We start from the raw sequence: 55,233 nt of genomic DNA, 5'->3' as shown, positions 1-55,233 counted from the left end.
CTACCAGCTGATCCGCGCCCGCGTGGCCCTTACCTATGAAGAGACCCCGGGCCTGGCGGCAAAGCGTTTCCGCTCCCAGCTCGATGAAAACCCGAAGCTCGACGCTGCACGTTATGGCCTGGCGCTGGCCCAGATCAAAGGCGGCCAGCTCAACGAAGCGCGGGAAAACCTCAAGCCGTTGCTGGCCAAGGCGCCCAACGACATCACCTACAACCTCGCGCAGATCGACCTGGACATCACCAACAATCGCCTGGCCGATGCGCAGCAGCGCGCCGAGCGCATGCAGGGGCTATACCCGGGCAACTATCCGCTGAAACAGGTGCGTGCCGACCTGCTGGTGAAGCAGAACAAGCCGGCCGCGGCCGAGAAGGTGCTGGACGATCTGCTCAAGAGCCGGCCGGACGACCCGGACGTGTGGTACGACATGGCTGAAGTGCGCGGGTTGTCGGGCAACACCATCGGCCTGCACCGGGCGCGCGCGGAATACTTCACGCTAGTGGGGGATTTCGACCAGGCGATCCAGCAGCTCGATTACGCCAAACGTCGGGCGGGCAGCAACTTCCCGCTGGCTTCGCAGATCGACCAGCGCCAGCGCGAGATCATGGAGCAGCGGCGCATGGTTCAGGAAATGATGGGACGCTGATGCCCTCTTCGCGGGTAAACCCGCTCCCATAGGGATCGCATTCCCCTGTAGGAGCGGGTTTACCCGCGAAGAAGACCACTCGGTCTAGCGTCAGGCGTTACCGGAGAGTTTCAGGCGAGCGGCCTGGGTAAAGTCCAGCATACGGTTCAGCGGCTTGATCGCCTTGGGCACCAGCGCCGGGTCGACGAAGATTTCATTGCTGCCGTTACGCAGGCAGTCGAGCACCCGCTCCAGGGTATTCATCGCCATCCACGGGCAGTGCGCGCAGCTGCGGCACGCCGCGCCATTGCCGGCGGTGGGCGCTTCGACGAATTCCTTGTCCGGGCACAGCTGCTGCATCTTGTAGAAGATGCCGCGGTCGGTGGCGACGATGAAGGTCTTGTTCGGCAGGGTCTGCGCCGCCTTGATCAGCTGGCTGGTGGAGCCCACTGCGTCGGCCAGCTCGATCACTGCTTCCGGTGACTCCGGGTGCACCAGGATCGCAGCATCCGGATACAGCGCCTTCATGTCGGCCAGCTGGCGCGACTTGAACTCTTCGTGAACGATGCAGGCACCGTCCCATAGCAGCATGTCGGCACCGGTCTGCTTCTGAATATAGCGACCCAGGTGCTGGTCTGGCCCCCAGATGATGGTCTCACCGTTATCCATCAGGCTTTCGACGATTTCCAGCGCGCAGCTCGACGTCACGACCCAGTCGGCCCGCGCCTTCACGGCGGCGGAGGTGTTGGCATAGACCACCACGGTGCGCTCCGGGTGCTGGTCGCAGAAGGCCGAGAACTCTTCGACCGGGCAGCCCAGGTCGAGCGAGCAGGTAGCCTCCAGGGTCGGCATCAGCACGCGCTTTTCAGGGGTGAGGATCTTGGCGGTTTCGCCCATGAAACGCACGCCGGCGACGATCACCGTCTGGGCCGGGTGATTCTTGCCGAAACGGGCCATTTCCAGCGAGTCGGACACGCAACCGCCGGTCTCTTCGGCCAGCGCCTGGATGACCGGGTCGCAGTAGTAGTGAGCCACCAGCACGGCGTTCTGCGCTTTCAGCTCGGCAGCGATGGCCGCACGGTATTCGGCCTCCTGCTCGGCGGTCAGCGGGTTGGGCTGCTTGGCGTCAAGGTGGGCCTGAACCAAAAGGCGTTCGGAAATCTGGGTCATGATCGCTGGACCTGCAGGCGCGCGTGCGCGTCAAATCGAGTGTATCACCCGGCCCTGGCAGATCGGCTAAGGATGCCGGACGGCAGGCAAGCCGCCACGGCCCTCTGCGGGCGCGGATTATTATCGGACGCCGAAGGCTACAGACAATCAAGGGAATTCTAAAGTGGTTTTTGTAGAGCCGGCGCCGGCCTTTTCGCGGACAACCTCGCGAACAGGCCGGTGCCCTTCGCAAGGTCAGCCTTCCTGTGGCTGCATCGCGGCAAAATGCGCCGCCAGCAGCATGGCGAACTCTTCGACCGTCATCTTCTTGCCATTGAAGTCAACCATGCCATCGGCATAGTGCAGGCTCGACACCACATCGTTGCCCTGCACGGTGGCCATGCCGCTCTGCAGCGCCATCATGCCGACCATCTCCCCGGCCTGGCTCGATTGCGCGGCAATCGCCTGGGCATCGGTCTGCCCATCGAGCAGCGCCTGCAACGTCGCCAGGTCACCGATCATCGGCTTGGACAACGACAGTTTGCTTTTCACCTCGGTGATCAGCTGCCTGCTCAGCTGGTCAGGCGGCAAGTCGAACGAGGACGGACTGGCAAAATCCATCGACAGGTCGAAACGGCTCTCGCCATTGGCGGTGCGTAACGCCAGGTTCTCGATCGCCAGCTTGGGCTTGGAAGCCAGCAACTGTTGCAGGTCGCCATGGAACCTGGCTTTTTCCGCCTCATCCATCTGGATTTCCGGCACCGGCTGGCCGGCAGCCTGGGCAGCCTCGAATTCCGGCAAGTGGGCCTGGTACCACTTCGACAGCGACTGCAAGGCCGGGGCATTGAGCGACTTGATGCTCACCCCCATCTGCGCGTTACCGACTGCGCGACCGTCCCAGGTGATGTCCGCCACCCGGTAATCCACGCGGCCACCCACGGTGTCCGGGCCATCCAGGGTCTGCAGCACGTTCTGCTCAAGGCCCTTGAGCACCAGCACCTGCTGCTTGTCACCCAAGGTCGCCTTGGCCTCGGCCAGCAGCAGGTCGACATTGCCGACGTACACGGCGTCATGCTTGCTGGCCGCCAGGTTGCCGCCGACCTTCAGGCCCGAGAGTTCGAGGGTGGCCGGCGGGTGCTCCTCGCCGACCAGCTTGATCACGAAGCGATCGGCGCTGCCATGGAACTTCGACGCCTTGCCTTCCTGATCGCCACTGACTTCCAACGACATTCCCGAGAAGTCCAGGCTGCTGCCATCGGCCTCTGTACGCTTGAGCGGCGCCACGGTGATGGTGCTGTCGACGTTGCCCGAGAAGCCCAGGCTGGTATGTGCGCTGATCGGTGACTGCTCGCCTGCCGCAGCGAACCACGGCGCAGTGAGGTCATCCTTCTGCAGGCTGCTGCTGCTCGTGGCCAACACCGGCACCAGTTTCAACGCCTTGACCCGCGACCAGGGGAATGGACCGTGCTCGATCTGGTCGGTCATGCCGAGGTCGAAACTGACCACTTCGCCATGGCCGAGATTGATGTCCTTGGCCTTGAGCCGGTACTGCGCAGTGCTGCTGAAGAAATGCTGATCGAGCGAGACCAGCTCGACGGTCATGCTGCCGCCATAGTTGGTCAGCGCTTTCTTCAGCTGTTGGTTGCTGCGGCTGACGGCGTTGTCCAGCTCCCCAGGCAGTTGCTTGCCGGTGTACCAGGCGCCAGCGGTGGTCACGACGGCGATGGCGATGGCCAGGCCGGAAAGGATGCCTACTGATTTCTTCATGAATAGAACCGATCGATGTCCATATGGGCAGTTTCGCAGCCAATCGGCTGCAAGGGGTGCCAAAGAATATCATCGCCATGGAAACCTGGTGACCACGTCAAGGCAGAAAGGTTGGATTTGGGAATTGTCCGACAATCAGGGCCATCGTTAATTTTTACGAACATTTAAGTCGATCGAAACCGCAAAAAAACGCGCAAAAACCGAACATTCAGGCCGTTTAACCGATAAATATTTCAATTTCGCAACATCTTGTCATGTTTAACTTGACGCCTCCCTACCAATCGTTTTTTATTTTCACCACCTCGCCCAGCGCCCGATCCACGAAGAAGAAAAAGTCGCGCCGTCATGATGCTCGGATGCCCCTGCCCGCACGCTTCAACCTCCTCGCCACGGCACTGCCGGCCTGACGTCGGCGCCTAGCCCGCGCCTATCTCTGCTCCAAACAAAAAAGGTGAACAACATGGAGCCACACCAGCATGCAGCCTGACCACAACGCCACCGGCAACGGCCAATTCCGTAAATCCCTGCGCCTCTGGCACGTGGTCATCATCGGTCTGGCGTACCTCACGCCAATGACCGTGTTCGACACTTTCGGCATCGTGTCCGGCGTTACCTCCGGCCACGTTCCCAGCGCCTACCTGCTGGCCCTGGCCGGCGTTCTGTTCACCGCTGTGAGCTACGGCACGCTGGTACGCCGCTTCCCACAGTCCGGCTCTGCGTACACCTACACCCAACGCGCCATCAACCCGCATGTGGGCTTCCTGGTCGGCTGGTCTTCGCTGCTTGATTACCTCTTGCTGCCCATGGTCAACGCTTTGCTCGCCAAGCTCTACCTCTCGGCCATGTTCCCCGAGGTGCCGGCGTGGATGTGGGTGGCTGGCTTCGTTACCCTGATCAGCCTGATCAACATGCGCAGCATCAACCTGGTGGCGCATTTCAACCTGCTGTTCGTGGTTGTGCAGCTGATGATCATGTCGGTGTTCATCTACCTGTGCATCCGCGGTCTGGACCAGGGCGAGGGACTGGGTACCTCCTGGAGCCTGACCCCGTTCGCCGACTCGCAGACCCAGCTCAGCGCCCTGGCTGCCGGCGCAACCATCCTGTGCTTCTCGTTCCTGGGCTTCGACGCCGTCACCTGCCTGTCCGAAGAAACCAAGGATCCGGGCAAGATCATTCCGCGGGCGATCTTCCTCACCGCCCTGATTGGCGGCGTGGTGTTCATCGGCGTGTCGTACTTCATGCAGGCCTACTTCCCGACCAACGCACGCTTCCATGACCCAGAAGCCGCGCTGCCGGAAATCGCCCTGTATGTCGGCGGCAAGCTGTTCCAGTCGATCTTCATCGCCTGCACGGTGATCAACACCATCGCCTCGGGCCTGGCCTCGCAGACCAGCGTGTCGCGCCTGCTGTACGTCATGGGCCGCGACAATGTGATCCCGAGCGGCGTGTTCGCCCGCCTGCATCCGCGCTACAAGACCCCGATCGTGAACATTGCCGTGGTCGGCGTGATCGCCCTCTCGGCCATCTTCTTCGACCTGGTCACCGCCACCTCGATCATCAACTTCGGCGCGCTGGTAGCCTTCAGCTTCGTCAACCTGTCGGTGATCAGTCACTGCTACCTGCGTGAGGGCAATCGCCAGGGGCTGGCCAACAAAGTGAAGTACCTGGCCCTGCCGACCATTGGTTTCTGCATCATCGCCAAGCTCTGGCTTGACCTTAACGAACATTCGTTGATCTTCGGCGGCCTCTGGGCACTGGCGGGGCTGCTGCACCTGGCCTGGCTGACCAAGGCCTTCCGGGTCTCGCCACCGAACTACGTCGCTGATTGACTCCAGCCACCGACAACGCCCGCGCCTGAACGCGGGCGTTGTTGTTGAACGATAAGGAAAGCCCTCATGTCGCTGCGCCGCCTCTCCATCCAGTGGAAGATCACCCTGCTTACCGGCCTGTGCCTGCTGGCCATCGTCGCCCTGCTGGTCGCCAGCTCACTGACCCAGTCGCGGCGTAGCGCGGCGCTGGTCAACCAGGCCAGCTCCGAAATGCTCGAACACAGTGCTCGCCTGCGCCTGCAGGCCCACGCCGAAACCCAGGCACTGCGCATCCAGCGCTACTTCATGGACGCCTACCAGTACGGCAACGGCTTCGCCCGCCTGGTGCAGGCGCTCAAGGCCAAGGGCGTCAGCGACCTGCGTGGCGAACTGACTCGCCAGGCCCACGCCAGCCTCGCCGGCAACCCGGACGTGATCGGCCTGTACCTGGTGTTCCAGCCCAATGCACTCGACCATCAGGACAATCAGTTCATTGGCCAGGAGACCAGCGGCAGCAACGAAAGCGGACGTTTCTCGCTGTACTGGTCGCAACCCCGCCCAGGCACCCTGGAGCTGGAAGCGATGCCCGAGTCGATGCTGGGCGACAACAGCCCCGGCACCAATGGCCAGGCCAAGAATCGCTGGCTGACCTGCCCTCAGGAAACCGCCAGGGCCTGCATGCTCGAGCCCTACCTCGACGAGGTCAATGGTCACCAGGTGCTGATGACCAGCATCGCCCTGCCGCTGCTGGAAAACGGCAAGGTCGTCGGCGTGGTCGGCCTGGACATTGGCCTGGACAACCTCCAGCAACTGAGCCTGGACAGCCGCCAGGAACTGTTCGACGGTCAAGGCCAGGTCAGCATAGTCAGTGCAGCCGGCCTGCTCGCCGGGCACAGTCGTGACGCCAGCAAGCTCGGCCAGCCGCTGGACAAGGCGGTAGACCAGGGCATGCTGCGCGTAACACGCCCGTTCGCGCCCATTCCTGGCGCCACCGCCTGGCAGGTGCAACTGGAACTGCCGGAGGCAGTGCTGCAAGCGCCAGCCCTGGCCCTCAATCAGCGCCTGGATACCCATAACCAGAGCGCCAACCTGACCAGCCTGCTGATCGGCCTGGGCGCCGCGATCATCGGCCTGCTGCTGGTCTGGCTGACCGCCCGTGGCGTCACCCGGCCAATCCTCGCCGTGGCCGCCCGCCTGGAAGACATCGCCAGCGGCGAAGGCGACCTGACCCGTCGCCTGGACTACGCCCGCCAGGACGAACTGGGCCAGCTGACAGGCTGGTTCAACCGCTTCCTCGACAAGCTGCAGCCGGTGATCGCCCAGGTCAAAGGCTCACTGCTCGAGGCCCGCGGCACTGCCGACCAGTCCGCCGCCATCGCCAGCCAGACCAGCAATGGCATGCAACAGCAGCAGCGGGAAATCGAACAGGTCGCCACCGCCGCCAACGAAATGAGCGCCACCGCCCAGGACGTTGCCCACAACGCTGCACAGGCGGCCCAGGCCGCACGCGGCGCCGACCAGGCCAGCCGTGAGGGCCTGCAGCTGATCGCCAGTACCCGCCAGACCATCGACCAGCTGGCAACCGGCATGGACGTCGCCATGGACGAGGCCCGCGCGCTGGAGCAGCGCAGCGAGCAGATCGGCTCGGTGCTGGACGTGATCCGCGCGATTGCCGAGCAGACCAACCTGCTGGCACTCAACGCCGCCATCGAAGCCGCCCGCGCAGGCGAGGCCGGGCGTGGCTTTGCCGTGGTCGCCGACGAAGTGCGCAGCCTGGCCCAGCGCACGCAAGTGTCGGTGGAAGAGATTCGCCAGGTGATCGAAGGGCTGCAGCAAGGCACCCAGGACGTGGTCGGCGCCATGCATGAAGGCCAGCGCCAGGCCCAGGCCAGCGCCACCCGCATGGAGCAGGCGCTGCCGGCGCTGGAGCGCATTGGCGAGGCCGTGGCGGTGATCAGCGACATGAACCTGCAGATCGCCTCGGCAGCTGAGGAGCAGAGTGCGGTGGCCGAGGAAGTGAACCGCAACGTGGCCGGGATTCGCGACGTGACCGAGTCGCTATCGGGCCAGGCCGATGAGTCAGCACGGATCAGCCAGGCCCTCAATCGGTTGGCCAACCAGCAACAGGCATTGATGGAACAGTTTCGCGTCTAGCCTGTAAGGGCCTCTTCGCGGGCAAGCCCGCTCCCACAGGTACCGTGCAGCACTTGAGGCTTGTGATATCTCTGTGGGAGCGGGCTTGCCCGCGAAGAGGCCGGCACAGGCCCCAAAAAGCAAAATCGTCACACTGAGTTCAAGTTATGCAAACCACACCCCGATCTTCTTTCTTCGATATCACGAGCGAACAGGGCCTGTTACGCACCTCGATCGCCGTCACCCTGTTCATCGCCACCATCGGCATCGGCTTCGGCCTGGCCTCCGGCTCCTTCTCGATCGTCTTCGACGGTGTCTATTCGCTGGTCGACGCCAGCATGAGCGGCCTGTCGCTGGTGGTGGTCAAACTGATCACTTCGCACGCCACCAGCCTGCAGCTCTCGCGCAAGCTGCGTGAGCGCTTCACCATGGGCTTCTGGCACCTGGAACCGATGGTCCTGGCACTCAATGGCATCCTGCTCAGCGGCGTCGCCATCTACGCGTTGATCAACGCCGTCAGCAGCCTGCTGCAAGGCGGCCGGCACCTGGAGTTCGGCATCGCCATGGTCTACGCGCTGCTGACCGTGATCGCCTGCGCCACCATCGCCGTGGTCGAGAACCGCGCCAACCGCAAACTGAAGTCGGACTTCGTGCGCATGGACGTGAAAGGCTGGGTGATGTCGGCCAGCATCACCGCCGCCCTGTTGATCGCCTTCTGCTTCGGCTACGCAGTGCAGGGCACGCAATGGGAGTGGGTATCGCCGTACATCGACCCGGCAGTACTGGCATTGGTGTGCCTGGTGATCATTCCGCTGCCACTGTCGGTCGTGCGCCAGGCGCTATCGGAAATCTTCCTGGTGACACCGGGCGACCTGAAGCTGCACGTGGACGAGGTGGCGCGCGCATTCGTGGCGCGCCACGGCCTGCAATCGTACAGGGCCTATGTGGCCAAGGTCGGGCGCTCGCGGGAGATCGAGCTGTATTTCATCGTGCCGAAGACCATGGCTGCGAAGACCATCGATGAATGGGATGCGTGGCGCAATGAGATCGGCGATGCGGTAGGTGGCGAAGGGCCGGATCGCTGGATTACCGTGGTGTTTACCGGGGATCCTGAGTGGGCTGAATAATCAGCAGGGGCGCCCTGCGCGCCCTTACCAGCCAGCCATGAACGACAAAGCCCGCGACCATTTCTGGTAGCGGGCTTTGCCTTGCTGCATATGGTGGGTCGTGTAGGATTCGAACCTACGACCAATTGGTTAAAAGCCAACTGCTCTACCAACTGAGCTAACGACCCGTTGGATGGCGCGTATAATACTGATTTCTAACGGGAAATCAATACCTGAGGCAACCTTTCATCAAAAGTACCGGGTCGGATCTTGCACACCTGCCGCCTTGAAACCATCAGCACGCAAGCGGCAACTGTCGCATTTGCCGCACGCCTGGCCTTCATCGTTGGCCTGATAGCAGGAAACCGTCAGGCTGTAGTCCACGCCGCGGGCGATACCCGCCTGCACGATCTGCGCCTTGCTCATGTTCTGCAGCGGCGCCTGGATGCGGAAGCCCTGCCCTTCGACGCCAGCCTTGGTGGCCAGGTTGGCCATGCGCTCGAACGCCTCGACGAACTCCGGGCGGCAATCCGGGTAGCCGGAATAGTCCACGGCGTTGACGCCGATGAAGATGTCACGGGCGTCCAGCACTTCCGCCCAACCCAGCGCCAGCGAGAGAAACACGGTGTTGCGGGCCGGCACGTAGGTCACCGGAATACCCTCGCCCGGAGTCTCCGGCACATCGATGCTGCTGTCGGTCAGGGCCGAGCCGCCAATGCCATCGAGGTTGAGGCCAATGACCTTGTGCTCGACCACGCCCAGGTCGCGGGCGACGCGGGCAGCGGCATTCAGCTCGGCGCGATGGCGCTGGCCGTAGTCGAAGCTCATGGTGTAGCAGCTGTAGCCTTCTGCCTTGGCCATGGCAACGACCGTGGCCGAATCGAGGCCGCCAGACAGCAGGATTACCGCGCGTTTCTCAGTCATCTCTTTCACTCCTCAATCAACGTCCGGGTTCGTCGTTCCACAGCAGCTTGTGCAGCTGCAGCTGGAAACGCACGGGCAGGTTGTCGGCGACGATCCAGTCGGCCAGGTCGGTGGCGCTCACCTGATGATGGCTGGGCGAGAACAGCACCTCGCCAGCGCGTTCGGCCAGGTTGTACTGGATCAGCTTGGACACCGCCCAGTCGTAGTCCTCGCGGGAACAGATGACGAACTTGACCTGGTCGTTGCGGGTCAGCTGCTCGATGTTCTCGTAGCGGTTGCGGTGCGACTCTTCCGACCCTGGGGTCTTGAGGTCGACCACACGGCTGACGCGCACATCGGTGCCTGAGATATCGAGAGCGCCGCTGGTTTCCAGCGAGACCTCGTAGCCGGCATCGCACAGGCGCTGCAGCAGCGGCAAGGCGTTCGGCTGGGCCAAGGGCTCGCCGCCGGTGACGCAGACGTAACGCGGCTTGAAGCCGGCCACCTGCTCAAGGATCGAATCGAGGGTGCGCAGGGTGCCGCCGGTGAAGGCGTAGGCACTGTCGCAATACTGGCAGCGCAGGGGGCAACCGGTCAGGCGCACGAAAACCGTGGGCAGCCCAGCCGTTCGTGTTTCACCCTGCAAAGAGTAAAAGACTTCGGTGATGCGTAATGTGTCTTGCATGCTCGCCACGGGCGTGACAGCTAAACAGGCTGTCCGCCTCCGTCAGGCACTGTCGCGGACTCGACATGGCGTTATCCGCTACAGCGTGTTTATAAAAAAAGGGCAGTGATTCTAACGAAAAAACCCGCGACAGGCGCGGGTTTCTTGCAAAGGTACAACTTAGAGCTTCTGCAGGTCGCGTTGCGCCAGTTGCGCGGCGGAGGTGCCGGGGTACTGGGTGATGACCTGTTGCAGGATGCCCTTGACCTTGTCGGTGTGGCCCATGCGGCGCTCGACGTCAGCCAGTTTGTACAGCGAATCTGGCACCTTGCTGTGCTTGGGGTACTTCTGGCTGACCTGGGCGAACGCCTGGCTGGCGGCTGGCAGGTCGCCCTTGGCCAGGTTCACCTCACCCAACCAGTACTGGGCGTTGCCGGCGTACTGGCTGTTCGGGTACTTGCGCAGGAAGGCGTTGAACGCCTGGCTGGCCTTGTCGAAGTCCTTCTGCTTGATCTGGTCGAAAGCGGCGTCGTAATAGAGCTTTTCTTTCGCCGGATCACCAGGCTCGCTGCTGGCGGCCGGTTGTTGTGCAGCAGCGCCAGCGGCGCCTGCTGCTGCACCGGCGGCGGCATTGGCTGCACCACCGGTGGAGGAATTGTCGGGGGTCGCGGCAGGCGCGCCACCACTGTTGATGCGACGATCAAGATCCTGGTAACGCTCCAGGTTTTCCTGCTTCATGCGCGACACATCGTTTTGCAGCTCTTCGATGATGCCTTGCTGACGGGAAAGTTGATCCTGCATCTGTTGCAGCTGCATGAACAGCTGGCCCTGTGCCGAGGCAGGGGTCGAAGCCCCTGCGCCGGCATAGGCGCCGCTCGTGCCATAACCGGAAGGTGGGTAAGCACCCCCGTTGTCATCAACTACAGGAACCGCAGCCCACGCCGAAAGCGGAAGGCTGAGTGCGAGGACGGTTACAGCACGACGGCACATACGCATAAGAACTTACTTACGCAGTTCTACGCGACGGTTCTGAGCCCAGGACTGCTCGTCGTTGCCGGTGGCAACTGGACGCTCTTCGCCGTAGGAGACCAGTTCCAGCTGAGCAGGGGAAACGCCCTGCAGAACCAGGTAGCGCTGAACGGCTTTCGCACGACGCTCACCCAGAGCCATGTTGTACTCGCGGGTGCCGCGCTCGTCGGTGTTGCCTTCCAGAACAACGCGGTTGCCGTTGGCTTTCAGGTCCTTGGCGTGAACGTCCAGAGCGCGCATGGCTTCTGGCTTCAGGTCCGAGCTGTCGTATTCGAAGTAGAAGGTGGTGATTGCGCGCAGGGCAGCTTCTTCGCTCAGGGAGCCGTCAACAGCGCCAGTGTTGGCACCGTAGCCAGCGTTCGGGTCAACAGCGCCTTCACCAGCGTTGTCACCGCCTTTCGAGGAGCAACCTACAGCTACGGCCATGGCCAGAGCCAGCGCAGCAAATTTACCAAACTTCAGCATTTCCATCGTGAAACTCCTAATGAAACCCCAGTGTGTTAAGCAAAAACGTATTACGCCGCAATCAGTTCAGGTAAGGGGACCAGGACGGTTCTCTGACTTCGCCTTGAGCGGTAGGAAGTGGGAGCCTCACACGGCCGTTAAGCGACACGAGCATCAAGACTCCCCGGCCCTGCTGGCGGGTGGCGTAGATTAGCATGGTGCCGTTAGGCGCGACAGTGGGCGACTCATCAAGACTCGTTTCCGAGAGAATCTTTACACTTCCGCGCTGCAAGTCCTGTGCCGCCACTTTGAAGTTGGTGAAACCTTGCTGGCGATGGATCATCACCAGGGTCTTTTCGTCCGCCGACAGTTTCGGGTTGGCATTGTAGTTACCCACGAACGTCACACGCTCGGCACCACCACCGCTGACCGACTGCTTGTAGATCTGTGGCTTGCCGCCACGGTCGGAGGTGAAGTACAGGGTGTTGCCATCCTTGCCCCAGAACGGTTCGGTGTTGATGCCCGGGCCAGCGGTAACGCGGCTGATCTGGCGCGAGGCCACGTTCATCACGTAGATGTCCGGGTTGCCATCCTTGGACAGCACGAACGCCAGGCGCGAACCATCAGGCGACCAGGCAGGTGCGCCGTTCAGGCCTTCGAAGTTGGTCACCTGCTCGCGGCGGCCGGTATCGATGTTCTGCACGAAGATGCGCGGGCGCTTCTGCTCGAACGAAACGTAGGCGATACGCTTGCCATCTGGCGCGAAGCGTGGCGACAGGATCGGCTCACGCGACTGCAGCAGGGTCACCGCACGGGCACCGTCGTAGTCCGAACGCTGCAGGGTGTAGCGGGTGTTGTTGGTGGAGAAGCGCTCGGCCGTCACGTACAGCATGCGGGTCGAGAACGCACCCTTGATGCCAGTGAGCTTTTCGAACGACTGGTCGGCAATGTAGTGCGCCATGTCGCGCAGCTGGTCGGTGCTGCCCGCCACGCTGCCGGTCAGCACTTGCTGCTCGGTGGCGACGTTGAACAGCGCGTACTGCACCTGCAGGCGACCGCCCGACGGCACGATGCTGCCGACCATCACGTACTGGGCACCCAGCGCTTTCCAGTCACGGAAGATGACTTCGCTGGCCTGGGTAGGCTGGCTGATCATGTTCTGGCGCGGAATCGGCGAATAGTAGCCCGAGTTGCGCAGGTCGTTGCCGATGATGTCGGCCATGTCTTCTGGCAGCACGCTGCCACCCTGCAGACCGAACGGCACTACCGCGATGGGCGTGGCCCGATCGCTGCCGCTGGTGACCAGGATGTTCTTTTCCTCTGCCATGGCCATGCCAGCCACGCAGCAGAGCATGACCAGCATTCCTCGAAGGAGTTTAATCACAACGCTAGATCCTCAGGTGTAAATGTCATCTTGAACGAACGATATCGGTTGAAATCGCTCGGCTTCATACCCTGCATCTCGGTCAAACGACCAATGTTCTTCACTGCAGCCACCGCCGAACTGTCGAACGGACCGTCGCCACTGGACTTGATCACGCTGACACCGGTGACGGTGCCGTCCGGCAACATGTTGACCTGCAGGGTCACCGTCATGCCTTTACGCGCGGAAGGCGGACGCGCCCAACCCTCGGCCGCGCGCATGCGGATCAGGTCGTCGAAGTCGCCGGCCACCTGGTCCCCCTGCTCGTCAGCCAGGGCCTGCTGCCGCTCGGTGGTGTCGGACAACAGCTCGGCCAGGGCCTGGGCTTTCTTGTCTTCCGCCGACTTGCGGGCCGCTTCCTGTGCTTTCTTCTTCTGAGCATCTGCCGCGGCCTTTTTCTTGGCCTCTTCAGCTGCCTTCTTCTTCGCTTCCTCGGCCGCCGCTTTCTTCTTGGCGTCCTCGGCTGCTTTCTTCTTCGCGTCCTCGGCGGCCTGCTTCTTGGCCTCCTCGGCTGCCTTTTTCTTGGCTTCTTCCTCGGCCTGCTTCTTCGCCTCTTCCTCGGCCTTCTTCTTGGCGATGTCCGCCTGCTGCTTCTCGGCGGCCTTCTTCGCCTCTTCGGCTTTCTTGGACTCGGCGGCTTTCTTGGCTTCGGCAGCCTTCGCAGCTTCCTCGGCCTTCTTCGCCTCGGCGGCTTCGCGGGCTTCTTCAGCCTTTTGAGCGGCGTCGGCTTTCTTTTGTTCCGCGGCCTTGATGGCCTCCTGCTCGACCTTCTTCTGCTCCAGCTGCTCGACTTCGGTCTGGCGCGAGGCGGTTTTCTTCGCTTCCCCGGCAATCTTCTGATTGGTCTGGGTAGTCGCCTGGCTCTTCGACTTGAGCTGATACAGGGTAGCCTGAACAATCGGCTTGGAAGGCGGCAGTTCAGGTGTCATGGCAAAGCTGACGAACAGCAGCGCGAACACCAGCACATGCAGGCCGATGGCCCAGACACTGGGCCAGAAGTAGCTTTCCGAGGCGGATGGCTCTCGCTGTTGCATCAGGGCGCCTCGGTAATCAGGCCAACGTTACCGACACCGGCCTTCTGCAACCCGCCCATGGCACCCATGACGGCGCCGTAGTCGACAGCCTTGTCGCCACGAATGAAGACCTGGGTCTGCTTGCCCTGGTCGCGACCGGCGGCAATGATCTTGGTCACTGCGCTGGTCATGTCCGGCAAGGTCATGGCCTTGTCCATCTGCTTGTCGGTATCGACTTCGCTGCCGAGGTTCCAGTAGTAGGTCTTGTCGGCCTTGATGGAGATGGTGAGGATCTGGACGTTGTTGTCCTGCGGCAAGGCTTCGCTGGAAACCTTGGGCAGGTCGACCTTCACGCCCTGGTTGAGCATGGGCGCCGTCACCATGAAGATGACCAGCAGCACCAGCATCACGTCGATGTAGGGCACCACGTTCATCTCGGCGACGGGCTTGCGTTTGTGGCGAACTCGGGCCATGGGCTTCTACCTGATTACTCTTCGCTGGTGTGCACTTTACGGTGCAGGATCGCCTGGAACTCGTCGGCGAAGGTGTAGTAACGGCCGATCAGCACTTCGCTGCGCGCCGCAAAACGGTTGTAGGCGATAACCGCCGGGATAGCCGCGAACAGGCCGATGGCAGTGGCGACCAGCGCCTCGGCGATACCCGGGGCAACGGTGGCCAGGGTGGCTTGCTGGGCACTGGCCAGGCCGCGGAACGAGTTCATGATGCCCCATACGGTACCGAACAGGCCGATGTACGGGCTGGTCGAACCGACGGTGGCGAGGAACGGCAGGCTCTGCTCGAGTTTTTCTTCTTCACGCGAGATGGCCACGCGCATGGCACGCGCCACGCCTTCCATGACCGCGTCCGGGTCTACACCCTGCTGCTGGCGCAGGCGCGAGAACTCCTTGAAGCCGGCACGGAAGACCTGCTCCACACCGGAATCCGGGTCCGGGTTGCTGCCTGCCTGACGATACAGCTTGGACAGGTCGATACCCGACCAGAAGCGCTCCTCGAAGGCATCCAGCGCACGACGACCGGCGCGCAGCATGGTGCTGCGCTGGAAGATCATGATCCATGAAGTGACCGAGGCGGCCACCAGGGTCAGCATTACCAGCTGTACCACCACGCTGGCATTGCTGACCAGACTCCACATGGAGGTATGGTCGACGACGTTAGCTTCCACGCTTATTCTCCTGCGTTCGATTGATTACCCGAGCCGTCCGCCACAAAGGCGTCGCGCAGCTGGGGGGGTATGGCTCGGGGTTTGAAAGTGTCGGCGCGCACGGCGGCCACCAGGAACTGCCCCTCGCAGAGCAGCGTTTCATCCTTTTCCCGCCAGACCTGCTGCACGAAGCGCAGGCTGGCGCGATTGAGTTCAAGTACTTGCGCGGTGACCCTCAGCTGGTCGTCCAGGCGTGCCGGCGCGTGATAACGGGCTTCGCTGGAATGAACCACGAACAGCAGGTTGTCCTCGGCCAGCTGCGCCTGGGAAAAACCCAGATGCCGCAGGCGCTCGGTGCGCGCGCGCTCCATGAATTTCAGGTAATTGACGTAATACACCACGCCACCGGCATCGGTATCTTCGTAATAGACACGACAACGGTGTGCGAACGGTTCCAGGCCATTTTGCGCGCGCATACTCTAGTGCTTACTCCTCAGCTTGCCAATCCGCAGCGGCAACTGTTTTTCTTCATTAATGTCGAATTGCCAGCGCACCATCGGCATGCCAGCGGTAGGACCACGAAAAGCCGGTTTTGATCTGTCATTCATCGCTTGGCTCGGAAAATTCACCCGCACCGCCCAGGCTGCCGGGCACATTCAAGCCAAAGTGCAGGTAGGCGTGCCGGGTAACCACGCGACCGCGCGGCGTGCGCATGATGTACCCCTGCTGGATCAGATACGGCTCGAGCACATCCTCGATGGTATGGCGCTCTTCGCTGATGGCCGCAGCCAGGTTGTCCACGCCCACCGGCCCCCCGTCGAACTTCTCGATCATGGTCAACAGCAGGCGACGGTCGGAATGGTCGAAACCACGCTCATCGACGTCCAGCAGGTTCAGCGCCATGTCGGCCACGGCCCTGGTGATCTGGCCCTTGCCGCGCACCTCGGCGTAGTCGCGCACGCGGCGCAGCAGGCGGTTGGCGATACGTGGCGTGCCGCGGGCGCGACGGGCGATCTCGTAGGCGCCGTGGTCCTCGATGGCCAGGCCAAGAATGTTGGCCGAACGGCTGACGATGGTCGCCAGGTCCTTGTCGCTGTAGAACTCCAGGCGCTGGACGATACCGAAGCGGTCACGCAACGGGTTGGTGAGCATCCCGGCGCGGGTGGTAGCGCCAACCAGGGTGAACGGTGGCAGGTCGAGCTTGATCGACCGGGCCGCAGGGCCTTCGCCGATCATGATGTCCAGCTGGAAGTCCTCCATCGCCGGATACAGCACTTCCTCGACCACCGGTGACAAGCGGTGAATTTCATCGATGAACAGCACGTCGTGCGGTTCGAGGTTGGTCAGCATCGCCGCCAGGTCGCCCGGCCGCTCGAGGATCGGCCCCGAAGTACTCTTGACCGATACGCCCATTTCCTGGGCGATGATATTGGCCAGGGTGGTCTTGCCCAGCCCGGGCGGGCCGAAGATCAGCGTGTGGTCGAGCGACTCGCCGCGGCCACGGGCCGCCTGGATGAACAGCGCCATCTGCTCTCGCACCACCGGCTGGCCGATGTACTCGTCCAGGCGCAACGGGCGGATCGCACGGTCCTGGACTTCTTCACGGTCGCGGCCATTGGCGGCGATCAGGCGGTCGGCTTCGATCACTTGGTAATCATCCCTTTAAGGCTGCGACGAATGAGCTCTTCGCTGCTCAGGCCGGCCTTGTCCTTGATCGCCGCGATTGCCTTGCTCGCTTCCTGCGGCTTGTAGCCCAAGGACACCAGAGCGCTGACCGCATCGGCTTCGGCGGAAGACTCGCTGGCCACCGGCAGTGGGCCATCGGAGACCAGGGTGAACATGGCCGGGGAGGTTTCCCAGGCCTTGAAGCGGTCCTTCAGCTCGACCAGCAGGCGCTCGGCGGTTTTCTTGCCGACACCGGGCACGCGCACCAGAACTGACGCGTCCTGGGCCTGCACGCAGCGCACCAGCTCGTCCACTTCCAGGCCGGACATCAGCGCCAGCGCCAGCTTCGGACCCACGCCATTCAGGCGGATCAGCTCGCGAAACAGCTCGCGCTCGCGCTTCTCGGCAAAGCCATAGAGCAAATGAGCGTCTTCGCGCACCACCAGGTGGGTATGCACGGTCACCGGCTCGCCGACCTTGGGCAGCCGGTACAGGGTGGTCATCGGCACTTCCAGCTCGTAGCCCACGCCGTTGACGTCGATAATCAGGTGCGGCGGCTGTTTTTCCGCCAGGGTGCCGCGCAAACGTCCAATCACGTTCCGATCCTTCCTCTCGGGGAGCTGGTCGAAGACCGCTCAACCCTATCAGCAAATGTGCCGGGTGAACGTTTCACCCGAACAAAATGTGTATCAGCGCATGAAGCGCTTACAGACGCAAGCGCCCACCACGCCGCCGCGCCGTGGCCAGGCCGTGCGGCACCAGGCTGGAACGGGTATGAGCATGGCACAGGGCGATGGCCAGGGCGTCGGAGGCGTCGATCTGCGGCTTCTGGGTCAACTTGAGCAGGTGCATGACCATCAGCATCACCTGCTCCTTGTTTGCCCCGCCGCTGCCGGCGACTGCCTGCTTGACCTGGCTGGCGCTGTATTCAGCGATTTCCAGGCCAGCTTCGGCGGCAGCGACGATGGCTGCGCCGCGAGCCTGGCCGAGCTTGAGCGCGGAGTCGGCATTGCGCGCCATGAACACCCGCTCGATGCCCATGGTCACCGGGCCGTGCTGGGCGATGATCTCGCTGACACCGCGAAAAACGATCTGCAACCGCTCGGGCAACTCGCCACTGCCGGTGCGGATGCAGCCCGACGCCACGTACTCGCAACCACGAGCGGTCTGGCGGACCACACCGTAGCCGGTGATGCGCGAGCCGGGGTCGATACCAAGAATCAGAGTCATAGCGCCTGCGTGTTAAGAATGTACCGGCCTATTCGCGGGCAAGCCCGCTCCCACAGGGACCGCACCACATTTGAAACCGGCGCAATACCTGTGGGAGCGGGCTTGCCCGCGAATAGGCCCTGTAAGCCAAGCGCAAAATCTTAGCCGAGTTTTTCCATGATCTCGTCGGAGATCTGTGCATTGGAGTAGACGTTCTGCACATCATCCAGGTCTTCGAGCATGTCGATCAGCTTGAGCACCTTCTCGGCGCCCTCCTGATCCAGTTCGGCGCTGGTGGTCGGCTGCATGACGATTTCCGCGTCAGCGGCCTTGAAGCCAGCTTCTTCCAGTGCGTTACGCACGGCATAGAAGCTGTTGAACGAGGTGAAAACGTCGAACGAACCATCGTCGTTGGCCACCACGTCGTCGGCATCGGCCTCCATCGCGGCTTCCATCAGGGCGTCTTCCTCGATGCCCGGGGCGAAGCTGATCTGCCCCTTGCGCTCGAACAGGTAGGCTACCGAGCCGTCAGTGCCGAGGTTACCGCCACACTTGGTGAAGGCATGGCGCACGGCGGCAGCGGTCCGGTTGCGGTTGTCGGTCATGGCCTCGACCATGATCGCCACGCCACCCGGACCATAGCCTTCGTAGCTGAGCTCTTCGACGTTGTCGCTTTCGTTGGTGCCAGCACCACGGGCCACGGCGCGATCGATGATGTCGCGGCTCATGTTGGCGCCCAGGGCCTTGTCCAACGCGAGGCGCAGGCGCGGGTTGGAGCCTGGGTCGGCGCCCCCTTGCTTGGCTGCGACGGTCAGCTCACGGATCCACTTGGTGAAGATCTTGCCTCTCTTGGCATCCTGGCGCTCTTTGCGGTGCTTGATGTTCGCCCACTTGGAATGACCAGCCATAACGACTCCGAATCCTTGAAACAGAAACAGGTTCCGCCCCGAAGGGCGGAACGTGGGAAGACTGCGCCGAAGCGCCGGGGCGCACCCGCCGGGATGCGCCCGGGGTCGATTACTCGACCTTGGTCTGCTCGCGCAGACGAATGTGCAGCTCGCGCAGGGCCTTGGCGTCGACCATGCCAGGAGCCTGGGTCATCACGCACGCGGCGCTCTGGGTTTTCGGGAAGGCGATCACTTCACGGATCGACTGGGCGCCGGTCATCAGCATGACCAGACGGTCCAGGCCGAAGGCCAGGCCACCGTGAGGCGGTGCACCGAACTTCAGGGCGTCGAGCAGGAAGCCGAACTTCTCTTCCTGTTCCGCCGCTTCGATGCCCAGCAGGCGGAATACCGCTTGCTGCATCTCCTTGCGATGGATACGGATCGAACCGCCACCCAGCTCGGTACCGTTCAGGACCATGTCGTAAGCACGGGACAGGGCGGTGGCCGGGTTGGCCTCAAGCTCTTGCGGAGTGCACTTCGGCGCCGTGAACGGGTGGTGCAGCGCGGTGAAGCTGCCGTCTTCGTTTTCTTCGAACATCGGGAAGTCGACGACCCACATCGGCGCCCACTCGCAGGTCAGCAGCTCGAAGTCGTGGCCCAGGCGGATACGCAGCGCGCCCAGGGCTTCGCTGACGACCTTGAACTTGTCGGCACCGAAGAACACGATGTCACCGTCGACAGCGCCTACGCGGTCGAGGATGGTGTTGAGGTTGGCCTCAGGGATGTTCTTGACGATCGGCGACTGCAGGCCTTCGACGCCCTTGGCGCGCTCGTTGACCTTGATGTAGGCCAGGCCCTTGGCACCGTAGATGCCGACGAACTTGGTGTACTCGTCGATCTTGCTGCGCGGCATGCTGGCGCCGCCTGGCAGGCGCAGGGCGGTGACGCGGCACTTAGGATCGTTGGCCGGGCCGGCGAAGACCTTGAAGTCGACATCTTTGAGCTGGTCGGCAACGTCGACCAGTTCCAGCGGGATACGCAGGTCAGGCTTGTCGGAACCGTAGCGGCGCATGGCCTCTTCGAAGGTCATGTGCGGGAATTCGCCGAATTCCAGATCCAGCACTTCCTTGAACAGCTTGCGGATCATGCTCTCGGTGAGGCCCATGATCTCGGCTTCGTCGAGGAAGCTGGTCTCGATGTCGATCTGGGTGAATTCCGGCTGGCGGTCTGCACGCAGGTCTTCGTCGCGGAAGCACTTGGCGATCTGGTAGTAGCGGTCGAAACCGGCAACCATCAGCAGCTGCTTGAACAGCTGAGGCGACTGCGGCAAGGCGAAGAAGCTGCCTGCGTGGGTACGGCTCGGCACCAGATAGTCACGTGCGCCTTCCGGCGTAGCACGGGTAAGGATCGGGGTTTCGACGTCGAGGAAGCCGTTTTCATCGAGGAAGCGACGGATGCTGCTGGTGATGCGCGAACGCAGGCGCAGCTTGTCGGCCATTTCCGGACGACGCAGGTCGATGAAGCGGTAGCGCAGGCGGGTTTCCTCGCCGACGTCGGAGTATTCGTTCAGCGGGAACGGCGGGGTTTCCGCTTCGTTGAGCACGTTCAGCTGGTAGCCGAGGATCTCGATGGCGCCGGACGCCATGTTGGCGTTCACCGCGCCTTCCGGGCGCTTGCGCACCTTGCCGGTGATCTGCACGACGTACTCGCTGCGCACGCGGTCGGCGGCGGCGAAGGTTTCGGCGCGATCCGGGTCGAACACGACCTGGGCCATGCCTTCGCGGTCACGGATGTCGAGGAAGATCACCCCGCCGTGGTCGCGGCGACGATGGACCCAGCCGCAAAGGGTGACTTCCTGGCCGTCCAGGCTCTCGTTCAGTTGGCCGCAATAATGGCTGCGCATCATGATGGTGGTTTCGCTTCTCGTGATTCGTGTATTCGTTGGAGGCCTTGGCCGCCCAGAGGGCTAATACTGCAAGACCCGGCTACTGCAATTCAACTCAGTCGGCCTTGTCGCCGCCGGCCAGGTTCTTTTTCGCCCCGGTCTTGAAGTCGGTTTCGTACCAGCCGTTGCCACTCAGGCGGAAACCGGGGACCGACAGCAGTTTCTTCAATGCCGGCGCCTGACAGGCCGGGCAGTCGGTCAGCGGCGCGGCGCTGATCTTCTGCAGCACCTCCATCCGGTGATCGCAGGAAGCACATTGATAGTCATAAAGGGGCATGAACGTCTCTCGTCAACCACAACGCTGGCTGCCGGGGCAGCAAAAAGCGGGATTATATATGGTTAACCGACACTGCGCAGCCCGCCGGGCGATCAGCGTGCACTCGGCGGATCGCGCAACCAGGCGACACAGATCACCCGGATCAGCCCGCTGAAGTTGCGCACCCCGCCCTGACGCAGGTGCACCTCGCGATCGACATAAGACAGCACGGCACTGACCGAGCACTGGTTCGCTGCGGCAATCTGCTCGAGGATACCCCAATACACGGCCTCCAGGCGCAGGCAAGTGGAAAAACCATTCAACCGCACCGAGCGCGATACAGGCTCAGTCTGCAGCATGTCGAAATCGGCCTTGAACGGGTCGATGCACCGCTTGCCGGGCCAGTGCCCCACCCTCACCGCACGCTTGATTGCTTGCATCGCGCCACTTCCTCAGTTCAATCAACTGGGGCTCAATGAAGCGCTGAGCAAGGCGCCCAAAGCAGCGGCAAAACCTTCCTGCACAGACGAAAGGGCCCGGCTGGAATGGATTCAGCCAGGCCCTTCAGACAAGCCTTACCGGATTAGCAGATCAATTACCGTCGAGCAGTACTCGCAGCATCCAGGCTGTCTTTTCATGCACCTGCATGCGCTGGGTCAGCAGATCAGCGGTCGGTTCATCGCTGACCTTTTCCACCACTGGGAAGATGCTGCGGGCTGTGCGCACCACGGCTTCCTGCCCCTGCACCAACTGGCGGATCATCTCGTCTGCGTGTGGAACCCCCTCTTCCTCCTTGATCGAGGAATGTCGCGCATAGAAGGCATACGAGCCCGGTGCCGGAAAGCCCAGCGCGCGTATCCGCTCGGCGATCGAATCCACCGCCAGGGCCAGTTCGTTGTACTGCTCCTCGAACATCAGGTGCAGGGTACGGAACGACGGACCGGTGACGTTCCAGTGGAAGTTATGGGTTTTCAGATACAGCACGTAGGTATCCGACAACAGGCGGGAAAGCCCTTCGACGATGGACTTGCGATCTTCTTCATTGATACCGATATCGATTGCCATGAAGTTCCCCTTTTCCATATGGCTTGATGATCAAGCGGGCCCGACACACTGTATCAGTACATGGCGCAACGCGCCCCTGACACAGGGCAAGCCATCGACGCGTGCCGCCTGCGGTTTGAGAAGCCCCCGCCTTTGCTGTTAAATAGGCACGGTGCCACCCGTGCGGACTGTCATTGCCGGGTGCATAGGCTGGCCTCCACGTGTTCGCGCTTTACACCTCATGCGCACCGTGCCGCCAGCTCTTCCTGTGATCGGCCTTATCAACTGTGAGCCAACCCATGTTCAAGATCGTCCATCTGGTGACGGGCGTTGCGGCTTTGCTGCTATCGCTCCTGCCCAGCCTCAAACCCGATGCTATACCCTTCCTGCAGCAACCCGACGCGGTCTATCTGGCCCTGCTCGGCCTGCTCAACCTGCTGCTGGCCCCAGTCGTGCCACTGTATTACCGCGGCACGCGGCAACAGCTGCAATACCTGGCCTGCGCCCTGCTGGTGGTGGCGGCGGTCCTGCAGACCCTGACCCTGCTGGCACGCCCTGAAATGGGCAACCTGGCGGCACTGGTCTGCGCCGCGCTGGCCGTCGCCCTGCACCTGGTGGCCGGCTTCGCCCGCAGCGGCAAGAAAGCGCGCGCCAGCCAAGGTGCGCCACTGGAAGCCGGCAAGCGTGATACCGGCACCGTGAAGTGGTTCAACACCTCCAAGGGCTTCGGTTTCATTTCCCGCGATTCGGGCGACGACATCTTCGTCCACTTCCGCGCTATCCGCGGCGAGGGCCACCGCATCCTGGTCGAAGGCCAGCGCGTGGAGTTCTCGGTGATGCACCGCGACAAAGGCCTGCAGGCCGAAGACGTGGTCGCGGTGAACCGCCGTTGACCCTGCGCCGCCCTGGGGCAACCCCAGGGCGGCCACTTGTCAGTAATGAGGTGGCGGCGCCTCTTCCCCTTCACTGCCGTACTGCCCGACCATTTCTTCATAACGCTTGATCAGCTCGGCCATCTGCAGCTGCAGGCGCTCGATGACCCGCCCCTGCTCGACCACCACATCATTCAGCGACTGGATCGTATCGTCCTGGAACGCCTGACGGGTTTCCAGCTCGATGATGCGCGACTCCGGCGACATGTCAGGCCTCCTGGTAATCTTGAGTCAGCAGTGTACGCAGACGCTGACGAATGGCATCCACCTGCCCCGCTGCGTAGCCGACAGCCGGCACCTTGCCCCAGACGGGCGCTGGCCAGGCCGGATCATCCTGGTGGCGAACGATCACATGCATGTGCATCTGACTGACCACGTTACCCAGCGTGGCAACGTTCATCTTGTCAGCCGCGAACTCGCGCTTGAGCGCTTCGGCCAGATAGGTGGTTTCTTTCCACAGCTGCGCCTGGTCTTCCTGGCTCAGGTCGAACAACTCGCTAACGCCTGCGCGCTTGGGCACCAGGATGAACCACGGGTAATTGGCGTCCTTGCTGAGCAGCAGACGGCACAGCGGAAAGTCACCCAGCACCAGGGAATCCTGTTGCAAACGCGAATCCATATCAAACACGATCAATCTCCAACAATAACCATATGCACCAAGGATACTCTGCTTCGCCCGCGCGAGCATGCGCCAGCCATGCGACTGCACGCTTTAAGCTCATGATTCCCTTTGACTTGCACAACGGCGGTAACACAGCGCTACTTTTCGCACCAAAATGAGGCCACAAAAGTAAGCAGCACTACGCTTCTACCCACATCAACGACTCAGGATCAACAGTTGTCGGTAACACATTGACTTTTATGGCAGCTTTTTCTTTTAAGCTGCGCATTGAAGCTGGCACACCATCAGACAAGTCCCGCCCCGTATTTTCGGCACTTTCCGACCCCTGGCAGCAGGCTTTGTGAAAATTTCATAAACCGTTGTTAATTTTGAGCACGCTTGTTGCATTCCCTTCACGCCAAGTCGGCACGACACCTGCATTGACCGGGTGACGCGACAAATAACAACAGCGACATTGGATACACCAGGGAGTTTCCGCAGGCGGAATCTGTAGTTACAGAACCGTTACGGCAATGGAACAGCGCTGGTGTTGTACGAACCGGTTAACCGGAACGTGATTTGCGACATGGAAATACCTGAAAGCGACATGGCAATAAAGTTCCCGTAAGGATGATTTTTGCCATATCGCCAAGAACAGTCAGCGTGCTATACATTTCCGCCGACATAACAAGAAAGAGCTGCCCCATATAACTAAAAGACTTGGGCGCAGCGGTACTCTTCCTAAAAACCAAAGGAGCAAATCACGATGCGCGTGATGAAGTGGAGCATGATCGCCCTGGCCGTTGCGGCAGGGACCTCGCAGATGGCAGTGGCCTCGTCCCAGGACGAAGCCAAGGGTTTCCTCGAAGACAGCAAGCTGAACGTCAAGACTCGCATGCTGTACTTCAGCCGCGACTTCCGTAACAACGAGCCAGGCACCCAGAGCCGCGTTGAAGAAACCGGCCTCGGCTTCCTCGGCACTTACGAGTCGGGCTTCACCCAAGGCGTGATCGGCGTGGGCGTCGATGCCATCGGCATGCTCGGCGTGAAACTGGACAGCGGCAAAGGCCGCCACAGCACCGGCCAGTTCCCGACTGACGCCGACGGCCGTGCACAGGACGAGTTCTCCGAAGGCGGCGGCGCAGTCAAACTGCGCATCTCCGACACCGTGCTGAAAGTCGGTGACCAATTCACTGCCCTGCCAGTGCTTGCGACCGATGACAGCCGCCTGCTGCCAGAAGTAGCTCAAGGCGCGCTGATCACCAGCAACGAAATCAAGGGTCTGACCCTCAACGCCGGTCACTTCACCGCGCTGAATGCCCAGTCCCAGACCTTCCATGACAGCCTGCACCTGAAGCAGGCCGACGTCATCGGCGGCACCTACGCCTTCACCAACAACCTGTCCACCAGCCTGTACTACTCCAAAGTCGAAGACTACTGGCGCAAGTACTACGCCAACCTGAACTGGGCGCTGCCGCTCTCGGACAAACAAGGTCTGGTGTTCGACTTCAACATCTATGATACCAAGAGCGATGGCCAAGGCCTGCAGCGCGCCGAGAAAGATGGCGTGACCAAGCTCGACAACCAGGCCTACAGCCTGTCGGGCGCCTACAACATCGGCGCACACACCTTCACCCTGGCCTACCAGAAAGTCCACGGTGACGGCGACTACGGCTATGGCGTGGACGGTGGCGGTACCATCTTCCTGGCCAACTCCGTGGCCCGCTCCGACTTCAACGCCGAAGACGAGAAATCCTGGCAGGCTCGCTACGACCTGAACTTCGCCGAGTTCGGTGTACCTGGCCTGACCTTCATGACCCGTTACGTGCGTGGTAGCGATGCCAACACCGCTTCCACCAGCAATGGCAAGGAATGGGAACGCGACGTGGACATCAAGTACGTGCTGCAGCAAGGCCCGGCCAAGGACCTGAGCTTCCGCGTTCGCCAGGCTACCTACCGCTCCAGCGATGGCGTCTACTACGGTTCGAGCTCGATCGACGAACTGCGCCTGATCGTCGAGTACCCGCTGAGCATCCTGTAAGCCTGGCTTATAGTGCCCCGCACCTGAAAAAGCCCGGCACACTTGCCGGGCTTTTTCTTGGCTGACAACGGCCACGCCCTGGGGCATTCTGTACGCCTTCGTTTCGCCCCCGTACAATGCGGGGCTATTTCAACGTCTTAGGCAATCGACACGGCTAACCATGCGCACCAGTCAATATTTGCTCGCCACCCAGAAAGAAACCCCTGCCGACGCAGTGGTCATCAGCCATCAGCTCATGCTGCGTGCCGGCATGATCCGCAAACTGGCTTCCGGCCTGTACACCTGGCTGCCGATGGGCCTGCGGGTGATGCGCAAGGTCGAGAACGTTGTGCGCGAGGAAATGAACGCCGCCGGCGCCCTGGAAGTGCTGATGCCAAGCATCCAGCCTGCCGAGCTGTGGCAGGAGTCCGGCCGCTGGGAACAGTACGGTCCTGAGCTGCTGCGCCTGAAAGACCGCCACCAGCGTGACTTCTGCGTCGGCCCGACCCACGAAGAAGTCATCACCGACCTGGCCCGCAACGAGCTGTCCAGCTATAAACAGCTGCCGCTCAACATGTACCAGATCCAGACCAAATTCCGTGACGAGATTCGCCCACGCTTCGGCCTGATGCGCGGCCGCGAATTCATCATGAAGGACGCCTACTCCTTCCATGCCGACCAGGCTTCCCTGCAGGAAACCTACGACCGCATGCACCAGGCGTACACCAACATTTTCACTCGCCTGGGCCTGGACTTCCGCCCAGTGCAGGCTGATACCGGTTCCATCGGTGGCAGCTACTCCCACGAATTCCACGTCCTGGCCGAGTCGGGCGAGGACGACGTTATCTTCAGCGACAGCTCCGACTACGCCGCCAACATCGAGAAGGCCGAAGCCATCCCGCGTGAAACGGTACGCCCTGCGCCTACCGAGCAACTGCGCCTGGTCGACACGCCGGATGCCAAGACCATCGCCCAACTGGTGGAAAACCACGGCCTGGCGATCGAGAAGACCGTCAAGACCCTGATCGTGCGCGGCGCCGAAGAGGGCAAGCTGGTCGCCCTGATCGTCCGTGGCGACCACGAACTCAACGAAATCAAGGCCGCCAAGCTGGAACAGGTCGCCGATCCGCTGGTCATGGCCACCGACGCCGAGCTGCGCGAAGCCATTGGTGCCGGTGCCGGTTCGCTCGGCCCGCTGAACCTGCCACTGGAAATCGTGATCGATCGCTCGGTTGCCCTGATGAGCGACTTCGGCATCGGTGCCAACATCGACGACAAGCACTACTTCGGCGTGAACTGGGAGCGTGACCTGCCGGTTCCACAGGTTGCCGACCTGCGCAATGTCGTCGAAGGCGACCCAAGCCCGGACGGCCAGGGCACCCTGGTGATCAAGCGTGGCATCGAAGTCGGCCATATCTTCCAGCTCGGCACCAAGTACAGCGAGGCACTCAAGTGCCAGGTCCTGGGTGAGAACGGCAAGCCGGTCACCCTGTCCATGGGCTGCTACGGCATTGGTGTGTCCCGCGTGGTCGCCGCCGCCATCGAGCAGAGCTACGACGACAAAGGCATCATCTGGAACGACGCCCTGGCACCGTTCCAGATTGCCCTGGTACCACTGCGTTACGAAACCGACGTGGTGCGCGAGGCAACAGACAAGCTGTACGCCGAGCTGACCGCTGCCGGCTACGAGGTCCTGCTGGACGACCGCGACAAGAAGACCAGCCCCGGCATCAAGTTCGCCGACATGGAGCTGATCGGCATTCCACACCGCATCGTCGTCAGCGACCGCGGCCTGGCCGACGGCAATCTGGAGTACAAGCACCGCACCGAGCAGGAGGCCCAACAGCTGCCGCTCAATGAAGTGCTGTCCTTCCTGCAGGCCCGCGTTCGCCGCTGATAATCAATGCACGAGTAATCATGTCCAAGCGAAGTACCTTTACCCTGGGGGGCGCCGCACTGTGCGGCGCCCTGCTCGCCAGCGGTTGCGCCAACCAGATGTCCCAGCGCAGCGATCATGAGGAGCGCGTCGAGCGCAAGCTGCTCGAACACACCCTGCAGATCGATGTCGGCGAGCCGAAGGTGATGGAGCTTCCGCAACGGCGTGTGCGCATCCATGAGCAGAAGCGTTTCGAGGTCACCGAATACGAGGTCACCCGCCGCTATGACCGCTACACCCCTTACCAGCCGTGGCGGGAGATCTACGAGATCCCGCTGGGCGCGGTAGCCGTGGTGGCCGGGATTGGCGCCAACGTGGTCAACGTGTTCGCCCTCGGCAACCTGCCGCAGAGCATGACCCACGACTGGCTCAGCTATGGCGTGGATGGCCTCAACCCATTCATGAACACGCCGTCCAATGGCCGCGCCCAGCAGAACCTGGCGGGCATCAGCGAAGTGCAGAAGGACAAGCGCGAAGAGTTCACCAGCGTGCCCTGGAGCGAGCGACTGGTCGAAGTCAAGGCTGGCAAGATGACCCACGAGCTGACCACCGACAGGAACGGCGTGCTGCGCCTGAACCTGCTGGACAGCCCGTTCTCGGAACAGCACCTGAACCACGTCGGTACCCTGCACATGCAGGTTGTCGACGAGGACAACGGCGTGCGTGGCGATGCCAGCCTGCTGGTCAGCGCCACCTTGCGCAACAAGCTGCGTGAGGCCCATGAGCTGATCTTCGATGACCTCGAAGATGACGACGTCGGCCAGTGGGTGCACCGGGTCAAGCGCCTGTCCGAGCTGGGCCTCGAAGAGGAAGCCAGCGAGATGGAGCAGAGCCTGATCGAGCTGACCCGCAACGATCCGGAGCTGCAACAGGAATTCCTGTCGGCACTGACCAAGGCCACTGGCCGGTTGGTCGCTGACCCTGGCGTGCAGTAGCTATAAGGAAGGGGCCGTCATGCGGCCCCTTTTCAATTGCCGGGAAACAGCTCCAACTGCTCGTGCGCCCCGCGCAGATCCCGCAGCCTCACCCCCACCCCCAGCAAGCGCACCGGCTTGCCACCCCGGGCAAACGCCTGGCGCAGCAACTGACGGTAGCTTTCCAGGTCCCTGCCCGCCCCCGCCTGTTCCATGGTCGTCTGGCTGAAGTCATGGAACTTGACCTTGACGAATGGTTTGTCCGGGCGGTAACTGCTGTCCATCCGGGCAATTCGCTCATTGAGGCTTTCGAGCAGTTCAGGCAAACGTTCGAGGCAACTGGCCAGGTCTGGCAGGTCGTTGTCATAGGTGTTTTCGACGCTCACCGACTGCCTGCGGCTATCGTTGTGAACCGCACGCTCATCAATCCCCCGTGCCAAGCCCCAGAGCCGCTCGCCAAAACTGCCAAACTCCCGTGCCAACGCCAACCGCGACCACTCCCGCAAGTCGAGACAGGTATCGATACCCAGGCGGTTCAACTTGTCCGCAGTCACCTTGCCCACACCATGCAGCTTGGCCACCGGCAAGGCAGCAACGAAGGCCTCGACTTGCTCCGGGGTAATCACGAATATGCCATTGGGCTTACGCCAGTCACTGGCGATCTTGGCCAGAAACTTGTTCGGCGCGACCCCCGCAGAAACCGTGATATGCAGCGTGCGGGCGACCCGCCGGCGAATGTCCTCGGCGATGCGTGTAGCGCTACCGGCATACCACTGGCTTTCACTGACATCCAGATACGCTTCATCCAGTGACAACGGTTCGATCAACTCGGTGTAGTCGCGAAAAATCGCATGAATTTCCCGTGATGCTTCCCGATAGGCTTCGAAGCGAGGTTTGACGATCTCAAGGTCAGGGCAAAGCTTGAGGGCATGCCGGGACGACATGGCTGAACGCACGCCATAGGCTCGCGCCTCATAATTGCAGGTGGCAATCACCCCGCGACGATCCGGGGAACCGCCCACCGCCATGGGGCGACCGGCCAGGCGCGGGTCGTCACGCATCTCGATTGCGGCGTAAAAGCAATCGCAGTCGATATGGATGATCTTGCGCACGGACATTGATGACGGCCACCACTGTAAATTCATACAGATAGTAGCGCATGCTGCTGCCGCTGAGACAGCCTGCTTCGATAATCGGCCTGTAAGCCCCGTCGCGCCTGAGCCGCAGCCAGGCATAGACGCTAAGGGATTGAACGAAAAAGGGTTTTTCACGATATAGCTTGACATGGGTAGGAAAACCCGTAGAATTCGATCTCACAGGCGCGGGATGGAGCAGCCTGGTAGCTCGTCGGGCTCATAACCCGAAGGTCGTCGGTTCAAATCCGGCTCCCGCAACCAGATTCGAGAAAAGGCCACTGTTAACGCAGTGGCCTTTTTCTTTTGTCTCGATTTTAACCGGCAAAAGAAAAATCAAGAAAAATCAACAAGTAGCGCTTGACACTCACAGCTTACGCTGTAGAATTCGATCCCACAGGCGCGGGATGGAGCAGCCTGGTAGCTCGTCGGGCTCATAACCCGAAGGTCGTCGGTTCAAATCCGGCTCCCGCAACCAGATTCGAGAAAAGGCCACTGTTAACGCAGTGGCCTTTTTCTTTGCCCGGAAATTAAGGCCTGAAGCAATTGCGCGTTGTTTTGCAGTTAACGCTTGACTTGAACACTCAAGTCTATAGAATGCGCCCCTCTGACGCGGGATGGAGCAGCCTGGTAGCTCGTCGGGCTCATAACCCGAAGGTCGTCGGTTCAAATCCGGCTCCCGCAACCATATTCGTCAGAACAAACCCCGCCTGTGTAACAGCAGCGCGGGGTTTGTTGCATTTCGTCGCATGAAAAATCCTTCAGCCTCAGCCAAACCCGCCCATTTGAGGTGCTACCTTGAGGATGAACTATCTTTAACGCTGCCGGACGACTGAAAGTAACGTTGCCCGGAGTAATATCTGGATACGTTTACCAAAGGGACTTTCACTTGGCCGCAGCTCTTTCCCTCCTCGCGCAACAAGCACGAGGCATCTCATGACATCTCACACCCCTGAACCCCAGGTGCCACTAGCCTCGGCGCTGCCGACTGCTGCCCAGCGCCTGCCTTGGCTGGAGCGGTTGAGCCGTTACCGTCAGCCGATTGGCCTGGCCGTGACCTTGCTGCTGTTTGCCATGGCGCTGATTGCCTGCCGGCATCTGTTGAGCGAACTGGACATCTACGCCCTGCACGATGCCATGCTCGACGTGCCGGCACAGGCACTGATCGGCGCCCTGCTGGCGACCGTGGCAGGGTTCGTGATCCTGCTGGGCTACGAGTGGTCGGCCAGCCGTTACGCTGCCGTCAAGCTGCCGCCACGAACCTTGGTGATGGGCGGCTTCAGCGCCTTCGCCATTGGCAACGCGATCGGCCTGTCGATGCTCTCGGGGGGCTCGGTGCGCTACCGCCTGTATGCGCGCCAGGGCCTGGGCGCCGCCGAAGTCGCGCGCATGACCGTGTTTGCCAGCCTGTCGTTGGGGTGTGCGCTGCCACCGCTGGCAGCATTGGCCACCTTGAGCAACCTGCCGGCAGCGGCAGCAGCCTTGCGCTTGCCTGCGACAGTGCTGGCCGGTATCGCCGTCGCCGTGCTGGTTATCACTGCCGCACTGGTGATCGGGCTGTATCGCCGCCGCCTGCCGGAGCAACCACTGGCCGACAACCTGCTGGTGCAGCTGGGCCGCCGCACCCTGCGCCTGCCCGGAGGCCGCCTGGCGGCCCTGCAATTGCTGATCACCGCACTGGACGTGGCCGCAGCCGCCACCGTGCTCTACCTGCTACTGCCAGAGGCACCACCTTTCGGCGCCTTCGTGCTGGTCTACCTGCTGGCCCTGGCCGCAGGTGTGCTCAGCCATGTACCGGGTGGCGTCGGGGTGTTCGAAGCGATCCTGCTGGCTGCCTTCGCCGACAAGCTGGGCGCTGCGCCACTGGCCGCCGCTCTGTTGCTGTACCGGCTGATCTATGTGGTGCTGCCACTGCTGCTGGCCTGCGTGCTGCTGCTGGCCAACGAAGCACGCCGCCTGCTGTTCGCCCAGCAAGCCATCAAGGCGGCCTCGGGCCTGGGCGCGCCGATCCTGGCGATTCTGGTGTTCCTGTCGGGCGTGGTGCTGCTGTTCTCAGGCGTCACCCCGGAAATCGACACGCGCCTGGAGCACATGGGCTTTCTCGTGCCACACCGGCTGATAGATGCCTCGCACTTCGGCGCCAGCCTGATTGGCGTGCTCTGCCTGCTGCTGGCCCAGGGCCTGCGCCGACGCCTTTCGGCGGCCTGGCTGCTGACCACCGTGTTGCTGCTGGTCGGCGCGCTGCTGTCGATTCTCAAAGGGTTCGACTGGGAAGAAGCCAGCCTGCTGACCCTGACCGCAGCCCTGCTGGCCATCTTCCGCCGCTCGTTCTATCGGCCGAGCCGACTGCTCGAACTGCCGTTTTCGCCGGTATACCTGGTGGCCAGTGCCTGCGTGGTCGGCGCTTCGGTGTGGCTGCTGCTGTTCGCCTACCAGGACGTACCCTATACCCACAAGCTGTGGTGGCAGTTCACCCTGGACGCCGACGCCCCGCGCGGCCTGCGCGCCGCCCTGGGCAGCGCGGTGCTGCTGGTGATCGTCGCCCTGACCTGGCTGCTGCGCACCGCCCGCCCGGTCATTCACCTGCCTGACGACACCGAGCTGCAGCGCGCCAACCACATCCTGCTGGCCTCCGACCAGCCCGACGGTGGCCTGGCATTGACCGGCGACAAGGCCTTGCTGTTCCACCCCAGCGACAATGCCTTTCTCATGTATGCCCGCCGTGGCCGCAGCCTGGTGGCCCTGTACGACCCGATCGGCCCGGCCCAGGAACGCGCCGAGATGATCTGGCAGTTCCGCGACCTGTGCGACCTGCACCACGCCCGTCCGGTGTTCTACCAGGTACGCGCGGAGAACCTGCCGTTCTACATGGATATTGGCCTGACTGCCCTGAAGCTGGGCGAGGAAGCGCGGGTCGACCTGCGCCGCTTCGACCTCGAAGCCAAAGGCAAGGAAATGAAGGACCTGCGCTACACCTGGAACCGCGGCGGCCGGGATGGCCTGAGCCTGGAGATCCACGAACCCGGCCAGGCTCCGCTGGCCGAGCTCAAGGAGATCTCCGACGCCTGGCTCGGCGGCAAGAACGTGCGCGAGAAAGGCTTCTCGCTGGGGCGCTTCAGCCCCGAGTACCTGCAGCACTTCCGTATCGCCCTGATTCGTTTCCAGGGTCGGCCGGTGGCCTTCGCCAACCTGCTGGAAACCCACAGCAACGAACTGGCCAGCCTCGACCTGATGCGCGCTCACCCCGAGGCGCCGAAGCTGACCATGGAATTCATGATGATCGGCTTGATATTGCATTACAAAAGCCATGACTACGGCCGCTTCAGCCTGGGCATGGTCCCGCTTTCCGGCCTGCAGCCACGGCGCGGCGCCCCCTTGACCCAGCGCCTGGGTTCGATGGTGTTCCGCCGTGGCGAGCAGCTCTACAACTTCCAGGGCCTGCGGCGCTTCAAGGACAAGTTCCAGCCGGACTGGGAACCTCGTTACATGGCCGTACCGGCCGGGCTCGACCCGCTGGTAGCACTGGCCGATACTGCCGCCCTGATTGCTGGCGGCCTGACTGGATTGGTGAAACGCTGATGATCCGACGCTATTGGCTGTACGTACTGATTCCCCTGTTGCTGGCCGCTCTGGCCGGCGCCGCGGGCTTTTGGCTGTGGACCCGCCCTGCCCCCGAGGCCCGGCTGGAACAACTGACCCTCAATGACACCAGCATCATCCGCGTCACCCCGGGCGTACACGCCAAGGCCCGGGTCGCCATCGGCGTGCCCCAGGACCAGGCCCTGACCGACAAGCAGCTGCTGGACCTCAGCCAAGCCGCCGAGGCACAACTGGTCCAGGTGATCCTGCCGCCGAACGACTGTACCAAGCAGCAACAAGCCATGGATCAGGCCCTGACCCAGCTGTCCGACAAACCAACCTTGGTCGCCGGCATCGGCCCAGGTGCAGCCCAGGCATGGCGCTGGCTGGCCACCCAGACTGACGACAAGGCACGGGCCATCTCGGTCGACTTCACCCTGGAGCAGCCAGGCTGCAAGGTCGAGCTGCCAAAGTCGGCCGCCCACGGCCACTGGAACGTCGCCTGGAACGACAACCCGGACGATGCCAGTGCCGCCTTCGTGCGCGACCAGGCCAACGCCGAGACCAGCATCAGCGACTATGACATCCACCTGCCACAGGTGCTCAAGGCCCAGCTGACCCAGGCTCTGGTCGGTCGCGATGGCAACGCCCTGGCCATCCCGGTGGTGGAAGTGCCGGCTGGCCAGACCACCGACACTGTCACCCTGTTCCTGTCCGGTGACGGCGGCTGGCGCGACCTGGACCGTGACGTCGCCGGTGAAATGGCCAAGCTCGGTTACCCGGTGGTCGGTATCGACACCCTGCGCTACTACTGGCAGCACAAGACCCCGGAGCAAAGTGCCGCCGACCTGTCGGAGCTGATGCAGCACTACCGTCAGAAGTGGGGCACCAAGCGCTTCGTGCTGACCGGTTACTCGTTCGGCGCCGACGTGCTGCCGGCCATCTACAACCGCCTGCCGGCCGAAGACCAGCAGCGTATCGACGCGGTCGTGCTGCTGGCGTTCGCCCGCAGCGGCAGCTTCGAGATCGAGGTCGAGGGCTGGTTGGGCAAGGAAGGCCAGGAGGCACCTACCGGGCCGGAAATGGCCAGGCTGCCGGCGTCCAAGGTGGTCTGCGTGTACGGTGTGGAAGAGACCGACGAGAGCGGCTGCACCGACAAGACTGCGGTGGGTGAGCGCATGAAGCTGCCAGGTGGCCACCACTTCGACGAGAACTACCCGGCGCTGGCCAAGCGCCTGATCGACGAGATCGAGACCCGCCAGGGCAAATCCAGCGTCGCAGCACAGAACTGAACATGACGGGGGCCGCTTTGCGGCCCCCGTCAACTCAAATTTCGACCTGGGTCCCCAGCTCGATCACCCGGTTCAACGGCAGGTTGAAGAAGCGCAGGTTGCCGTTGGCATTCTTCAGCAGGAAGGCGAACAGGTTACCCCGCCAACGCGACATCCCCTCCAGACGCGACGCGATCACCGTTTCCCGGCTAAGGAAGTAGGTGGTACGCATCGGGCTGAAATCCAACTCATCCAGGTGGCACAGCTTCAATGCCGCCGGCACGTCCGGCTCGTCCATGAAGCCAAAGTGCAACAGCACCCGGAAGAAGCCATCACCATAGGCTTCGACCTCGAAACGCTCTTGTTCCGGCACCCGTGGGCGGTCTTCACTGACCACTGTCAGCAGCACCACCTGGCTGTGCAGCACCTGGTTATGCAGCATGTTGTGCAACAACGCATGGGGCACCGCATCTGCCCGCGCGGTCAGGAACACCGCCGTGCCTTCGACCCGATGCGGCGGTTGCACGCGGATGCTGCTGATGAACACCGGCAGCGGCAGCCCGCCTTCATCGATGCGCTCCACCAGGATCTGCTTGCCGCGCTTCCAGGTACTCATCAGCAGGTACAGCACGCCGCCTGCCAGCACCGGGAAGGCTCCGCCCTGGACGATCTTCGGCACGTTGGCGGCGAAGAACAACCCATCGACAAAGAGGAAGCCGACCAGAATCGGTACCGTCAATACCGGTGGCCATTTCCACAGCAGCAGCATCACCGCCGACACCAGGATGGTGGTCATCAGCATGGTCCCGGTCACGGCCACACCGTAAGCCGCCGCCAGGGCGCCAGAGGATTCGAAGCCGATCACCAGCAACACCACGCCAACCATCAATGTCCAGTTCACTGCACCGATGTAAATCTGCCCCTGCTCGTCGCTGGAGGTGTGCTGGATCTGCATGCGCGGGATATAACCCAGCTGGATGGCCTGGCGGGTCAAGGAGAAAGCGCCGGAAATCACCGCCTGCGAGGCGATCACCGTGGCCATGGTCGCCAGCCCGACCATTGGCAGCAGCGCCCAACCTGGCGCCAGCAGGTAGAAGGGGTTGCGGGCAGCTTCGGGGTCTTGCAGCAATATCGCCCCCTGGCCGAAGTAATTGAGCACCAGTGCCGGCAGCACCAGGGCGAACCATGCGCGGGCGATCGGTTTGCGCCCGAAGTGGCCCATGTCGGCATACAGCGCCTCGGCACCGGTCAGCGCCAGCACCACGGCGCCGAGAATGGCCACGCCCATGCCCGGGTGGACGATGAAGAAGTTAACCGCCCAGCCAGGGTTGACCGCCTTGAGCACTTCCGGGCTCTGGGAAATGCCATGCGCGCCCAACGCGGCAAGCGCGAGGAACCAGACCACCATGATCGGGCCGAACAGCTTGCCGATCTTGTCGGTACCGTGCTTCTGCACCAGGAACAAGGCCACCAGCACCACCAGCGAAATGGGCACTACCCAGTGATCGATACCTTCGAAGGCCAGGCCCATGCCCTCCACGGCGGACAACACCGACACCGCCGGGGTGATCATGCTGTCACCGTAGAACAGCGAGGCGCCGATCAGGCCACAGACCACCATCAGCGTGCGCAGGCGCGGATAGGCCGCCGTGGCCCGTCGCGCCAGCGCAGTCAACGCCATGGTACCGCCCTCGCCCTGGTTGTCGGCGCGCAGGATGAACATCACATACTTGAACGACACCACCCACAGCAGTGACCAGAGGATCAGCGAGAGGATCCCCAGCACGCCATCATGGTTGACCGGCACCCCGTAACCGCCGGTAAAGACTTCTTTCAGGGTATACAAGGGGCTGGTACCGATATCGCCATAGACCACCCCGACCGCTGCCACGAGCAGGCCCAGCGACCGTGTCGCGCCCTGCTTCCCCGCGTGCCCGCCTTCGGCGTGACTGCTTGCCTGAACCATCGAACACTCCCGCAGATGGCCTTGAAGGCCGGTAGAATTCACTCCTGCGTCAGAGGCATGCAATGCCCCCGGCGCAATGGCGCGAAGCATAGCGCAGCGTTCGTCGCTTTTCTGCTGGTCAAGCGACCTTGCGCTCGCTAGAATTGCGCACTTTTTGATCAGAGGCGCCAAAAGCGCCCGTCAAGATCGCCCCGGCTGCGGCAGGGCGAACTGCATTCAATACCGAGGTTAGTCATGTCCACCACTCCCGCCACCCCCAAGGTTGGTTTCGTCAGCCTGGGCTGCCCCAAGGCCCTGGTCGATTCCGAGCGCATCCTGACCCAGCTGCGCATGGAAGGCTATGAAGTCGTGCCCACCTACGAGGATGCCGATGTGGTGGTGGTCAACACCTGCGGCTTCATCGACAGTGCCAAGGCCGAGTCGCTGGAAGTGATCGGTGAAGCGATCAAGGAAAACGGCAAGGTCATCGTCACCGGCTGCATGGGTGTCGAAGAAGGCACTATCCGTGACGTGCACCCAAGCGTGCTGTCGGTGACCGGCCCGCAGCAGTACGAGCAGGTGGTCAACGCCGTGCACGAAGTGGTGCCGCCACGCCAGGACCACAACCCGCTGATCGACCTGGTGCCGCCGCAGGGTGTCAAGCTGACCCCGCGCCACTACGCCTACCTGAAGATTTCCGAAGGCTGCAACCACAGCTGCAGCTTCTGCATCATCCCGTCGATGCGCGGCAAGCTGGTCAGCCGCCCGGTCGGTGAAGTGCTGAGCGAAGCCGAGCGCCTGGTCAAGGCCGGCGTCAAGGAAATCCTGGTGATCTCCCAGGACACCAGCGCCTACGGTGTCGACGTCAAGTACAAGACCGACTTCTGGAACGGCCGCCCGGTCAAGACCCGCATGCTCGAACTGTGCGAAGCGCTGAGCAGCCTGGGTGCCTGGGTACGCCTGCACTACGTCTACCCGTACCCGAATGTCGACGACGTGATCCCGCTGATGGCCGCCGGCAAGATCCTGCCGTACCTGGACATCCCGTTCCAGCACGCCAGCCCCAAGGTGCTCAAGTCGATGAAGCGCCCGGCCTTCGAAGACCGTACCCTGGCACGCATCAAGAACTGGCGCGAGCAATGCCCTGAACTGGTGATCCGCTCGACCTTCATCGTCGGTTTCCCTGGCGAGACCGAGGAAGACTTCCAGTACCTGCTGGACTGGCTCACCGAAGCCCAGCTCGACCGCGTCGGCTGCTTCCAGTACTCGCCGGTCGAAGGCGCCCCGGCCAATGACCTGGGCCTGGAAGAAGTGCCGGACGACGTCAAGCAGGACCGCTGGGACCGCTTCATGGCGCACCAGCAGGCCATCAGCGCCGCCCGCCTGCAACTGCGCATCGGCAAGGAAATCGAGGTGCTGATCGACGAAGTCGAGGAACAGGGTTCGGTTGGCCGCAGCTTCTTCGATGCGCCGGAAATCGACGGCAGCGTGTTCATCGACGGTGACCATGGCTTCAAGCCGGGCGACAAAGTGCGTTGCCGGGTGGTGGATGCCGACGAATACGACATGTGGGCCGAGCCGGTTTAAAGCCGCCAGCACATGAAAAAGCCCCTGCCGGGTATTCCCCCTGTGGAGATACCCGGCAGGGGCTTTTTTGTCAGAAGGTGTGAAAAACCATCAATCCAGCTTCCCCATCGGGACTGGCATCGGAAAAGCCCTTCACCGCATACAGTTGAACTTTCCATTCCCGGTTGAGCTTGTGGGTCAGGAACAGCGTCAGTTCCTGGATCTGCGACCCCGTCGAGACGACTTTTTGCCGCCAGTCGTACGAGGCGCCCGCCGAGGTACCTTGCGCCACAGGTATGGCAAAACCCAGGCTGGTAAAGATCGGATCTCTGAAATTGCTGCCGGGTGGGTCGCCGAACTTCTTCCAGCCCAGGGTTGCGAAGCCGGTCAGCGGGCCGAACGCCTGGGCGATATCAACCTGGCCGGTATAATCGTACTCACCCGTACCCAGGCACTGCTTTTCATCAGCAGTGGGAAATTTGACCTTGCCGATGAGGTCCAGCATCAGGCCACCGTCACTGCCATCGAGCAGCGCATAGGCGGCGCTGGCTACCGTGTCGCCCAGCCCGCTCTCCACCGCATGGCAGCCACCGGGCAAGGGGTCACCATTCGGGCCGACTTCAGGGTTGGTGATGCGTAGCCAGGGCACGGTGACTTTGTAAGTCATGGGGCCTGTTTCATACTTGCCGACCACGGGGACGTACCAGATCTCCGAAGTGGTTCCCGTGCCGTAGTCGCCACTCGAATAGTCCAAGCCAATCGAGGCGCTGAAGGTATCGGCCAGAGCCGATGCACTGGCACAGGACAACAAACAAGCGAAAAGAGGGAGCGTGGGTCGCATCTGCACCTCAGTATTGCGTCGGGAAGTGTGATCGGACTTACCCAGCCTAGTTGCCTAATGCCCGGAACGCTCTGGATGCTCGACTTTTTCGACTTTTTCGACCTTCTCTACCGTTTCAGGCCTTTCGACTTTTTCTACCGTTTCAGGTTTTTCAACCCTTTCGACTTTTTCCACTTTCTCGACTTTTTCAGGCTTTTCGACCTTCTCGACTTTTTCAACCTTCTCGACCTTCTCAGGCCTTTCGACTTTCTCCACCTTCTCGACCTTCTCAGGCCTTTCGACTTTCTCTACCTTTTCGACCTTCTCAGGTTTTTCGACTTTCTCTACCTTTTCAACCTTCTCGACTTTTTCGAGCTCTACTTTTTCAACCTCTTCGAGCTTCTCCACCCGATCGGAGCTGCCACTGTTGCTGGTCTCGCGCTGCTCCACGCTGTCGACATGCCCCGACCTTCCAGACCTGTCCTCAGTTTCAACGCTGTCATGGTCAGCGGAACCACTACCCGAGCTGCGTCCACTGTGATCATCACTGACTTCGCTACGGGTGCTGGACGCACCACGCTCGCCCTGGCCACTGTTATTCGAGGTTCCCGAACCGCCTGGACCGTGCTCGCCATTGCGCCCTGAATGCCCTCTGTCCGAATTGTCGACGCGGTCGTCGTGGAACTCGACGCGGGATGCGCGTAATCCGTGGGTAGCACTGAATACCCCGCTTACCCGCACCCGTTGGTCAAGCGCAATCGCCGTAGGCTGCCTGCCGACGACCACGGTATCCTGCCCCAGCGTCACATTGATGCCAGCCACCACCAGCTGATGCGCCTGGGTGCGCTGTACCAGCCCCTCGATCACCGCAGTCTGCACGCGGCCAGCAAAAGGCAGGCTCGGGTCTGGGCGGGTCTGCGCCACTTCCAGCTGGCGCCCGGTCCATTGACCACGCACCAGCACTTCCCGCGCCGGTGCCACGCGAGTCCCCAGCTGCAGACCCTGGAGGCTGCCGGGACGGTCAACCGTACCGATGGCACTGGCCTCTCTGAGCCCAGGCGCCCGCTCGATTCGGCTAGCCACCACTTCTCCTGCCGCATCGCGCAGGCCGCTGACCCTGACCGGCTCGCCCGGCCGCAGCCCTTCAGCCACGCGCGCCCCGGCGGCAAGGCGCACGGGTTGCCCCATGACCCGCAGTGGCCCCGAAGCAGTGGGCAGCGCCGTCAACGGCCCTTCGTAAACGTTGAGGATCGCAATACGGCCGGCTTGCAAGCCGCGCTGCGTGCCATAGGCCTCCACCGCGACAACCTGGCCAATCGCCAGATGAGCGCTGCTGGCAGGGGCACCGTTCTCACTCACAGGCACATCCTTGCCGTAGTGCACCTCCTGGCCATTGACGCAGATCGAAGCGAACCCGGTGATGGTGCCGACGATCCCCGTGCCACCGGTACCACCTGGACGCTGGATCGGGGCGCCGCTACCGCCCACGCCACCGTGACCGCGATCGATGAAGGTGCCGTCGACTCCCTCCGCCACCGCGCCGGTACCGCCAGTACCGCCAGGCCGCTGCTGGATCGGCGCCCCCGTGCCGCCCACGCCGCCGTTCTCGCTGCGCACGCCAGTGCCGCCAACACCGCCGGTTCTGGCGCCGGTACCTCCGACACCTCCTGGGAACTGCATGCCCGCCGCGCCGGCCATACCCACTTCATCACGGCTGACACAAACCGGCGCCGCGGCCACCTCGACAGGCGCCACCAGATTCAGCCCGAAACCCAGGACGAGTGCGACGATACTGAGGCAGCGCGGGAGGATAGTCATGAGTCGGCTGTCTTCGACGAGTCGGGATCAGTGGCTTCAGTGTAGAAATAAAGCCCGACAGTGATCCGCTGGCGTTGCTCGTGGCCTGGCACGTCGGTGTTTTCCAGCTCAGCGGCCAGCCGGCTGAAAGCCAGCAGGGTTTGCATGCCATCCTTGGCGACCGCTTCGCGCAGCGTGTCGACGCTGGCCGAGGTCAGGGCATCGTAGTGCACGCTGCGTTCAAAGAACGGCAGGCCTTCACCGCTAAGGTTATGCACCGCTGCGCACGCGTGATCATGCAGGTTATGGCCAAAGTACGCGGCTTTCTCTTCGAAGCCCTTCTGCGGCACGAATGCCTGGGCCTCGAGGTGGACGCAATCCTGATCATCGAGGCGGACGATGCCCAGGCGCAGCCACTCATCCAGCACCACCCGCCCACGGATGTCCGTGCTGATCTTCGCCACCAAGGCATCGAACGAGCAGTCGCCGCCAACGCTGGCAAGCCGCGGCAAGGCCAATGCCTGCCCGGCCTCGGAGCAGAATGGCGGGCTACTGGTCCATACATTCACCAGTTGCGCACCTAGGGTGATGTTTTCCGGAAGCGCTGCGAGGGACGTGTCATTTTCACTTCGCAGCCGCCGCACATCCTTGCGATGCACGCCTGTAAGCAGGCTGATGCGGCTGTCGGTCGGTACCTTGCCGTCAAGGCCAAACTCGCGATGGGCCACATCGACGAACACGTCCTTGAGCACATCGGTGAACATCGTGTAGGTCACCCCTTTGCGCAACATCAGGCGCACCAGAGGGCGCATGACCCTGCGCAGTGCACTCAACATGGACGGGGGAATAGAGGGCGGTTGCATGGAGCGCATTCCTTGACAGTTGAACCCAGTATACGACGCGGGAAAACATCCCACACGAACTGTAACGACCTCCCACCGAGAATGAGAAAAAGCTGTCAGCGCTCACTGCAAACGCGTGATAGGGCTGCACTGCCCTGACCCGCTCATACAAAACCCGTCCGCTGGGTCTTGTATGGGCTGTTCACTGCCAATCAGCTCCTGCTGTTGTCATCCCCGACTTCGCCGGCGGCATGAGCACCGCGGTCATCACCCTGTTCGCGACCCACATGGTTGCCATGATCGTCACCAGGTTCACCACCAACGTGATTGCCATGATCGTCGCCAGGTTCACCGCCAACATGATTGCCATGATCGTCACCGGGCTCACCGCCAACATGATTGCCATGATCGTCACCGGGTTCACCGCCAACGTGATTGCCATGATCGTCACCGGGCTCACCGCCAACGTGATTGCCATGATCATCACCCGCTTCAGCATGATTGCTGCTGCGACCGGAGTTTGAATTGCCAGCGTGGCCCTGCCCTGCTTCACCATGGCCGCTACTGTCACCGGCATGACCGCCACTGCCACTACCACCGTGGCCGCCACCGCTGCCGCTACCACCACCGCTGCCGCCACCGTGACCACCGCCACCGCCACTTCCGCCGCCACCGTGACCACCACCGCCGCCACCACTTCCGCCGCCGCCGCCACCGTGACCACCACCGCCGCCGCCACTTCCGCCGCCACCGCCACCGTGACCACCGCCGCCGCCGCCACTTCCGCCGCCACCGCCACCGTGACCGCCGCCGCCGCCGCCACTTCCGCCGCCGCCGCCACCGTGACCACCGCCACCGCCACCGCCATCCTTGGCATAGGCGCTAGAGCCATGAGAAATCGAGTCAGGAACCAATACGATGGCCGTCGACAGCACGCCTGCAACAGCGACTGCCAGTAAAGCCCTCTTGAACAGCATGTGGATTTGCATTTTCCGTCTCCAGGTCTTCGCCACGAGAACGCCAAATCAAGCCGGGAATCTGTTGTCAGTTTTACTTTTTCTTTGCGTGGGAATTTTTCCCACGCCTAATTAATAGACCTCAGCGAGCCAGGCTTCAAGCGACACACGCAAAAGCCGACCAGTGGTTGGCCTGCTATGTTTTCTCTATCGTCCAGGAGGAACACCGGCATGCATTCGGCTCTGACGCTGCACACCCCGCGCTACAGCGACTACGGTGATCTGGTGCAGCTTTGGGAAGACTCGGTGCGTGCGACCCATGACTTCCTTCCCGATGCTTACATCCTGTTGTTGCGCGAGCAGGTATTGCGCCGCTACCTCGACGCGGTGATGCTGATCTGCTGCCGGGATCGCCAGCGCATCTGCGGCTTCGCCGGTGTCGCCAACGGCTACGTGCACATGCTGTTCGTCGCACCGGGCTACCGTGGCAAGGGGGTTGGCAAGCGCCTGCTGCGCTATGCGATCGACGAACTGAATGCCGAACGCCTGGACGTCAACGAGCAGAATCCGCAAGCCCTAGGCTTCTACTTGCATGAGGGCTTCGAAGTGATCGGCCGCTCGGAAACGGACGGCTTGGGGCAGCCCTATCCCCTGCTGCACATGAGGCTGATTCCTACAGCCTCTTAAGGCGACGTCTGAATATGCCGTGGTCTGCGTGCAAAATGGCGCATCTGACACAGATTCCCATCATCAACCGCGTACAGGCAGGTACAATGTAGGTCTTTTCCTGCCTTGCGAATTACCCCATGTCCGAACCCGTGCGCCTGTCCAAACGCCTCATCGAGCAGCTTGGTTGCTCCCGCCGCGAGGCCGAGCTGTATATCGAAGGAGGCTGGGTCACGGTCGATGGCGTGGTGGTCGAGCAACCCCAGTTCAAGGTCGACGGCCAGCGAGTCGAACTGCTGCCGGGGGCACGCGCCGAGGCACTGGACCCGGTCACCCTGCTGATGCACCAAGCGGCTGGGGTCGACAGCGAAACCGCCCGTACCGCTATCAACATGGGCAACCTCAGCGAGGCCCACCGCGAAGGCGTACGGCCGTTGCACGGGCATTTTGCCCGGTTGTCCTGCCTGGCTCCGCTGGAGCGTGGTGCCAGCGGCCTGCAGGTGTTCACCCAGGACTGGCGGGTTACCCGCAAGATCGACGCCGACCTGCGTCGCATGGAGCAGGAATACATCATTGAAGTGCGCGGTGAAACCACGCCCCAGGCCTTGGAGCGCCTGGCGCGCGGTGCTACGCGCAATGACCGGGAGCTGCCCAAGGCCAAGGCCAGCTGGCAGAACGAGACCCACCTGCGCCTGGTCGTGAAAAACCCGCAACCCGGGCAGATCGCCGAGCTGTGTGCCTACCTGCGCCTGGAAGTGCTGGGCATGCGCCGCATTCGCCTGGGGGGGGTGTCGATGGGCAAGCTGCCCGTGGGGCAGTGGCGTTACCTGGCAGCCACCGAACGTTTCTAAGCAATGCGCCGCGCCCCGGCGTGGCTACTGAACAGGATTTTGCAGCAATGAACCACAACGATGTCCTGCGCAGCCTGCGCTACATGCTCAAGGTGAACGACGCCAAGATGGCCGAAATCATCGCGCTGTCCGGCCTCGAAGTTAACCCGATCGTGCTCGCTACCTACTTGAAGAAGGAAGACGAAGCCGGTTTCGTGCGCTGCCCGGAGCGGGTCATGGCGCACTTCCTGGACGGCCTGGTAATCCATCGCCGTGGCAAGGACGACAGCCGCCCACCGCAGCCGGTGGAGTTGCCGGTAACCAACAACACCATCCTGAAAAAGCTGCGGGTAGCCTTCGAACTCAAGGAGGAAGACCTGCACGCCATCCTCAAGGCGGTCAATTTCCCGGTGTCCAAGCCCGAGCTCAGCGCGCTGTTCCGCAAGGTCGGGCATGACAACTACCGGCCGTGCGGCGACCAGCTGCTGCGCAATTTCCTCAAGGGCCTGACCCTGCGCGTGCGCGGCTGAGTGGCCATGCAGCATACAGTTGCACCGGTCGGCATCGTCCGCTCCTGCTTCAAGGAAAAGTTCGCCATCCCGCGCCAGCCCCAGCTGGCGCCAGCCGCACGCGGGGTGCTGGAGCTGCTGCCGCCGTTCGATCAGGGCGATGCGGTAGCCGGGCTGGAGCAGGTCAGCCATGTCTGGCTGCTGTTCCTGTTCCACCAGGCACTGGAAGACAAGCCACGCCTGAAAGTGCGCCCGCCGCGCCTGGGTGGCAACAAGAGCATGGGCGTGTTCGCCACCCGCGCCACCCACCGCCCCAACGGCATCGGCCAGTCGGTGGTGCGCCTGGAGGGCGTGGAGCCGGGGCGCCTGTTGCTGTCAGGCATCGACCTGCTGGACGGTACGCCGGTGCTGGATATCAAACCCTATGTGCCTTACGCCGACAGCGTGGCCGGGGCGAGCAACCTGATGGCCAGTGATGCACCGGTCGCGATTGCCGTTGGCTGGAGCGACACTGCCCTACCCCAGGCCCATGAGCATGGGCTGCGGCTTGGCGAGCCGTTGGTGGAACTGATCGAGCAATGCCTGGCACAGGATCCGCGCCCGGCCTATCAGGTGCCACCGCCGGAGCGGGTGTACGGGGTGAAGTTCTGGGACGTGCAGGTCCGCTGGCACTACCCGCAACCGGATCAGATCCAGGTGCTGGAAGTCGTTCGGGAAAATTGAACATTGCCACCTTGCAGGCATAAAAAACGCAGACCCGGGTCTGCGTTTTTTCGTTGCCGTGTTCGTCTTACTTCTCGACGAAGGCACGCTCGATCAGGTAGTCACCCGGTTCGCGCATACGTGGGGAGACCTTCAGGCCGAAGCTGTCGAGCACTTCGCTGGTCTCGTCAAGCATGCTCGGGCTGCCGCAGATCATCGCGCGGTCGTCCTCTGGGTTGATCGGTGGCAGGCCGATATCGCTGAACAGCTTGCCACTGCGCATCAGGTCGGTCAGGCGGCCCTGGTTTTCGAACGGCTCGCGGGTCACGGTCGGGTAGTAGATCAGCTTGTCACGGACCGACTCACCGAAGAACTCGTTCTGCGGCAGGTGCTCGGTGATGAACTCGCGGTAGGCCACTTCGTTGACGTAACGCACACCGTGAACCAGGATCACTTTTTCAAAGCGCTCGTAGGTTTCCGGGTCCTGGATGACGCTCATGAACGGCGCCAGGCCAGTGCCAGTGCTCAGCAGGTACAGGTGCTTGCCCGGTTTCAGGTCGTCGAGGACCAGGGTACCGGTTGGCTTCTTGCTGATGATGATCTCGTCGCCTTCCTTCAGGTGCTGCAGCTGCGAGGTCAGCGGGCCGTCCGGGACCTTGATGCTGAAGAACTCCAGGTGCTCTTCCCAGTTCGGCGAAGCGATGGAATAGGCGCGCATGAGCGGACGGCCATTGTCCTGTTGCAGGCCGATCATCACGAACTGACCGTTCTCGAAGCGCAGGCCCGGGTCGCGGGTGCACTTGAAGCTGAACAGGGTGTCGTTCCAGTGATGCACACTGAGGACACGTTCGTGGTTCATGTTGCTCATCTAAGGGGCTCCTGAAGAAAAACGCAGCGCGCAAGACGCGCAGTTGCGCGATAGTTTAGGGGCAGCCACAATATCTGTTAACTGAATTATCAAGATATGTGTTATCGGTTATATAGATATGCGATTTACACTTCGTCAGCTGCAGGTATTCGTCGCCGTGGCCCAGCACCAGAGTGTGTCGCGGGCGGCCAGCGTGCTCGCGCTTTCACAATCGGCGGCGAGCACCTCCATAACCGAACTTGAGCGGCAATCGAGCTGCCAGCTGTTCGACCGCGCCGGCAAGCGCCTGGCCCTCAATGCCTTGGGCCATCAGTTGCTGCCCCAGGCCGTTGCCCTGCTTGACCAGGCCAAGGAAATCGAAGACCTGCTCAATGGCAAGTCCGGTTTCGGCTCGCTGGCGGTCGGCGCAACGCTGACCATCGGTAACTACCTCGCCACCCTGCTGATCGGCAGCTTCATGCAGGTCCACCCGGAGAGCCAGGTGAAACTGCATGTGCAGAACACCGCGCATATCGTGCACCAGGTCGCGCAATACGAAATTGATCTAGGTCTGATCGAAGGTGACTGCAACCACCCGGACCTGGAAGTGCAGCCGTGGGTCGAAGACGAACTGGTGGTGTTCTGCGCCCCGCAACATCCACTGGCCAAGGCCGGTCGCGCCGATGTCGAAGCCCTGTCGCAGGAAGCCTGGATCCTGCGCGAGCAGGGTTCTGGCACACGCCTGACCTTTGACCAGTCCATGCGTCATCACCGCACCAGCCTGAACATCCGCCTGGAGCTGGAACACACCGAGGCAATCAAGCGTGCCGTGGAGTCGGGCCTGGGTATCGGCTGCATTTCACGCCTGGCCCTGCGCGATGCCTTCCGCCGCGGCAGCCTGGTACCGGTCGAGACACCGGAGCTGGACCTGATGCGCCAGTTCTACTTCATCTGGCACAAGCAGAAATACCAGACCTCGGCGATGCGTGAGTTCCTGGAGTTGTGCCGCAACTTCACTGCGGGCTTTACCCGCAGTGATGAGATCGTCTTGCCGCCGATCGCTTAAAGCAGAATCACACCCCATACCAGCGCAACCATGGTCAGCGCCACCAGCTGCGCGGCGCTGCCCATGTCCTTGGCGTTCTTCGACAACGGGTGGCGCTCCAGCGAGATCCGATCGATGGCCGCTTCCACTGCCGAGTTGAACAGCTCGACGATCAGGCCAAGCAAGCACACGGCGATCATGATTGCCCGCTCCGCACGGCTGACCGGCAGCCAGAAAGCGATCGGGATCAGCAACACGTTGAGCAGTACCAGCTGGCGGAAGGCAGCCTCACCCTTGAAGGCGGCGCGCAAACCGTCCAGCGAGTAGCCGGCAGCGTTAAAGATGCGTTTCAGGCCGGTCTGGCCTTTGAATGGCGATGGGGTCATGTGAGTCACTTCACAACAGAAAGGCCAGCAGACTAGTGCGGCACGGGTCAAAAAAGCGTGAATCCAGACGCCGTCAGCTACTGGCAACCGATTCAAGTTGTTGCAGCAACAGCGCCGCCTGGGTGCGGGTGCGTACGCCCAGCTTACGGAAGATAGCCGTTACATGGGCCTTGATGGTCGCTTCCGACACACTCAGCTCATAGGCGATCTGTTTGTTCAGCAAACCCTCACAGACCATGGTCAGCACGCGGAACTGCTGGGGGGTGAGGCTGGCCAGGCCTTCGCTGGCGGCCTTGGCTTCGGCCGAGACATCGACCTTTTCGAAGGCTTGCGGTGGCCACCAGACGTCGCCATCGAGCACTTTCCTCACGGCATCCTGAATGACTTCAAGGCCGCTGGACTTCGGAATGAAGCCGCTGGCACCGAACTCGCGGGACTTGACCACCACTGCGGCCTCCTCCTGCGCCGAGACCATCACCACTGGAATCTGCGGGTACTGGCCGCGGAGCAGGACCAGCCCGGAGAAGCCATAGGCGCCCGGCATGTTCAAGTCCAGCAGGACCAGGTCCCAGTCGGCTTTTTCGCTCAGGCGAGTTTCCAGTTCGGCGATGCTCGCCACTTCAACCAGGCGCACGTCAGCGCCCAGGCCGAGGGTGACGGCCTGGCGCAGAGCGCTGCGAAACAGCGGGTGGTCATCGGCAATCAGGATTTCGTATGTGGCCATCGATCTATGGATCCTGTTCTGTGCCAGGCGCATGCGCGGTGGTGAAGCGCCTGGCGGGGAATCGGCGCCAAGGATGCCGAGCACGGCCGCAGGTGGTCAAGCCAACTACCCTGCCGTCTCGCCCACCCTGGCTGCCAGCCCCGTCATTATGAACCAAAGTGAGACGTATGCCCCTTGGACTATAGGAAGGTATGCAAACGCTGGTGGGTGTCATCCTGATCATCCAGCGGCAGGCGACGCTTGCCGCTGAGATAATGCAGGCTGAACACGTCCAGATAGGCATCCAGCGCCTGGGACGCCTGATTGTCACCTGCCAGGTCCAGGCACATGGCAGCCACTTCGGCAGTGCAGAAGTGGTCGTCGCGCTTGGACCGGCGCAGGCGATAGCGCGACATCTGCTCAGCTTGCAGGCTCAGCACCGGAAAGCGATCAAGATACGGGCTCTTGCGGAACATCTTGCGGGCTTCGGTCCAGGTGGCATCGAGCAGGATGAACAACGGGCGCTTGCCAGGTTCGCGCACGACCTCGCTGACCACCCGCTCCTGGGCGACGAATTCGCCGGGGAAGACGATATAAGGCTGCCACTGCGGGTCGTCGAGCAACGCCAGCAGGCGCTGGTCCACCGAGGTGCGCAGCCAGCCGAACGCGCAGGTGTCTTCGATCAGGTCGGCGATCAGCCAGCCGGTGTTGGTCGGTTTCAATGGCTCGGTGTCATGCATGATCAGACACACGCCGGAATCGGCCTGCACCTTGGGCTTCCACGCACACAGGCAGTGGGTGGCGATCACCCGGCAATCGGGGCAACGCTCGGCGCGTGAACCACGGGCAATGAATGGTTTGTTGCTACGCGCCAGGCGTTCGGCACGCAGGCGTGCTACCGCGTGGCTCATGCTGGCAAGCCTGTGGACGGGTTGTGACTGGACACTGCAGGGACTCGAAAGAAACAAAGCGCCAGTCTACCAGAGCAGGCGCCATTTGGCCGTGCAGCGAAGCCAGCCGGTCCCTTATAATCGGCGACATTGGCCACCGTGAATTTGTCTGCGATGCAGCGGGTTTCATGGAACGCCCGCCGCCGGCGCATGTCAAAGCGCCAGTTATCGAACCAGGAGAGATCCATGCTGCGTCTTATCGTCCCGACCCTGAGCCTGTTGCTCACCCTGCCACTGGCAGCCCAGGCTGCCTCCAAGCAGGAGTTCGAGCTGAACAAGCTGCTGCAGAAGGTCGCCACGGAAAGCAGTGTCGGCACCCCACGCGCCATCAACGAAGACATTCTCGATCAGGGCTATACCGTTGAAGGCAAGGCGCTGGTCAACCACCTCAGCGTACGCGCCGAGCATGCCGCACGCATGCAGCAGAACCCGGCGCAAGTCCGCAGCCAACTGGGTGACAGCGTATGCCGCAACACTGGTTACCGTAACCTGATGTCAAAAGGTGCGGTGATGGTCTATCGCTTCACCGTGTACAAGACCAACCAGCCGGTCATGGACCAGGCCTTCGATGCTGCCAGTTGCACCGCTGGCAGCAAGAAGAAGTGACTAGATAACCCGCTCTCCCTCGGCGCGCCGCGGCTCTTCGTCGGCGCGCATCTCCGCCAGCAGCGCCTGCAGGTAGCGTGACTGGCACTCAAGTGCTGCCAGCCTGCGACGGCACTCCGCTTCCAGGCTCACATGGTGATCCTGGGCCGCATTTTCCAGCAGTTGATAGAGCTGCCGGTCTACCTCGATGACCAAGCGATGCATACGCCACCTCCTGCATCGACACGTTTCGCTTCTCCAGTTAACCAAACCCTCGCCAGGGCTGTTCGCAGGCCGACGAGTGGCCACGGAAATCGCGCCTGCACTACCCGGCGCAACGGTCTAGATTGATAGCGAAGCCCCAAAAAACGACATACTGGACTGACACCCCTGCACCACGGCCTTAAAGGCCTACTGCAATGCTCGGGATGCACACTCGAGTCACGGCAGCCAGCGACACACGTAGTGTCGCGGCCGAGCCACACCATCGGCCCGGTCAGAGGTTTTGCTGCAGAAGGAGACGTTGAATGCCTTACCAATCGAATGAACACCTGTTCAATCATTTCAAGGACCACGGCATCGACCTGAGCAAGATCGACCAGCAGTTGCAACTGGTCGCGCCGAACAGCCCCAACCTGCCGCTGTACCGCGACATGATGCTAACGGTCTTGCGCATGGCCCATGACGACAGTGACCGCTGGAGCGCCAAGATCACCTTGCAAGCCTTGCGCGAACTGGACCACTCCTTCCGCATGCTCCAGCGCTACCGGGGGCGACGCAAAGTCACGGTGTTCGGCTCGGCACGCACCCCCGTGGAACACCCGATGTACGCCCTGGCTCGCGAGCTGGGGGCAACCCTCGCCCGCTCCGAACTGATGGTCATTACCGGGGCCGGCGGCGGCATCATGGCGGCAGCCCATGAAGGCGCCGGCAGTGACCATAGCCTGGGTTTCAACATCACCCTGCCCTTCGAGCAGCATGCCAATGCCACGGTGGATGGCACCGACAAGCTGCTGCCCTTCCACTTCTTCTTCATTCGCAAGCTGTTCTTCGTCAAGGAAGCCGATGCACTGGTGCTCTGCCCCGGCGGCTTCGGCACCCTGGATGAGGCGCTTGAAGTGCTGACGCTGATCCAGACCGGCAAGAGTCCACTGGTGCCGGTGGTACTGCTGGACTCACCCGGTGGCACGTTCTGGCGTGATTGCCTGGCGTTCATCAGCCGCCAACTCGAAGAAAACCGCTACATCCTGCCCAGTGACCTGAAGCTGCTACGGCTGGTGTACAGCGCCGATGAGGCCGTGGAGGAAATCAACCAGTTCTATAGCAATTACCACTCCAGCCGCTGGCTGAAGAACCAGTTCGTGATTCGCATGCACCATCGGCTCAGCGAAGCGGCACTACATGACATACAGGAAGGGTTTGCCGACTTGCGCCTGAGTGGCCGGTATCACCAACACGCCGATAGCGGTGCCGAACATGAGGTGGGCAACTTCAGCCACCTGACGCGGCTGACGTTTGCCTTCAATGGCCGTGACCAGGGGCGCCTGCGGGAACTGGTCGATTTCATCAACTTGCCGGAAAACTGGGCCAAGCCGGAGCCTATGCATACCACCCAGCGGGCGCGGGAGGCGCTGAAGGTCAGCTGAATGGCAAATTTCGCAGTAACGCAAATGACCTCATCGCTGGCGTGCCGGCGATGAGGCCATTTGACTAGTAATCATCCAGATCCCGGCCACTGAGCAGCCGGCCGATCATGTCCATGGGGAAACCGCGGTAGGCAAGGAACCGTGTCTGCTGGGCTCGACTACGTGGATCCTGGGGGCGTTGCCCAGCGAATTTACGCTGCCAGGTATCCCGTAGCAGTGCTGCCCAATCCACGTCGCTTTCACGCAGGGCCTGCTCGATGTCACTTCGGTTCAGCCCGCGCTGACCAAGCTCCTCGCGAATACGCGCAGGACCATAGCCGGCACCGGAACGGTATCGGATGAAACTCTCGAGATAACGGGCTTCGCTAAGCAGCCCTTCTTCGGCGAGCCGATCGAGCGCAGGCTCGATCAGTTCATCCGGGGCACCGCGCTGACGCAACTTGCGCGTCAGCTCGACGCGACCATGCTCGCGTCGTGCGAGCAGGTCCATGGCTGTCCGCCTGACGGCGACGGGGGTGTCGAGTACGGCGGACATACCAGCAACTATCAATAACCGGCGTCGGCGTCAGCCATGTCGTCGGCATCGGCTTCAGCGGCAGCAGCCTTGCCAGCTTCGGCAACGGCACCGGCCTTGAGCAGCTTCTCGCGAATCTGCTTCTCGATCTCGGCACCAATAGCCGGGTTCTCTTGCAGGTACTTGGCTGCGTTGGCCTTGCCCTGGCCGATCTTGTTGCCTTGGTAGGCGTACCACGCGCCGGACTTCTCCACCAGGCCCTGGGAAACACCCAGGTCGATGATTTCGCCGTTGCGGTAGATACCCTTGCCGTAAAGGATCTGGAACTCGGCCTGACGGAACGGAGGCGAGACCTTGTTCTTGACGATCTTGACGCGGGTTTCGCTGCCGACCACTTCGTCGCCCTCCTTGACCGCGCCGGTACGGCGGATGTCCAGGCGCACCGAGGCGTAGAACTTCAGGGCGTTACCACCAGTGGTGGTTTCCGGGCTGCCGAACATCACGCCGATCTTCATACGGATCTGGTTGATGAAGATGACCAGGCAGTTGGCGTTTTTGATGTTACCGGTGATCTTGCGCAGCGCCTGGGACATCAGACGGGCCTGCAGGCCAACGTGCATGTCGCCCATTTCGCCTTCGATCTCAGCCTTTGGCACCAGTGCCGCCACGGAGTCGACAATGATCACGTCGACGGCGTTGGAGCGCACCAGCATATCGGTGATTTCCAGGGCCTGTTCGCCGGTGTCAGGCTGCGAGACCAGCAGGTCGTCGACGTTGACGCCCAGCTTGCCGGCGTATTCAGGATCGAGGGCGTGTTCGGCGTCGACGAAGGCGCAGGTTGCGCCGTTTTTCTGGGCTTCGGCGATGACCGACAAGGTCAGCGTGGTTTTACCCGAGGATTCTGGGCCGTAGATTTCGACAATACGGCCTTTTGGCAGACCGCCGATGCCGAGCGCGATGTCCAGGCCCAGAGAGCCGGTGGAAATAGCCGGGATACCTTGGCGCTCATGGTCGCCCATGCGCATGACCGCGCCTTTGCCGAATTGGCGTTCGATTTGACCCAGGGCCGCAGCCAAGGCGCGCTTCTTGTTGTCGTCCATTGAAATCCTCACGTGTTCGACTTGGCCCTGACGGCCGGAATACCTGTATAAGTAGCCAGTATTATTCCACAGGCAAGCGCCCGAGCAAACCCCTGTCGTCGATTTACTCGGCACCAAGCTGTAACAAGCCGTCTAACGCGGCGATCACCGTCTGTCGGCGCACCGCTTCGCGGTCGCCGTCGAAGTGCCGGCGCTCAGTAATGACGTGGTTGCCATCGGCCCAGGCCAGCCACACGGTCCCCACCGGTTTGGCCGGCGAACCGCCGTCCGGCCCGGCCACGCCACTGACGGCCACGGCAAAGCGAGCACCACTGGCGGCCTGGGCACCACGGACCATGGCTTCGACCACCTCCTGGCTGACCGCGCCAACCTCGCCGAACAGCGCTTCGGGCACGTTCAGCTGGCGGGTTTTCTGGGCATTGGAATAGGTCACGTAACCGGCCTCGAACCAGGCCGAGCTGCCGGGCACGCGGGTAATGGCCTCGGCGATGCCACCGCCGGTGCAGGATTCGGCGGTGGTCACTTGGGCCTGGAAGCGGCGCATGTGTTCGCCTAGACGTGTGGAGAGGGCGGTGATCGGGTCCATGAGGGGTCCTTGAGGGGCCTTGGGAGGAAGAGGACACCGTAGCATTTGGGACGGACGATGAGGATGTTCTTGATGTTCAGGGTTTGTTTGATCGGTGTCTTCTGGGTGTATGGCTTGAGGTTTTCAGCGCCTGTGAGACCGAGCGCCGCGCGGGCGGAGGGTGTCAGAAATTTTGTGTTCGGGCATAACATGAGTAAGAGGTGCATGTATGCCAACCAAAAAGAAACCCCTGCGTGACCTGCCCAAAATCCCCAAGGAGCTGCTGGAGCAGTTCGGTGAGGGCCTGATGACCGCAGAAGCTATCGAGGATGCCTCTGCGGCGTTCAAGAAGGCCTTGATCGAACGCGCTCTGCATGCCGAGCTTGGCCACCACCTGGGTTATCCGCCGGGCGCGCAGCGCCCGGAGGATGAAACCAACCAGCGCAACGGCAAAAGCGGCAAGACAGTGCTAACCGGCGATGGGCCTCTGCGCTTGGATATCCCTCGCGACCGTGACGGCAGCTTCTCGCCCATCCTGATCCCCAAACATGAGCGCCGTTACACTGGCTTCGACGACAAGATCATCGCCATGTACGCCCGTGGAATGACAGTCAGAGAGATCCGGGCCTTCCTGTCCGAGCAGTATGGAACCGACGTTTCACCCGACTTCATCAGCTCTGTGACAGACGAGGTCATGGACGAAATTGGCGCGTGGCAACAGCGGCCATTGGAGCCGATGTACCCGGTCATTTTCTTTGATGCGCTGCGGGTGAAGATTCGCGAAGAAGGCCTGGTGCGCAACAAGGCCATTTACTTGGCTTTGGGCGTTCTACCCGACGGGACGCGCGACATCCTGGGCATCTGGATCGAGAACACTGAGGGTGCGAAGTTCTGGATGAAGGTGTTCAACGATCTCAAGACACGTGGCGTCGAGGACGTGCTGATTGCCGTGACCGATGGCCTTAAAGGCATGCCAGAAGCCCTCAGCGCCGTGTTTCCAGAGACGACATTGCAGACGTGCATCGTGCATCTGATCCGCAACAGCCTGGACTACGCGGCCTGGGACAAACGGCGCGCACTGGCCAAGGAACTGAAACCGATTTACCAAGCCATCAATGCCGAAGCGGCTGAGCAAGCACTCGATGAGTTTGAGAGCGGGCCGTGGGGTGAGAAATATCCAACGGTGGTGGCTGCCTGGAGACGCGCCTGGGATCGCGTGATTCCATTCTTTGTCTTTCCGCCCGCCATCCGGAAGGTGATCTATACCACCAACGCGATCGAGAGCATCAACGCCCAGCTACGCAAGGTCATCAAGACCCGAGGGCATTTCCCGAATGATGACGCAGCGACCAAACTGATTTGGCTGGGATTGCGCAACATAACAGCCAATTGGGGAAAACCGGCCCATGATTGGAAAAGCGCGATGAATCAATTTGCGATTCTGTACGGAGATCGGTTCATCAGGCCAACCTGGTGAAGATCAGGGCCTGCCTGACGGCAGGCCGTTACCGGCCCGCACACAAAAAATCTGACACTTCCCGCGGGCGGCGCTCGGTCTCACAGGCGCTGAAAACCCCACGGCATGCACACCCTGCAACCGCTGAAAACCTCAAGCCCTGCACTAATGCACCCCGCTCACATCTC

General features: G+C 62.0%; 54 protein-coding genes, 4 tRNA genes and 1 pseudogene (1 of these 59 cut by a window edge). 23 read left to right on the top strand and 36 right to left on the bottom strand.

What is annotated here, in order from left to right; translation table 11 throughout:
* Nucleotides 1–643, top strand: the 3' end of a protein-coding gene (locus OCX61_RS06115) for a M48 family metalloprotease (protein WP_261943017.1). Its footprint begins 794 nt before the window's first position; the window shows 643 of its 1,437 coding nt (coding positions 795–1,437); its start codon lies off the left edge, out of view; the stop codon is at nt 641–643.
* Between the two features lie 90 nt (nt 644–733).
* On the opposite strand, the gene nadA is transcribed toward OCX61_RS06115, so the two are convergent.
* Nucleotides 734–1,792, bottom strand: a complete 1,059-nt coding sequence (nadA, locus tag OCX61_RS06110; protein WP_261943016.1) for a quinolinate synthase NadA — start codon at nt 1,790–1,792, stop codon at nt 734–736.
* Nucleotides 1,793–2,026: 234 nt separating this feature from the next.
* The gene (locus tag OCX61_RS06105; RefSeq protein ID WP_261943015.1) at nt 2,027–3,538 is read right to left on the bottom strand and encodes a YdgA family protein; all 1,512 of its coding nucleotides are present in this window, start codon (nt 3,536–3,538) and stop codon (nt 2,027–2,029) included.
* Nucleotides 3,539–4,014: 476 nt separating this feature from the next.
* On the opposite strand from OCX61_RS06105, the gene OCX61_RS06100 reads away from it, so the two are divergent.
* The 4 genes and pseudogenes from OCX61_RS06100 to OCX61_RS06090 all read left to right on the top strand — a co-directional run bounded on the left by OCX61_RS06100 (nt 4,015) and on the right by OCX61_RS06090 (nt 8,606).
* Nucleotides 4,015–5,367: an APC family permease gene (locus tag OCX61_RS06100; RefSeq protein ID WP_261943014.1), complete on the top strand. Its 1,353-nt coding sequence runs from the start codon at nt 4,015–4,017 to the stop codon at nt 5,365–5,367.
* A 66-nt stretch (nt 5,368–5,433) separates the two neighbouring features.
* Nucleotides 5,434–6,594: pseudogene (locus OCX61_RS27305) on the top strand (PDC sensor domain-containing protein); the annotation flags it as partial.
* Between the two features lie 150 nt (nt 6,595–6,744).
* A complete protein-coding gene (locus tag OCX61_RS27300) occupies nt 6,745–7,500 on the top strand; it encodes a methyl-accepting chemotaxis protein (protein WP_409521745.1) in 756 nt (251 codons plus the stop codon).
* A gap of 146 nt (nt 7,501–7,646) precedes the next feature.
* Nucleotides 7,647–8,606, top strand: coding sequence for a cation diffusion facilitator family transporter (locus OCX61_RS06090; protein ID WP_261943012.1), 960 nt, complete (start codon nt 7,647–7,649; stop codon nt 8,604–8,606).
* A gap of 91 nt (nt 8,607–8,697) precedes the next feature.
* Here OCX61_RS06090 and OCX61_RS06085 read toward each other — a convergent pair.
* From OCX61_RS06085 to OCX61_RS06000, 18 genes are all read right to left on the bottom strand, one after another.
* Nucleotides 8,698–8,773, bottom strand: a tRNA-Lys gene (locus OCX61_RS06085).
* Nucleotides 8,774–8,834: 61 nt separating this feature from the next.
* The gene (gene queC, locus OCX61_RS06080; RefSeq protein WP_261943011.1) at nt 8,835–9,509 is read right to left on the bottom strand and encodes a 7-cyano-7-deazaguanine synthase QueC; all 675 of its coding nucleotides are present in this window, start codon (nt 9,507–9,509) and stop codon (nt 8,835–8,837) included.
* Nucleotides 9,510–9,525: 16 nt separating this feature from the next.
* Complete coding sequence (gene queE, locus OCX61_RS06075) at nt 9,526–10,173, bottom strand: 7-carboxy-7-deazaguanine synthase QueE (RefSeq protein ID WP_261943010.1); 648 nt, start codon at nt 10,171–10,173, stop codon at nt 9,526–9,528.
* Between the two features lie 159 nt (nt 10,174–10,332).
* A complete protein-coding gene (ybgF, locus tag OCX61_RS06070) occupies nt 10,333–11,148 on the bottom strand; it encodes a tol-pal system protein YbgF (RefSeq protein WP_261943009.1) in 816 nt (271 codons plus the stop codon).
* Nucleotides 11,149–11,154: 6 nt separating this feature from the next.
* Nucleotides 11,155–11,652 (bottom strand): peptidoglycan-associated lipoprotein Pal, encoded by a 498-nt coding sequence (pal, locus tag OCX61_RS06065; RefSeq protein WP_023381906.1) that lies wholly within the window; start codon nt 11,650–11,652, stop codon nt 11,155–11,157.
* 55 nt (nt 11,653–11,707) lie between these two features.
* Entirely contained in the window at nt 11,708–12,988 is a 1,281-nt protein-coding gene (tolB, locus tag OCX61_RS06060; RefSeq protein ID WP_152955760.1) for a Tol-Pal system beta propeller repeat protein TolB, read from the bottom strand.
* 17 nt (nt 12,989–13,005) lie between these two features.
* On the bottom strand, nt 13,006–14,082 hold the full coding sequence (gene tolA, locus OCX61_RS06055) for a cell envelope integrity protein TolA (RefSeq protein ID WP_085675676.1): 1,077 nt from the start codon (nt 14,080–14,082) through the stop codon (nt 13,006–13,008).
* Nucleotides 14,082–14,534, bottom strand: coding sequence for a protein TolR (tolR, locus tag OCX61_RS06050; RefSeq protein ID WP_008090221.1), 453 nt, complete (start codon nt 14,532–14,534; stop codon nt 14,082–14,084). The genes tolA and tolR overlap by 1 nt, the downstream gene beginning before the upstream one ends.
* A 14-nt stretch (nt 14,535–14,548) precedes the next feature.
* Nucleotides 14,549–15,244, bottom strand: a complete 696-nt coding sequence (gene tolQ, locus OCX61_RS06045) for a protein TolQ (protein WP_054883398.1) — start codon at nt 15,242–15,244, stop codon at nt 14,549–14,551.
* A 2-nt stretch (nt 15,245–15,246) separates the two neighbouring features.
* Nucleotides 15,247–15,699, bottom strand: coding sequence for a tol-pal system-associated acyl-CoA thioesterase (ybgC, locus tag OCX61_RS06040; protein WP_085675674.1), 453 nt, complete (start codon nt 15,697–15,699; stop codon nt 15,247–15,249).
* Between the two features lie 124 nt (nt 15,700–15,823).
* Nucleotides 15,824–16,870: a Holliday junction branch migration DNA helicase RuvB gene (gene ruvB, locus OCX61_RS06035; RefSeq protein ID WP_261943008.1), complete on the bottom strand. Its 1,047-nt coding sequence runs from the start codon at nt 16,868–16,870 to the stop codon at nt 15,824–15,826.
* Nucleotides 16,867–17,484 (bottom strand): Holliday junction branch migration protein RuvA, encoded by a 618-nt coding sequence (gene ruvA / locus OCX61_RS06030; protein WP_027919956.1) that lies wholly within the window; start codon nt 17,482–17,484, stop codon nt 16,867–16,869. Before ruvA ends, ruvB begins: the two co-directional genes overlap by 4 nt.
* A 109-nt stretch (nt 17,485–17,593) precedes the next feature.
* A complete protein-coding gene (gene ruvC / locus OCX61_RS06025) occupies nt 17,594–18,118 on the bottom strand; it encodes a crossover junction endodeoxyribonuclease RuvC (RefSeq protein ID WP_060510186.1) in 525 nt (174 codons plus the stop codon).
* Nucleotides 18,119–18,258: 140 nt separating this feature from the next.
* Complete coding sequence (locus tag OCX61_RS06020; protein ID WP_261943007.1) at nt 18,259–19,005, bottom strand: YebC/PmpR family DNA-binding transcriptional regulator; 747 nt, start codon at nt 19,003–19,005, stop codon at nt 18,259–18,261.
* 109 nt (nt 19,006–19,114) lie between these two features.
* Entirely contained in the window at nt 19,115–20,890 is a 1,776-nt protein-coding gene (aspS, locus tag OCX61_RS06015; RefSeq protein WP_261943006.1) for an aspartate--tRNA ligase, read from the bottom strand.
* Between the two features lie 94 nt (nt 20,891–20,984).
* On the bottom strand, nt 20,985–21,206 hold the full coding sequence (locus tag OCX61_RS06010) for an FmdB family zinc ribbon protein (protein ID WP_043209521.1): 222 nt from the start codon (nt 21,204–21,206) through the stop codon (nt 20,985–20,987).
* A gap of 92 nt (nt 21,207–21,298) precedes the next feature.
* Nucleotides 21,299–21,625 carry a ribbon-helix-helix domain-containing protein gene (locus OCX61_RS06005; protein ID WP_261943005.1) on the bottom strand — a complete coding sequence of 109 codons (327 nt, stop codon included), beginning with the start codon at nt 21,623–21,625 and terminating at the stop codon, nt 21,299–21,301.
* Nucleotides 21,626–21,776: 151 nt separating this feature from the next.
* Nucleotides 21,777–22,250, bottom strand: a complete 474-nt coding sequence (locus OCX61_RS06000) for a Dps family protein (RefSeq protein ID WP_261943004.1) — start codon at nt 22,248–22,250, stop codon at nt 21,777–21,779.
* Between the two features lie 278 nt (nt 22,251–22,528).
* Here OCX61_RS06000 and OCX61_RS27200 point away from each other — a divergent pair, with 278 nt between their 5' ends.
* Nucleotides 22,529–23,122 (top strand): cold-shock protein, encoded by a 594-nt coding sequence (locus tag OCX61_RS27200; RefSeq protein ID WP_315973268.1) that lies wholly within the window; start codon nt 22,529–22,531, stop codon nt 23,120–23,122.
* Nucleotides 23,123–23,161: 39 nt separating this feature from the next.
* Here OCX61_RS27200 and OCX61_RS05990 read toward each other — a convergent pair whose 3' ends face one another.
* The gene (locus OCX61_RS05990) at nt 23,162–23,368 is read right to left on the bottom strand and encodes a SlyX family protein (protein WP_261943003.1); all 207 of its coding nucleotides are present in this window, start codon (nt 23,366–23,368) and stop codon (nt 23,162–23,164) included.
* Nucleotide 23,369: 1 nt separating this feature from the next.
* On the bottom strand, nt 23,370–23,789 hold the full coding sequence (locus OCX61_RS05985) for an HIT family protein (protein WP_261943002.1): 420 nt from the start codon (nt 23,787–23,789) through the stop codon (nt 23,370–23,372).
* Nucleotides 23,790–24,528: 739 nt separating this feature from the next.
* Here OCX61_RS05985 and OCX61_RS05980 point away from each other — a divergent pair.
* From OCX61_RS05980 to OCX61_RS05970, 3 genes are all read left to right on the top strand, one after another.
* The gene (locus OCX61_RS05980) at nt 24,529–25,803 is read left to right on the top strand and encodes an OprD family porin (protein ID WP_261943001.1); all 1,275 of its coding nucleotides are present in this window, start codon (nt 24,529–24,531) and stop codon (nt 25,801–25,803) included.
* Between the two features lie 160 nt (nt 25,804–25,963).
* Complete coding sequence (locus OCX61_RS05975) at nt 25,964–27,679, top strand: proline--tRNA ligase (RefSeq protein WP_261943000.1); 1,716 nt, start codon at nt 25,964–25,966, stop codon at nt 27,677–27,679.
* Nucleotides 27,680–27,699: 20 nt separating this feature from the next.
* Entirely contained in the window at nt 27,700–28,653 is a 954-nt protein-coding gene (locus OCX61_RS05970; RefSeq protein WP_261942999.1) for a hypothetical protein, read from the top strand.
* Between the two features lie 32 nt (nt 28,654–28,685).
* On the opposite strand, the gene dinB is transcribed toward OCX61_RS05970, so the two are convergent.
* A complete protein-coding gene (dinB, locus tag OCX61_RS05965) occupies nt 28,686–29,744 on the bottom strand; it encodes a DNA polymerase IV (protein ID WP_165837361.1) in 1,059 nt (352 codons plus the stop codon).
* Between the two features lie 208 nt (nt 29,745–29,952).
* Here dinB and OCX61_RS05960 point away from each other — a divergent pair.
* From OCX61_RS05960 to OCX61_RS05940, 5 genes are all read left to right on the top strand, one after another.
* Nucleotides 29,953–30,029, top strand: a tRNA-Met gene (locus OCX61_RS05960).
* Nucleotides 30,030–30,166: 137 nt separating this feature from the next.
* Nucleotides 30,167–30,243: transfer RNA gene (locus OCX61_RS05955), tRNA-Met, on the top strand.
* Between the two features lie 133 nt (nt 30,244–30,376).
* Nucleotides 30,377–30,453, top strand: a tRNA-Met gene (locus OCX61_RS05950).
* A 248-nt stretch (nt 30,454–30,701) separates the two neighbouring features.
* Entirely contained in the window at nt 30,702–33,344 is a 2,643-nt protein-coding gene (mprF, locus tag OCX61_RS05945) for a bifunctional lysylphosphatidylglycerol flippase/synthetase MprF (protein WP_261942998.1), read from the top strand.
* Nucleotides 33,344–34,636, top strand: coding sequence for a virulence factor family protein (locus OCX61_RS05940; RefSeq protein ID WP_261942997.1), 1,293 nt, complete (start codon nt 33,344–33,346; stop codon nt 34,634–34,636). Before mprF ends, OCX61_RS05940 begins: the two co-directional genes overlap by 1 nt.
* 34 nt (nt 34,637–34,670) lie before the next feature.
* On the opposite strand, the gene OCX61_RS05935 is transcribed toward OCX61_RS05940, so the two are convergent.
* Nucleotides 34,671–36,581: a potassium transporter Kup gene (locus tag OCX61_RS05935; protein ID WP_261942996.1), complete on the bottom strand. Its 1,911-nt coding sequence runs from the start codon at nt 36,579–36,581 to the stop codon at nt 34,671–34,673.
* A 234-nt stretch (nt 36,582–36,815) separates the two neighbouring features.
* On the opposite strand from OCX61_RS05935, the gene rimO reads away from it, so the two are divergent.
* Complete coding sequence (rimO, locus tag OCX61_RS05930; protein WP_261942995.1) at nt 36,816–38,147, top strand: 30S ribosomal protein S12 methylthiotransferase RimO; 1,332 nt, start codon at nt 36,816–36,818, stop codon at nt 38,145–38,147.
* A 70-nt stretch (nt 38,148–38,217) separates the two neighbouring features.
* Here rimO and OCX61_RS05925 read toward each other — a convergent pair whose 3' ends face one another.
* The 4 genes from OCX61_RS05925 to OCX61_RS05910 form a co-directional block, all read right to left on the bottom strand.
* Complete coding sequence (locus OCX61_RS05925; protein WP_261942994.1) at nt 38,218–38,967, bottom strand: hypothetical protein; 750 nt, start codon at nt 38,965–38,967, stop codon at nt 38,218–38,220.
* A 54-nt stretch (nt 38,968–39,021) separates the two neighbouring features.
* Nucleotides 39,022–40,764: a DUF5666 domain-containing protein gene (locus OCX61_RS05920; protein ID WP_261942993.1), complete on the bottom strand. Its 1,743-nt coding sequence runs from the start codon at nt 40,762–40,764 to the stop codon at nt 39,022–39,024.
* Nucleotides 40,761–41,606 carry a DUF6502 family protein gene (locus OCX61_RS05915; protein WP_261942992.1) on the bottom strand — a complete coding sequence of 282 codons (846 nt, stop codon included), beginning with the start codon at nt 41,604–41,606 and terminating at the stop codon, nt 40,761–40,763. The genes OCX61_RS05920 and OCX61_RS05915 overlap by 4 nt, the downstream gene beginning before the upstream one ends.
* Before the next feature lie 191 nt (nt 41,607–41,797).
* Complete coding sequence (locus tag OCX61_RS05910) at nt 41,798–42,562, bottom strand: hypothetical protein (protein ID WP_315973280.1); 765 nt, start codon at nt 42,560–42,562, stop codon at nt 41,798–41,800.
* A 210-nt stretch (nt 42,563–42,772) separates the two neighbouring features.
* Between OCX61_RS05910 and OCX61_RS05900 the strand changes: the two genes are divergently transcribed.
* The 4 genes from OCX61_RS05900 to tsaA all read left to right on the top strand — a co-directional run bounded on the left by OCX61_RS05900 (nt 42,773) and on the right by tsaA (nt 45,269).
* Entirely contained in the window at nt 42,773–43,228 is a 456-nt protein-coding gene (locus OCX61_RS05900; RefSeq protein WP_261942989.1) for a GNAT family N-acetyltransferase, read from the top strand.
* A gap of 119 nt (nt 43,229–43,347) precedes the next feature.
* Nucleotides 43,348–44,058, top strand: coding sequence for an rRNA pseudouridine synthase (locus tag OCX61_RS05895; protein ID WP_261942988.1), 711 nt, complete (start codon nt 43,348–43,350; stop codon nt 44,056–44,058).
* Nucleotides 44,059–44,105: 47 nt separating this feature from the next.
* Nucleotides 44,106–44,567 carry a YehS family protein gene (locus OCX61_RS05890; RefSeq protein WP_085675653.1) on the top strand — a complete coding sequence of 154 codons (462 nt, stop codon included), beginning with the start codon at nt 44,106–44,108 and terminating at the stop codon, nt 44,565–44,567.
* Between the two features lie 6 nt (nt 44,568–44,573).
* Nucleotides 44,574–45,269 carry a tRNA (N6-threonylcarbamoyladenosine(37)-N6)-methyltransferase TrmO gene (gene tsaA / locus OCX61_RS05885; protein ID WP_261942987.1) on the top strand — a complete coding sequence of 232 codons (696 nt, stop codon included), beginning with the start codon at nt 44,574–44,576 and terminating at the stop codon, nt 45,267–45,269.
* A gap of 67 nt (nt 45,270–45,336) precedes the next feature.
* Here the strand turns inward: tsaA and fpr are convergent, their stop codons facing one another.
* Nucleotides 45,337–46,116, bottom strand: a complete 780-nt coding sequence (gene fpr / locus OCX61_RS05880) for a ferredoxin-NADP reductase (RefSeq protein WP_079229370.1) — start codon at nt 46,114–46,116, stop codon at nt 45,337–45,339.
* Nucleotides 46,117–46,234: 118 nt separating this feature from the next.
* Between fpr and finR the strand changes: the two genes are divergently transcribed.
* A complete protein-coding gene (gene finR, locus OCX61_RS05875) occupies nt 46,235–47,161 on the top strand; it encodes a LysR family transcriptional regulator FinR (protein ID WP_261942986.1) in 927 nt (308 codons plus the stop codon).
* On the opposite strand, the gene OCX61_RS05870 is transcribed toward finR, so the two are convergent.
* The 3 genes from OCX61_RS05870 to OCX61_RS05860 all read right to left on the bottom strand — a co-directional run bounded on the left by OCX61_RS05870 (nt 47,158) and on the right by OCX61_RS05860 (nt 49,140).
* On the bottom strand, nt 47,158–47,526 hold the full coding sequence (locus OCX61_RS05870; protein ID WP_085675649.1) for a diacylglycerol kinase: 369 nt from the start codon (nt 47,524–47,526) through the stop codon (nt 47,158–47,160). The two genes, finR and OCX61_RS05870, sit on opposite strands and share 4 nt — an antisense overlap.
* Before the next feature lie 73 nt (nt 47,527–47,599).
* Nucleotides 47,600–48,250 (bottom strand): response regulator transcription factor ErdR, encoded by a 651-nt coding sequence (erdR, locus tag OCX61_RS05865; RefSeq protein ID WP_159411748.1) that lies wholly within the window; start codon nt 48,248–48,250, stop codon nt 47,600–47,602.
* A gap of 179 nt (nt 48,251–48,429) precedes the next feature.
* Nucleotides 48,430–49,140: a tRNA-uridine aminocarboxypropyltransferase gene (locus tag OCX61_RS05860; protein WP_261942985.1), complete on the bottom strand. Its 711-nt coding sequence runs from the start codon at nt 49,138–49,140 to the stop codon at nt 48,430–48,432.
* 225 nt (nt 49,141–49,365) lie between these two features.
* On the opposite strand from OCX61_RS05860, the gene OCX61_RS05855 reads away from it, so the two are divergent.
* Nucleotides 49,366–49,785: a quorum-sensing-regulated virulence factor family protein gene (locus tag OCX61_RS05855; protein WP_261942984.1), complete on the top strand. Its 420-nt coding sequence runs from the start codon at nt 49,366–49,368 to the stop codon at nt 49,783–49,785.
* Here OCX61_RS05855 and OCX61_RS05850 read toward each other — a convergent pair whose 3' ends face one another.
* Nucleotides 49,786–49,989, bottom strand: coding sequence for a hypothetical protein (locus OCX61_RS05850; protein WP_261942983.1), 204 nt, complete (start codon nt 49,987–49,989; stop codon nt 49,786–49,788).
* Between the two features lie 302 nt (nt 49,990–50,291).
* On the opposite strand from OCX61_RS05850, the gene OCX61_RS05845 reads away from it, so the two are divergent.
* Nucleotides 50,292–51,410 carry an LOG family protein gene (locus tag OCX61_RS05845; RefSeq protein WP_261942982.1) on the top strand — a complete coding sequence of 373 codons (1,119 nt, stop codon included), beginning with the start codon at nt 50,292–50,294 and terminating at the stop codon, nt 51,408–51,410.
* A gap of 64 nt (nt 51,411–51,474) precedes the next feature.
* On the opposite strand, the gene recX is transcribed toward OCX61_RS05845, so the two are convergent.
* The 3 genes from recX to OCX61_RS05830 form a co-directional block, all read right to left on the bottom strand.
* Nucleotides 51,475–51,945: a recombination regulator RecX gene (gene recX, locus OCX61_RS05840; protein WP_261942981.1), complete on the bottom strand. Its 471-nt coding sequence runs from the start codon at nt 51,943–51,945 to the stop codon at nt 51,475–51,477.
* An 11-nt stretch (nt 51,946–51,956) separates the two neighbouring features.
* Nucleotides 51,957–53,024, bottom strand: coding sequence for a recombinase RecA (gene recA / locus OCX61_RS05835; RefSeq protein WP_261942980.1), 1,068 nt, complete (start codon nt 53,022–53,024; stop codon nt 51,957–51,959).
* 103 nt (nt 53,025–53,127) lie between these two features.
* A complete protein-coding gene (locus tag OCX61_RS05830) occupies nt 53,128–53,610 on the bottom strand; it encodes a CinA family protein (RefSeq protein ID WP_261942979.1) in 483 nt (160 codons plus the stop codon).
* 208 nt (nt 53,611–53,818) lie between these two features.
* Here OCX61_RS05830 and OCX61_RS05825 point away from each other — a divergent pair, with 208 nt between their 5' ends.
* Nucleotides 53,819–55,066 carry an IS256 family transposase gene (locus OCX61_RS05825; RefSeq protein ID WP_261940477.1) on the top strand — a complete coding sequence of 416 codons (1,248 nt, stop codon included), beginning with the start codon at nt 53,819–53,821 and terminating at the stop codon, nt 55,064–55,066.
* Nucleotides 55,067–55,233: the final 167 nt, after the last annotated feature.

This window comes from Pseudomonas sp. LRP2-20 (genome assembly GCF_024349685.1).
In the GTDB taxonomy this organism is placed as follows: domain Bacteria; phylum Pseudomonadota; class Gammaproteobacteria; order Pseudomonadales; family Pseudomonadaceae; genus Aquipseudomonas.
Note: the sequence above shows the minus strand (reverse complement) of the source record. Positions and strands in the feature narration are given on the sequence as shown.

What these genes read in the sequence shown, in the direction of transcription:
- nadA (WP_261943016.1), bottom strand. Translation starts at nt 1,792, where the DNA reads ATGACCCAGATTTCCGAACGCCTTTTGGTTCAGGCCCACCTTGACGCC.
- OCX61_RS06105 (WP_261943015.1), bottom strand. Translation starts at nt 3,538, where the DNA reads ATGAAGAAATCAGTAGGCATCCTTTCCGGCCTGGCCATCGCCATCGCC.
- OCX61_RS06100 (WP_261943014.1), top strand. Translation starts at nt 4,015, where the DNA reads ATGCAGCCTGACCACAACGCCACCGGCAACGGCCAATTCCGTAAATCC.
- OCX61_RS27300 (WP_409521745.1), top strand. Translation starts at nt 6,745, where the DNA reads ATGCAACAGCAGCAGCGGGAAATCGAACAGGTCGCCACCGCCGCCAAC.
- OCX61_RS06090 (WP_261943012.1), top strand. Translation starts at nt 7,647, where the DNA reads ATGCAAACCACACCCCGATCTTCTTTCTTCGATATCACGAGCGAACAG.
- queC (WP_261943011.1), bottom strand. Translation starts at nt 9,509, where the DNA reads ATGACTGAGAAACGCGCGGTAATCCTGCTGTCTGGCGGCCTCGATTCG.
- queE (WP_261943010.1), bottom strand. Translation starts at nt 10,173, where the DNA reads ATGCAAGACACATTACGCATCACCGAAGTCTTTTACTCTTTGCAGGGT.
- ybgF (WP_261943009.1), bottom strand. Translation starts at nt 11,148, where the DNA reads ATGCGTATGTGCCGTCGTGCTGTAACCGTCCTCGCACTCAGCCTTCCG.
- pal (WP_023381906.1), bottom strand. Translation starts at nt 11,652, where the DNA reads ATGGAAATGCTGAAGTTTGGTAAATTTGCTGCGCTGGCTCTGGCCATG.
- tolB (WP_152955760.1), bottom strand. Translation starts at nt 12,988, where the DNA reads ATGCTGGTCATGCTCTGCTGCGTGGCTGGCATGGCCATGGCAGAGGAA.
- tolA (WP_085675676.1), bottom strand. Translation starts at nt 14,082, where the DNA reads ATGCAACAGCGAGAGCCATCCGCCTCGGAAAGCTACTTCTGGCCCAGT.
- tolR (WP_008090221.1), bottom strand. Translation starts at nt 14,534, where the DNA reads ATGGCCCGAGTTCGCCACAAACGCAAGCCCGTCGCCGAGATGAACGTG.
- ybgC (WP_085675674.1), bottom strand. Translation starts at nt 15,699, where the DNA reads ATGCGCGCGCAAAATGGCCTGGAACCGTTCGCACACCGTTGTCGTGTC.
- ruvC (WP_060510186.1), bottom strand. Translation starts at nt 18,118, where the DNA reads ATGACTCTGATTCTTGGTATCGACCCCGGCTCGCGCATCACCGGCTAC.
- OCX61_RS06020 (WP_261943007.1), bottom strand. Translation starts at nt 19,005, where the DNA reads ATGGCTGGTCATTCCAAGTGGGCGAACATCAAGCACCGCAAAGAGCGC.
- aspS (WP_261943006.1), bottom strand. Translation starts at nt 20,890, where the DNA reads ATGATGCGCAGCCATTATTGCGGCCAACTGAACGAGAGCCTGGACGGC.
- OCX61_RS06010 (WP_043209521.1), bottom strand. Translation starts at nt 21,206, where the DNA reads ATGCCCCTTTATGACTATCAATGTGCTTCCTGCGATCACCGGATGGAG.
- OCX61_RS06005 (WP_261943005.1), bottom strand. Translation starts at nt 21,625, where the DNA reads ATGCAAGCAATCAAGCGTGCGGTGAGGGTGGGGCACTGGCCCGGCAAG.
- OCX61_RS06000 (WP_261943004.1), bottom strand. Translation starts at nt 22,250, where the DNA reads ATGGCAATCGATATCGGTATCAATGAAGAAGATCGCAAGTCCATCGTC.
- OCX61_RS27200 (WP_315973268.1), top strand. Translation starts at nt 22,529, where the DNA reads ATGTTCAAGATCGTCCATCTGGTGACGGGCGTTGCGGCTTTGCTGCTA.
- OCX61_RS05990 (WP_261943003.1), bottom strand. Translation starts at nt 23,368, where the DNA reads ATGTCGCCGGAGTCGCGCATCATCGAGCTGGAAACCCGTCAGGCGTTC.
- OCX61_RS05980 (WP_261943001.1), top strand. Translation starts at nt 24,529, where the DNA reads ATGCGCGTGATGAAGTGGAGCATGATCGCCCTGGCCGTTGCGGCAGGG.
- OCX61_RS05975 (WP_261943000.1), top strand. Translation starts at nt 25,964, where the DNA reads ATGCGCACCAGTCAATATTTGCTCGCCACCCAGAAAGAAACCCCTGCC.
- OCX61_RS05970 (WP_261942999.1), top strand. Translation starts at nt 27,700, where the DNA reads ATGTCCAAGCGAAGTACCTTTACCCTGGGGGGCGCCGCACTGTGCGGC.
- mprF (WP_261942998.1), top strand. Translation starts at nt 30,702, where the DNA reads ATGACATCTCACACCCCTGAACCCCAGGTGCCACTAGCCTCGGCGCTG.
- OCX61_RS05940 (WP_261942997.1), top strand. Translation starts at nt 33,344, where the DNA reads ATGATCCGACGCTATTGGCTGTACGTACTGATTCCCCTGTTGCTGGCC.
- OCX61_RS05935 (WP_261942996.1), bottom strand. Translation starts at nt 36,581, where the DNA reads ATGGTTCAGGCAAGCAGTCACGCCGAAGGCGGGCACGCGGGGAAGCAG.
- rimO (WP_261942995.1), top strand. Translation starts at nt 36,816, where the DNA reads ATGTCCACCACTCCCGCCACCCCCAAGGTTGGTTTCGTCAGCCTGGGC.
- OCX61_RS05925 (WP_261942994.1), bottom strand. Translation starts at nt 38,967, where the DNA reads ATGCGACCCACGCTCCCTCTTTTCGCTTGTTTGTTGTCCTGTGCCAGT.
- OCX61_RS05920 (WP_261942993.1), bottom strand. Translation starts at nt 40,764, where the DNA reads ATGACTATCCTCCCGCGCTGCCTCAGTATCGTCGCACTCGTCCTGGGT.
- OCX61_RS05915 (WP_261942992.1), bottom strand. Translation starts at nt 41,606, where the DNA reads ATGCAACCGCCCTCTATTCCCCCGTCCATGTTGAGTGCACTGCGCAGG.
- OCX61_RS05910 (WP_315973280.1), bottom strand. Translation starts at nt 42,562, where the DNA reads ATGCTGTTCAAGAGGGCTTTACTGGCAGTCGCTGTTGCAGGCGTGCTG.
- OCX61_RS05900 (WP_261942989.1), top strand. Translation starts at nt 42,773, where the DNA reads ATGCATTCGGCTCTGACGCTGCACACCCCGCGCTACAGCGACTACGGT.
- OCX61_RS05895 (WP_261942988.1), top strand. Translation starts at nt 43,348, where the DNA reads ATGTCCGAACCCGTGCGCCTGTCCAAACGCCTCATCGAGCAGCTTGGT.
- OCX61_RS05890 (WP_085675653.1), top strand. Translation starts at nt 44,106, where the DNA reads ATGAACCACAACGATGTCCTGCGCAGCCTGCGCTACATGCTCAAGGTG.
- tsaA (WP_261942987.1), top strand. Translation starts at nt 44,574, where the DNA reads ATGCAGCATACAGTTGCACCGGTCGGCATCGTCCGCTCCTGCTTCAAG.
- fpr (WP_079229370.1), bottom strand. Translation starts at nt 46,116, where the DNA reads ATGAGCAACATGAACCACGAACGTGTCCTCAGTGTGCATCACTGGAAC.
- finR (WP_261942986.1), top strand. Translation starts at nt 46,235, where the DNA reads ATGCGATTTACACTTCGTCAGCTGCAGGTATTCGTCGCCGTGGCCCAG.
- OCX61_RS05870 (WP_085675649.1), bottom strand. Translation starts at nt 47,526, where the DNA reads ATGACCCCATCGCCATTCAAAGGCCAGACCGGCCTGAAACGCATCTTT.
- erdR (WP_159411748.1), bottom strand. Translation starts at nt 48,250, where the DNA reads ATGGCCACATACGAAATCCTGATTGCCGATGACCACCCGCTGTTTCGC.
- OCX61_RS05860 (WP_261942985.1), bottom strand. Translation starts at nt 49,140, where the DNA reads ATGAGCCACGCGGTAGCACGCCTGCGTGCCGAACGCCTGGCGCGTAGC.
- OCX61_RS05855 (WP_261942984.1), top strand. Translation starts at nt 49,366, where the DNA reads ATGCTGCGTCTTATCGTCCCGACCCTGAGCCTGTTGCTCACCCTGCCA.
- OCX61_RS05850 (WP_261942983.1), bottom strand. Translation starts at nt 49,989, where the DNA reads ATGCATCGCTTGGTCATCGAGGTAGACCGGCAGCTCTATCAACTGCTG.
- OCX61_RS05845 (WP_261942982.1), top strand. Translation starts at nt 50,292, where the DNA reads ATGCCTTACCAATCGAATGAACACCTGTTCAATCATTTCAAGGACCAC.
- recX (WP_261942981.1), bottom strand. Translation starts at nt 51,945, where the DNA reads ATGTCCGCCGTACTCGACACCCCCGTCGCCGTCAGGCGGACAGCCATG.
- recA (WP_261942980.1), bottom strand. Translation starts at nt 53,024, where the DNA reads ATGGACGACAACAAGAAGCGCGCCTTGGCTGCGGCCCTGGGTCAAATC.
- OCX61_RS05830 (WP_261942979.1), bottom strand. Translation starts at nt 53,610, where the DNA reads ATGGACCCGATCACCGCCCTCTCCACACGTCTAGGCGAACACATGCGC.
- OCX61_RS05825 (WP_261940477.1), top strand. Translation starts at nt 53,819, where the DNA reads ATGCCAACCAAAAAGAAACCCCTGCGTGACCTGCCCAAAATCCCCAAG.